The organism is Enterococcus sp. HY326, from assembly GCF_026157065.1.
Taxonomy (GTDB): domain Bacteria; phylum Bacillota; class Bacilli; order Lactobacillales; family Enterococcaceae; genus HY326.
This window is the reverse complement of the sequence record NZ_JANLGQ010000001.1, coordinates 287,599-345,269: the sequence shown is the minus strand read 5'-3', so window position 1 is coordinate 345,269 and position 57,671 is coordinate 287,599. Positions and strand designations below refer to the sequence as shown.

The 57,671-nt window shown below is 37.4% G+C and carries 61 protein-coding genes (2 of these 61 only partly in view); 49 read left to right on the top strand and 12 right to left on the bottom strand.

Features of this window, described 5'->3' with window-relative positions; translation table 11 throughout:
- The 3 genes from ORH16_RS01720 to ORH16_RS01710 all read left to right on the top strand — a co-directional run.
- A protein-coding gene (locus ORH16_RS01720) for an electron transfer flavoprotein subunit alpha/FixB family protein (protein WP_265455673.1) crosses the window boundary here: on the top strand, nucleotides 1-767 show its 3' portion. The gene continues 247 nt to the left of window position 1, outside the view; 767 of the gene's 1,014 nt are visible here — the last part of the coding sequence; its start codon lies beyond the left edge, outside the window; its stop codon occupies nucleotides 765-767.
- A 376-nt stretch (nucleotides 768-1,143) separates the two neighbouring features.
- Nucleotides 1,144-1,893 carry an ABC transporter ATP-binding protein gene (locus ORH16_RS01715; protein ID WP_322597277.1) on the top strand — a complete coding sequence of 250 codons (750 nt, stop codon included), beginning with the start codon at nucleotides 1,144-1,146 and terminating at the stop codon, nucleotides 1,891-1,893.
- Nucleotides 1,883-3,709, top strand: a complete 1,827-nt coding sequence (locus tag ORH16_RS01710; protein ID WP_265455670.1) for an ABC transporter permease — start codon at nucleotides 1,883-1,885, stop codon at nucleotides 3,707-3,709. Before ORH16_RS01715 ends, ORH16_RS01710 begins: the two co-directional genes overlap by 11 nt.
- 58 nt (nucleotides 3,710-3,767) lie before the next feature.
- Here ORH16_RS01710 and ORH16_RS01705 read toward each other — a convergent pair whose 3' ends face one another.
- On the bottom strand, nucleotides 3,768-3,941 hold the full coding sequence (locus tag ORH16_RS01705; RefSeq protein WP_265455668.1) for a hypothetical protein: 174 nt from the start codon (nucleotides 3,939-3,941) through the stop codon (nucleotides 3,768-3,770).
- 257 nt (nucleotides 3,942-4,198) lie between these two features.
- On the opposite strand from ORH16_RS01705, the gene rlmN reads away from it, so the two are divergent.
- Both rlmN and ORH16_RS01695 read left to right on the top strand, forming a co-directional pair.
- Nucleotides 4,199-5,266 (top strand): 23S rRNA (adenine(2503)-C(2))-methyltransferase RlmN, encoded by a 1,068-nt coding sequence (gene rlmN, locus ORH16_RS01700; protein WP_265455665.1) that lies wholly within the window; start codon nucleotides 4,199-4,201, stop codon nucleotides 5,264-5,266.
- Nucleotides 5,267-5,352: 86 nt separating this feature from the next.
- Nucleotides 5,353-6,285: an LCP family protein gene (locus ORH16_RS01695; protein WP_265455662.1), complete on the top strand. Its 933-nt coding sequence runs from the start codon at nucleotides 5,353-5,355 to the stop codon at nucleotides 6,283-6,285.
- Nucleotides 6,286-6,570: 285 nt separating this feature from the next.
- Here the strand turns inward: ORH16_RS01695 and ORH16_RS01690 are convergent, their stop codons facing one another.
- Complete coding sequence (locus tag ORH16_RS01690) at nucleotides 6,571-7,344, bottom strand: hypothetical protein (protein ID WP_265455660.1); 774 nt, start codon at nucleotides 7,342-7,344, stop codon at nucleotides 6,571-6,573.
- A gap of 427 nt (nucleotides 7,345-7,771) precedes the next feature.
- Between ORH16_RS01690 and ORH16_RS01685 the strand changes: the two genes are divergently transcribed.
- The 6 genes from ORH16_RS01685 (at nucleotide 7,772) to ORH16_RS01660 (ending at nucleotide 10,195) form a co-directional block, all read left to right on the top strand.
- Complete coding sequence (locus ORH16_RS01685) at nucleotides 7,772-8,251, top strand: hypothetical protein (protein ID WP_265455658.1); 480 nt, start codon at nucleotides 7,772-7,774, stop codon at nucleotides 8,249-8,251.
- Between the two features lie 84 nt (nucleotides 8,252-8,335).
- Nucleotides 8,336-8,545: a hypothetical protein gene (locus ORH16_RS01680; protein ID WP_265455656.1), complete on the top strand. Its 210-nt coding sequence runs from the start codon at nucleotides 8,336-8,338 to the stop codon at nucleotides 8,543-8,545.
- Between the two features lie 22 nt (nucleotides 8,546-8,567).
- On the top strand, nucleotides 8,568-8,780 hold the full coding sequence (locus tag ORH16_RS01675; protein WP_265455654.1) for a DUF2922 domain-containing protein: 213 nt from the start codon (nucleotides 8,568-8,570) through the stop codon (nucleotides 8,778-8,780).
- Nucleotides 8,781-8,993: 213 nt separating this feature from the next.
- Nucleotides 8,994-9,374 (top strand): VOC family protein, encoded by a 381-nt coding sequence (locus ORH16_RS01670; RefSeq protein ID WP_265455652.1) that lies wholly within the window; start codon nucleotides 8,994-8,996, stop codon nucleotides 9,372-9,374.
- Between the two features lie 32 nt (nucleotides 9,375-9,406).
- Entirely contained in the window at nucleotides 9,407-9,583 is a 177-nt protein-coding gene (locus tag ORH16_RS01665) for a hypothetical protein (RefSeq protein WP_265455651.1), read from the top strand.
- 48 nt (nucleotides 9,584-9,631) lie between these two features.
- Nucleotides 9,632-10,195, top strand: coding sequence for a GNAT family N-acetyltransferase (locus ORH16_RS01660; protein ID WP_265455649.1), 564 nt, complete (start codon nucleotides 9,632-9,634; stop codon nucleotides 10,193-10,195).
- Between the two features lie 77 nt (nucleotides 10,196-10,272).
- Here the strand turns inward: ORH16_RS01660 and ORH16_RS01655 are convergent, their stop codons facing one another.
- Nucleotides 10,273-10,791: an LURP-one-related/scramblase family protein gene (locus tag ORH16_RS01655; RefSeq protein ID WP_265455647.1), complete on the bottom strand. Its 519-nt coding sequence runs from the start codon at nucleotides 10,789-10,791 to the stop codon at nucleotides 10,273-10,275.
- Nucleotides 10,792-10,822: 31 nt separating this feature from the next.
- Nucleotides 10,823-11,692, bottom strand: coding sequence for a Cof-type HAD-IIB family hydrolase (locus ORH16_RS01650; protein WP_265455646.1), 870 nt, complete (start codon nucleotides 11,690-11,692; stop codon nucleotides 10,823-10,825).
- A gap of 178 nt (nucleotides 11,693-11,870) precedes the next feature.
- Between ORH16_RS01650 and ORH16_RS01645 the strand changes: the two genes are divergently transcribed.
- The 4 genes from ORH16_RS01645 to tsaE all read left to right on the top strand — a co-directional run bounded on the left by ORH16_RS01645 (nucleotide 11,871) and on the right by tsaE (nucleotide 15,005).
- A complete protein-coding gene (locus ORH16_RS01645) occupies nucleotides 11,871-12,506 on the top strand; it encodes a DUF1361 domain-containing protein (protein WP_265455644.1) in 636 nt (211 codons plus the stop codon).
- Entirely contained in the window at nucleotides 12,503-13,183 is a 681-nt protein-coding gene (locus ORH16_RS01640) for a uracil-DNA glycosylase (RefSeq protein WP_265455642.1), read from the top strand. The genes ORH16_RS01645 and ORH16_RS01640 overlap by 4 nt, the downstream gene beginning before the upstream one ends.
- A 148-nt stretch (nucleotides 13,184-13,331) precedes the next feature.
- On the top strand, nucleotides 13,332-14,312 hold the full coding sequence (pta, locus tag ORH16_RS01635) for a phosphate acetyltransferase (RefSeq protein WP_265455640.1): 981 nt from the start codon (nucleotides 13,332-13,334) through the stop codon (nucleotides 14,310-14,312).
- A 210-nt stretch (nucleotides 14,313-14,522) separates the two neighbouring features.
- The gene (tsaE, locus tag ORH16_RS01630; protein WP_416207828.1) at nucleotides 14,523-15,005 is read left to right on the top strand and encodes a tRNA (adenosine(37)-N6)-threonylcarbamoyltransferase complex ATPase subunit type 1 TsaE; all 483 of its coding nucleotides are present in this window, start codon (nucleotides 14,523-14,525) and stop codon (nucleotides 15,003-15,005) included.
- Between the two features lie 64 nt (nucleotides 15,006-15,069).
- Here tsaE and ORH16_RS01625 read toward each other — a convergent pair whose 3' ends face one another.
- Nucleotides 15,070-15,750 carry a TVP38/TMEM64 family protein gene (locus ORH16_RS01625; protein WP_265455638.1) on the bottom strand — a complete coding sequence of 227 codons (681 nt, stop codon included), beginning with the start codon at nucleotides 15,748-15,750 and terminating at the stop codon, nucleotides 15,070-15,072.
- Nucleotides 15,751-15,938: 188 nt separating this feature from the next.
- Between ORH16_RS01625 and ORH16_RS01620 the strand changes: the two genes are divergently transcribed.
- The 23 genes from ORH16_RS01620 (at nucleotide 15,939) to ORH16_RS01510 (ending at nucleotide 41,401) form a co-directional block, all read left to right on the top strand.
- Nucleotides 15,939-16,463: a GNAT family N-acetyltransferase gene (locus ORH16_RS01620; protein ID WP_265455637.1), complete on the top strand. Its 525-nt coding sequence runs from the start codon at nucleotides 15,939-15,941 to the stop codon at nucleotides 16,461-16,463.
- 117 nt (nucleotides 16,464-16,580) lie between these two features.
- Nucleotides 16,581-17,342 (top strand): tyrosine-protein phosphatase, encoded by a 762-nt coding sequence (locus ORH16_RS01615; protein ID WP_265455635.1) that lies wholly within the window; start codon nucleotides 16,581-16,583, stop codon nucleotides 17,340-17,342.
- 318 nt (nucleotides 17,343-17,660) lie between these two features.
- Nucleotides 17,661-18,521 (top strand): hypothetical protein, encoded by an 861-nt coding sequence (locus ORH16_RS01610; RefSeq protein WP_265455634.1) that lies wholly within the window; start codon nucleotides 17,661-17,663, stop codon nucleotides 18,519-18,521.
- Nucleotides 18,522-18,556: 35 nt separating this feature from the next.
- On the top strand, nucleotides 18,557-19,405 hold the full coding sequence (locus tag ORH16_RS01605) for a YveK family protein (RefSeq protein WP_265455632.1): 849 nt from the start codon (nucleotides 18,557-18,559) through the stop codon (nucleotides 19,403-19,405).
- Between the two features lie 9 nt (nucleotides 19,406-19,414).
- Nucleotides 19,415-20,116 carry a CpsD/CapB family tyrosine-protein kinase gene (locus ORH16_RS01600; RefSeq protein WP_265455630.1) on the top strand — a complete coding sequence of 234 codons (702 nt, stop codon included), beginning with the start codon at nucleotides 19,415-19,417 and terminating at the stop codon, nucleotides 20,114-20,116.
- A 31-nt stretch (nucleotides 20,117-20,147) separates the two neighbouring features.
- Entirely contained in the window at nucleotides 20,148-21,965 is a 1,818-nt protein-coding gene (locus tag ORH16_RS01595; protein ID WP_265455628.1) for a polysaccharide biosynthesis protein, read from the top strand.
- Between the two features lie 12 nt (nucleotides 21,966-21,977).
- Complete coding sequence (locus tag ORH16_RS01590; protein ID WP_322597276.1) at nucleotides 21,978-22,589, top strand: sugar transferase; 612 nt, start codon at nucleotides 21,978-21,980, stop codon at nucleotides 22,587-22,589.
- Nucleotides 22,589-23,485 carry an NAD-dependent epimerase/dehydratase family protein gene (locus ORH16_RS01585; RefSeq protein ID WP_265455625.1) on the top strand — a complete coding sequence of 299 codons (897 nt, stop codon included), beginning with the start codon at nucleotides 22,589-22,591 and terminating at the stop codon, nucleotides 23,483-23,485. Before ORH16_RS01590 ends, ORH16_RS01585 begins: the two co-directional genes overlap by 1 nt.
- On the top strand, nucleotides 23,478-24,686 hold the full coding sequence (locus ORH16_RS01580) for a glycosyltransferase family 4 protein (RefSeq protein ID WP_265455623.1): 1,209 nt from the start codon (nucleotides 23,478-23,480) through the stop codon (nucleotides 24,684-24,686). The genes ORH16_RS01585 and ORH16_RS01580 overlap by 8 nt, the downstream gene beginning before the upstream one ends.
- A gap of 2 nt (nucleotides 24,687-24,688) precedes the next feature.
- Nucleotides 24,689-25,711 (top strand): polysaccharide biosynthesis protein, encoded by a 1,023-nt coding sequence (locus ORH16_RS01575; RefSeq protein WP_265455622.1) that lies wholly within the window; start codon nucleotides 24,689-24,691, stop codon nucleotides 25,709-25,711.
- Nucleotides 25,708-26,817, top strand: coding sequence for a capsular polysaccharide biosynthesis protein CapF (locus ORH16_RS01570; RefSeq protein WP_265455620.1), 1,110 nt, complete (start codon nucleotides 25,708-25,710; stop codon nucleotides 26,815-26,817). The genes ORH16_RS01575 and ORH16_RS01570 overlap by 4 nt, the downstream gene beginning before the upstream one ends.
- A gap of 2 nt (nucleotides 26,818-26,819) precedes the next feature.
- Nucleotides 26,820-27,944 (top strand): non-hydrolyzing UDP-N-acetylglucosamine 2-epimerase, encoded by a 1,125-nt coding sequence (gene wecB / locus ORH16_RS01565; RefSeq protein WP_265455619.1) that lies wholly within the window; start codon nucleotides 26,820-26,822, stop codon nucleotides 27,942-27,944.
- Nucleotides 27,941-28,759 carry a hypothetical protein gene (locus ORH16_RS01560; protein WP_265455618.1) on the top strand — a complete coding sequence of 273 codons (819 nt, stop codon included), beginning with the start codon at nucleotides 27,941-27,943 and terminating at the stop codon, nucleotides 28,757-28,759. Before wecB ends, ORH16_RS01560 begins: the two co-directional genes overlap by 4 nt.
- On the top strand, nucleotides 28,752-29,891 hold the full coding sequence (locus tag ORH16_RS01555; protein WP_265455617.1) for a glycosyltransferase: 1,140 nt from the start codon (nucleotides 28,752-28,754) through the stop codon (nucleotides 29,889-29,891). The genes ORH16_RS01560 and ORH16_RS01555 overlap by 8 nt, the downstream gene beginning before the upstream one ends.
- Nucleotides 29,892-31,145 (top strand): O-antigen ligase family protein, encoded by a 1,254-nt coding sequence (locus ORH16_RS01550; protein ID WP_265455616.1) that lies wholly within the window; start codon nucleotides 29,892-29,894, stop codon nucleotides 31,143-31,145. It abuts the gene before it with no gap.
- A complete protein-coding gene (locus ORH16_RS01545) occupies nucleotides 31,123-32,262 on the top strand; it encodes a glycosyltransferase (protein WP_265455614.1) in 1,140 nt (379 codons plus the stop codon). The genes ORH16_RS01550 and ORH16_RS01545 overlap by 23 nt, the downstream gene beginning before the upstream one ends.
- On the top strand, nucleotides 32,259-33,533 hold the full coding sequence (locus ORH16_RS01540; RefSeq protein ID WP_265455613.1) for a hypothetical protein: 1,275 nt from the start codon (nucleotides 32,259-32,261) through the stop codon (nucleotides 33,531-33,533). The genes ORH16_RS01545 and ORH16_RS01540 overlap by 4 nt, the downstream gene beginning before the upstream one ends.
- On the top strand, nucleotides 33,530-35,044 hold the full coding sequence (locus ORH16_RS01535) for a hypothetical protein (RefSeq protein ID WP_265455612.1): 1,515 nt from the start codon (nucleotides 33,530-33,532) through the stop codon (nucleotides 35,042-35,044). The genes ORH16_RS01540 and ORH16_RS01535 overlap by 4 nt, the downstream gene beginning before the upstream one ends.
- Nucleotides 35,045-35,065: 21 nt before the next feature.
- Nucleotides 35,066-36,232 carry a nucleotide sugar dehydrogenase gene (locus ORH16_RS01530; RefSeq protein ID WP_265455611.1) on the top strand — a complete coding sequence of 389 codons (1,167 nt, stop codon included), beginning with the start codon at nucleotides 35,066-35,068 and terminating at the stop codon, nucleotides 36,230-36,232.
- Nucleotides 36,233-37,038: 806 nt separating this feature from the next.
- Nucleotides 37,039-38,235 carry an endolytic transglycosylase MltG gene (mltG, locus tag ORH16_RS01525; RefSeq protein WP_416207833.1) on the top strand — a complete coding sequence of 399 codons (1,197 nt, stop codon included), beginning with the start codon at nucleotides 37,039-37,041 and terminating at the stop codon, nucleotides 38,233-38,235.
- Nucleotides 38,236-38,388: 153 nt separating this feature from the next.
- Nucleotides 38,389-38,868, top strand: a complete 480-nt coding sequence (gene greA / locus ORH16_RS01520) for a transcription elongation factor GreA (protein WP_322597275.1) — start codon at nucleotides 38,389-38,391, stop codon at nucleotides 38,866-38,868.
- Nucleotides 38,869-39,142: 274 nt separating this feature from the next.
- Nucleotides 39,143-40,456 (top strand): PTS sugar transporter subunit IIC, encoded by a 1,314-nt coding sequence (locus ORH16_RS01515; protein ID WP_265455605.1) that lies wholly within the window; start codon nucleotides 39,143-39,145, stop codon nucleotides 40,454-40,456.
- A 21-nt stretch (nucleotides 40,457-40,477) separates the two neighbouring features.
- On the top strand, nucleotides 40,478-41,401 hold the full coding sequence (locus ORH16_RS01510) for a haloacid dehalogenase-like hydrolase (protein ID WP_265455603.1): 924 nt from the start codon (nucleotides 40,478-40,480) through the stop codon (nucleotides 41,399-41,401).
- A gap of 124 nt (nucleotides 41,402-41,525) precedes the next feature.
- On the opposite strand, the gene ORH16_RS01505 is transcribed toward ORH16_RS01510, so the two are convergent.
- Complete coding sequence (locus tag ORH16_RS01505) at nucleotides 41,526-42,149, bottom strand: CPBP family intramembrane glutamic endopeptidase (protein ID WP_265455601.1); 624 nt, start codon at nucleotides 42,147-42,149, stop codon at nucleotides 41,526-41,528.
- 359 nt (nucleotides 42,150-42,508) lie between these two features.
- Here ORH16_RS01505 and liaF point away from each other — a divergent pair, with 359 nt between their 5' ends.
- Genes liaF through ORH16_RS01490 form a run of 3 tightly spaced genes read left to right on the top strand, consistent with a single transcriptional unit; the run spans nucleotide 42,509 to nucleotide 44,942 of the window.
- A complete protein-coding gene (gene liaF / locus ORH16_RS01500) occupies nucleotides 42,509-43,243 on the top strand; it encodes a cell wall-active antibiotics response protein LiaF (RefSeq protein ID WP_265455599.1) in 735 nt (244 codons plus the stop codon).
- On the top strand, nucleotides 43,240-44,310 hold the full coding sequence (locus ORH16_RS01495) for a sensor histidine kinase (RefSeq protein WP_265455598.1): 1,071 nt from the start codon (nucleotides 43,240-43,242) through the stop codon (nucleotides 44,308-44,310). The genes liaF and ORH16_RS01495 overlap by 4 nt, the downstream gene beginning before the upstream one ends.
- Complete coding sequence (locus ORH16_RS01490) at nucleotides 44,307-44,942, top strand: response regulator (protein ID WP_265455596.1); 636 nt, start codon at nucleotides 44,307-44,309, stop codon at nucleotides 44,940-44,942. The genes ORH16_RS01495 and ORH16_RS01490 overlap by 4 nt, the downstream gene beginning before the upstream one ends.
- Nucleotides 44,943-45,016: 74 nt before the next feature.
- Here the strand turns inward: ORH16_RS01490 and ORH16_RS01485 are convergent, their stop codons facing one another.
- Both ORH16_RS01485 and ORH16_RS01480 read right to left on the bottom strand, forming a co-directional pair.
- Nucleotides 45,017-46,081: an AbrB family transcriptional regulator gene (locus ORH16_RS01485; protein WP_265455595.1), complete on the bottom strand. Its 1,065-nt coding sequence runs from the start codon at nucleotides 46,079-46,081 to the stop codon at nucleotides 45,017-45,019.
- Nucleotides 46,082-46,334: 253 nt separating this feature from the next.
- A complete protein-coding gene (locus ORH16_RS01480; RefSeq protein WP_265455593.1) occupies nucleotides 46,335-46,994 on the bottom strand; it encodes a GOLPH3/VPS74 family protein in 660 nt (219 codons plus the stop codon).
- Nucleotides 46,995-47,213: 219 nt separating this feature from the next.
- Here ORH16_RS01480 and ORH16_RS01475 point away from each other — a divergent pair, with 219 nt between their 5' ends.
- The 3 genes from ORH16_RS01475 (at nucleotide 47,214) to ORH16_RS01465 (ending at nucleotide 49,257) form a co-directional block, all read left to right on the top strand.
- A complete protein-coding gene (locus tag ORH16_RS01475) occupies nucleotides 47,214-47,885 on the top strand; it encodes a potassium channel family protein (RefSeq protein WP_265455591.1) in 672 nt (223 codons plus the stop codon).
- A 14-nt stretch (nucleotides 47,886-47,899) separates the two neighbouring features.
- Complete coding sequence (locus ORH16_RS01470) at nucleotides 47,900-48,190, top strand: HesB/YadR/YfhF family protein (protein ID WP_265455589.1); 291 nt, start codon at nucleotides 47,900-47,902, stop codon at nucleotides 48,188-48,190.
- Nucleotides 48,191-48,312: 122 nt separating this feature from the next.
- Nucleotides 48,313-49,257: a glycosyltransferase family 2 protein gene (locus ORH16_RS01465; RefSeq protein ID WP_265455587.1), complete on the top strand. Its 945-nt coding sequence runs from the start codon at nucleotides 48,313-48,315 to the stop codon at nucleotides 49,255-49,257.
- A 324-nt stretch (nucleotides 49,258-49,581) separates the two neighbouring features.
- On the opposite strand, the gene ORH16_RS01460 is transcribed toward ORH16_RS01465, so the two are convergent.
- The 4 genes from ORH16_RS01460 to ORH16_RS01445 form a co-directional block, all read right to left on the bottom strand.
- On the bottom strand, nucleotides 49,582-51,219 hold the full coding sequence (locus ORH16_RS01460) for a hypothetical protein (protein WP_265455585.1): 1,638 nt from the start codon (nucleotides 51,217-51,219) through the stop codon (nucleotides 49,582-49,584).
- A 253-nt stretch (nucleotides 51,220-51,472) separates the two neighbouring features.
- Nucleotides 51,473-53,038: a glucosyltransferase domain-containing protein gene (locus ORH16_RS01455; protein ID WP_265455584.1), complete on the bottom strand. Its 1,566-nt coding sequence runs from the start codon at nucleotides 53,036-53,038 to the stop codon at nucleotides 51,473-51,475.
- A 199-nt stretch (nucleotides 53,039-53,237) separates the two neighbouring features.
- On the bottom strand, nucleotides 53,238-54,188 hold the full coding sequence (locus tag ORH16_RS01450) for an NAD(P)-dependent oxidoreductase (RefSeq protein WP_265455582.1): 951 nt from the start codon (nucleotides 54,186-54,188) through the stop codon (nucleotides 53,238-53,240).
- Between the two features lie 232 nt (nucleotides 54,189-54,420).
- Nucleotides 54,421-55,230 carry a DUF1189 domain-containing protein gene (locus ORH16_RS01445; protein WP_265455580.1) on the bottom strand — a complete coding sequence of 270 codons (810 nt, stop codon included), beginning with the start codon at nucleotides 55,228-55,230 and terminating at the stop codon, nucleotides 54,421-54,423.
- Between the two features lie 269 nt (nucleotides 55,231-55,499).
- Between ORH16_RS01445 and ORH16_RS01440 the strand changes: the two genes are divergently transcribed.
- The 5 genes from ORH16_RS01440 to ORH16_RS01420 form a co-directional block, all read left to right on the top strand.
- On the top strand, nucleotides 55,500-55,934 hold the full coding sequence (locus ORH16_RS01440; protein ID WP_265455578.1) for a GtrA family protein: 435 nt from the start codon (nucleotides 55,500-55,502) through the stop codon (nucleotides 55,932-55,934).
- Nucleotides 55,935-56,021: 87 nt separating this feature from the next.
- Entirely contained in the window at nucleotides 56,022-56,633 is a 612-nt protein-coding gene (locus ORH16_RS01435; protein WP_265455576.1) for a superoxide dismutase, read from the top strand.
- 158 nt (nucleotides 56,634-56,791) lie between these two features.
- Nucleotides 56,792-57,088 (top strand): hypothetical protein, encoded by a 297-nt coding sequence (locus ORH16_RS01430; protein WP_265455574.1) that lies wholly within the window; start codon nucleotides 56,792-56,794, stop codon nucleotides 57,086-57,088.
- 218 nt (nucleotides 57,089-57,306) lie between these two features.
- Complete coding sequence (locus ORH16_RS01425; RefSeq protein WP_265455572.1) at nucleotides 57,307-57,516, top strand: helix-turn-helix transcriptional regulator; 210 nt, start codon at nucleotides 57,307-57,309, stop codon at nucleotides 57,514-57,516.
- A protein-coding gene (locus ORH16_RS01420; protein WP_265455570.1) for a hypothetical protein crosses the window boundary here: on the top strand, nucleotides 57,509-57,671 show its 5' portion. 197 nt of this gene lie beyond the right edge of the window; only the first 163 of its 360 coding nucleotides appear in the window; its start codon is at nucleotides 57,509-57,511; its stop codon lies beyond the right edge, outside the window. Before ORH16_RS01425 ends, ORH16_RS01420 begins: the two co-directional genes overlap by 8 nt.

Below are 57,671 nucleotides of genomic sequence, written 5' to 3'. Positions count from 1 at the left end.
CCCATTCGATGACAGAAGTCGTCAATGAATACAAACCTGATGTTGTCTTATACGGCGCAACAGCAATTGGCCGTGACCTAGCTCCTCGGGTGGCAGCCCGTTGCAGCACTGGTCTAACAGCTGACTGTACGCGTTTAGAGGTGCAGGAAAAAACCAATAATTTATTAATGACTCGGCCAGCATTTGGCGGCAACGTGATGGCGACGATTCTCTGTCCAAATCATCGCCCACAGATGGCGACGGTTCGTCCCGGTGTGATGAAGCAGGCTGAAAAAATGGCGAATCCTGATTGCCAAGTGGTGAAATACGGCGTGCCAAATCTAGCTAATTACCAAAATGTTGAAATTTTGGAAGTGATTAAAAAAGAAACCGAACGGGTGGACATCATGGATGTTGACGTATTGGTTTCCGGCGGTCGTGGCATGGGCAGCGTTGACAACTTCAAGCTGCTGGAAGAATTAGCGGATGTTTTAGGCGGCACAGTTTCAGCTTCACGGGCTGCTGTCGATGCCGGCTGGGAGGAAAAAGACCGGCAAGTTGGCCAAACCGGTAAGACTGTTCGGCCAAATCTTTATATTGCCAGCGGTATTTCAGGTGCGATTCAGCACGTTGCCGGTATGGAGGAAAGTGATATCATCATTGCCATTAATAAAGATGAGTCTGCACCAATTTTTGATGTTGCTGACTTTGGAGTTGTTGGCGATGCCACAAAGATTATTCCATTATTAACTAAAGAAATTAGAGCGAAACGGGATAATGAAGGATAAAGTTTAAGAAAATGAAAAAGCACAATTATAAATGACCTTGTGTCGAAAAGAGCCTAGTGGGGACTAGGCTCTTTTTTTGCGTTCTGGAGGCTATAAATAACTAAACGAATCATCTACAACTAAAGTCTGATTGTGCTGTCAAACTTTATTCCCATGAAATTAGGGTCATCCGGCCTTATAGTTTTCAAAGAAGGGTTGTTAGAAAGACAATTTAAAGTTCTTGCAAAATTGTAAGAGAAAAGTAATAAAATTACATGGTCTATTTTTTTTTAAACGAGTATAGTAGGCGATGGATTAAACACTGACTTTGTTTTAAAAAGATGTGGCTAATAGTTTCTAACAAACAATGAAAATGATACATAAGGGAGTAATGACGATGTTACAAGTTGAGAATCTTAGAAAAGTATATGGCAATGAATTGCAATATGAGGCATTAAAGGGGATTAATCTGACGGTTGAAGATGGTGAATTTATTGGCATCATGGGACCTTCAGGAAGTGGGAAAACAACCTTCTTAAACCTCTTGGCGACCATTGATCAGCCGACTAGCGGCAGCATTTTGTTAAATGGGAAGAACCCGAATACTTTAAATCAAGAAGAAATTGCCAAGTTTCGCCGCAAAGAATTAGGCTTTGTTTTCCAAAGCTTTAATTTGATGCCGACATTAACAGTGGAAGAAAATATCGTCTTGCCGCTGACTTTAGACGGTGAAAAAGTCAGCCGCATGAAAAAACAAGTGCGGGATTTAGCTCCCCGCTTAGGCATTGAAACATTATTGCCAAAAAGAATCGGAGAAATTTCCGGGGGCCAAGCGCAAAGGGTAGCCGTTGCCAGAGCAATGATTCATCATCCAGAACTATTGTTGGCCGATGAACCAACGGGTAACTTGGACACAAAATCTTCGCGGGATGTTATGGGCCTATTGCGTCAATTAAACCAAGAAGAACAAGCGACCATTTTAATGGTCACGCATGATCCTTTGGCCGCTAGCTTTTGTCAGCGGATCGTCTTCATCAAAGATGGAGAACTTGTTGATGAAATGCATAATGATGGCAATCAAGGGCGCTTTTATGACCGGATTATCACCGAGCTAGCCAGAATTGAGGGTGTCGACAATGAGTTTTAATCAATTAGTCATCCGCAATACCATTCGAAATCGCCATCTTTACATGGCTTACTTTTTAAGCACAATGTTTTCTGTGATGGTCTTTTTCACTTTTAATGTTTTTGCGCAACATCCTTCTTTGTCTGATGGGCTGAATTCCAGCGTACAAACGGGCATGACCGCTGCTGCAGTGATTATTTACGGCTTTGCTTTTTTATTCGTGCTTTATTCAATGGATGTCTTCTTGCAGTCCCGTAAAAAAGAATTTGGCGTGCTAATGATTCAAGGGATGAGTCCCAAGCAGCTACGCAAAATGGTGTTTATTGAAAATTTAGTAATTGGTTTTTTTGCGACAATTTTCGGTAGTATCGTGGGAATTGGCTTTTCGCAACTTATTTTATGGATTTCTAAATTTTTAGTCCACGTTGATTTTGGTTTTTATTTTCCAACACAAGCCATTTTAATTACCATTGCTTCCTTCTTTGTTTTATTTTTAGCGATTTCCTTTTTCATCCAGTTCCGCCTGCCAAAATTATCTTTACAGGAATTATTAAAAGCCGGCGAGTTTGGTAAAGGCGTTATCAAGCCATCATTTTTAAAGGCTATTTTATCAGTCATTTTAATCGGCGGTGGCTATGCTGTTGCCATTTTAGTCCCCGGGCAAATGGTGCCAATTGTAATGTTACCGGTGATTTTTGTCGTCATAGTTGGGACGAGTTTATTCTTTAACCAATTTAGTGTTGGCTTAATCGAATCCTTGAAAAAGCGGCAAAAGCTATTTTGGAAAAAAACGAATATGATTGTCTTTTCAGATCTTTCATTTAGAATGAAGGACAATGCCCGTTCCTTCTTCTTAGTTTCCATTATTACGACGGTGGCTTTTGCGGCGATTGGGACCTTGTACGGTTTGCAAGAATTACTAGTTGGTCAAATGGATTTGAATCCTTATGAAGTGACAGTGTACAATACTCCTTCGGCAGAATTGGACCAAGAAGTAGCGCAGGTAAACCAATTGTTTGCCGAAGATAATATTTCGGTTAACTCAACAACTGTTCATTACTTTTTGGATACGAACAGCGGCAATCAATACATGACAGTTTCTGAGTACAATCAGCTGGCAAACTTAGCTGATTTACCAGAACTAAGCTTGGCTGATGGCGAAGTTTTAGCTTTATCTAGCACGAATTTTACAAGCGGCGAGACTCCAAGCTCTGTCAGCATTAATGGCACGGAGTACACAGTGAAAGGGACAGAGCAAACACAAGTTGTCGCCGCCTTTAATAATTATTATTTAGTGCCTGACTCTGTAAATACGAGCGGATTGACTGAATATCAATCGACAAATTGGGTAGCGCCTGGAGCAGATTATGATGCCTTGGTTGCGACAGGCAAAAAAATCTTTGCTGAGTTTGTTGATACGCAACCAAAAACTTTCTTGCGGCAAACGACGTTAGACGGCTATGCACCAGTTTTATTCGTCGGTATCTTTATCGGGATTGTCTTCTTTGTTTCAGCCGGCAGCTTCCTTTATTTCCGCCTCTATAGCGATATGGATGTGGATGTGGAAAAATTCCGGATGATTTACAAGCTAGGCTTATCGAAAAAAGAATTGAAAAAAATGATCTATCAACAGGTCGGCATCCTCTTTTTCACGCCGATTATTGTCTCGGTGATTCACGGAGCGGTGGCCCTCACAGCAATGTATCATGTCTTTAATATGGATATGCAGCTGGCGGGTTGGGAAGTTTTAGGTGTGTTTGTGCTTATTCAAGTGATTTATTACTTAATTGCCCGCATCTTCTACTTTAATAAAGTTTATCGTCAAGTGACCGCCTAAAAAACTGCGGGAAGCAACAGCCAAGCTTGTTAGCTTGGCCTGTGACTTCCAGCAGTTTTTAATCTTTTTCTTGATTTTTTTTCACTAGCTGAGAGCTGTTAATCCCTTCTCGAACAGCAAATTTTATAACAAAAAAGAGTAGAACTAAAAAAATTCCCATCAGGACAATTGTACTGGAGTCTTTACCAAATAAATCAAACTTTGCCATTGCAACCACCAAATCATTTTTCATTTTGCCACCTCCTGTATTAAGTATACCAACAAAAGCTGGCTTTCAGAGCATTTAGAAAAAGTTGGTAATAAAAAGGTTGAAATATCTACTTTTTTGTTTGCGGGAATCTTTAAAAAGCTGATTAAGAGCTACTTATTAAGCCTTTTTCAGAAATAAACAGAAGTTTAAATTTTTTGCAGCAGGTTGCTTTTCTAGTTTTATTTTTATATAGTAGCAGAGGAGATTGAACAGAGGAATTCTGAGAAAGAGGCAAGATTTTGGAAAAAGCATCGATTTATGGATTAGATAAAGAAGCATTAATCACCTGGTTTGAAGAGCAAGGGGAAAAGAAATTTCGGGCCACCCAAGTTTGGGAATGGCTTTATTTAAAACGGGTAGACCAATTTAGCGAGATGACCAATTTGTCCCATGCCTTGATTGAAAAATTGGAGGCGGCCTTTGTCATCAATCCGTTAAAACAATTGATTGTCCAAGAATCAAATGACGGCACGGTGAAATATTTATTTGAATTGCCGGATAAATTGATGATTGAGACCGTTCTAATGCGACAAGAATACGGATTATCCGTCTGTGTCACCACACAGGTCGGCTGCAATATCGGCTGTACGTTTTGTGCCAGTGGTCTTTTGAAAAAGCAACGAGACTTGAACGCCGGCGAAATCGTCGCCCAAATCATGCAGGTTCAACACTATTTTGACGAGCGGGGCCAAGACGAACGGGTGTCTCACGTGGTCGTCATGGGTATTGGGGAACCTTTCGATAATTACAATAACTTAATTGATTTTCTGCATATCATCAATGATGCCAAAGGCTTGGCAATTGGCGCTCGCCATATTACGGTTTCCACTAGTGGCTTAGCCCATAAAATTAAAGAGTTTGCTGAAAATGGTCTGCAGGTAAACTTGGCGATTTCTTTGCATGCGCCTAACAACGAGCTACGGACTTCTATTATGCGCATCAATCGCAGCTTCCCAATTGAAAAATTGATGGCAGCCGTCGATGAATACATTGAAAAAACCAACCGCCGCATCACCTTCGAATATATTATGTTAAATAATGTTAACGACCAGCCGGAGCACGCTCAGCAGTTGGCGGACTTATTGAAGGATAAGAAAAAGCTTGCCTATGTTAATTTGATTCCTTACAATCCAGTCAGCGAACATGATCAATATTCCCGTAGCGAGATGGCGGATGTTTTAAAATTTTATGATGTTCTTAAGAAAAATGGCGTCAACTGTGTAATTCGTAAAGAGCACGGCACCGACATTGATGCAGCCTGCGGTCAATTACGTAGCAAACAGCTGAAAAAGGTTGCGGCAAAGTAGTCTTTTCAAAAAAAGAAATGATTTTGTTGAGAAACTACAGTATACTTATTAATTATAATTAGTAACAGGGAAAGTGAGTCGAAGGAATGTCTACGAAGAAGAAAGTAATCTTAGGGGTTTTTGGCGTATTACTGGTAGCCTTTATTGGTGTTGTCGGTGTGGCCGCTAAAATATATTTTGATGTAAAAAGTTCAGCAAATGACACCTATGCAAGTGCAGAGCGGAGCACTACTTTGCGGGAAGAAACCGGCACGACTGCTGAAATTTCAGAGCAAGAGCCTTTCTCAGTGCTTTTATTAGGAATTGATACCGGCGCATTAGGTCGCGATGAACAGGGCCGGTCTGACACTATGATTTTGGCAACTGTTAATCCACAGTTAGGTCAAACGACAATGATTTCTTTAGAACGAGATACCTACACAGAAATCGTTGGTCATGGTACCACTGAAAAATTAAATTCTGCCTATGCCTATGGTGGAGTGGCAATGGCGATGGACACCGTTGAGAATCTGTTGAGTGTGCCAGTCGATCATTACATTACGATTAACATGGCTGGTTTAGAAGAATTGGTGGATGCGGTTGGCGGCATTACAGTCAATAATTCCTTCACCTTTGATTATGAAGGCACCAATTTTAGTATTGGTACCATCAATTTGAATGGCGAGGATGCCTTGAAATATTCCAGAATGCGTTACGATGATCCCAATGGCAACTACGGTCGTCAAGAAAGGCAAAGAAAAGTTATCGCAGCGATTGCCCAAAAAGTCTTAAGCTTTTCTGGTGTGACGGAATATCAAAGTATTCTAAATGCGATTTCTAGCAATATGACGACTGACTTTACCTTTGATGAGATGACGTCAATTGCGTTGAATTATCGCAATAGTTTCACTAATATTGTTGGTGATCAATTACAGGGAACGGGCTTTATGCAGGACGGAGTTTCTTACCAAAGCGTTTCTGCCGAAGAAATTGCTCGGGTCAAAGCAATTGCCGACGAACAATTGGGAATCACTGAATAATTATCTCTGCGGCAATAGAGATGAGAGCGGTAATCTTTATTATGAATATTAAAAGTAAGCAATGACATAAACGTACAACAAGTTGTTAAACAGCCTTTATAGGGCTAGAGCCGATTTCAGTTCGGCTCATAACGATTTTGTTGTATATAGCATTATGTCATTGCTTTTTTTGTGTCATTTTTTTTGAGATGACTTCTAGTGATAGAAAAATCTGTGAGGTCTTAGCAGATTGCACAAGTAAGGGCATTAACTGTACATATGTAGTAAATAGCAGCTAAATGATTTTCAACGTTGCTCCCGCTCCTTACGTAAACAAGCTTTAATCAAATTATCTTGATAGCACTGAGAAAGTTCCCAGCTTCCGGGCCAGTCTTTTGTCAATTCAAGTTCATGGAGTATTTTTTTATTAAAATCATTTACTGGGACATTGAGTAGCTCAGCAATACTTGCTGGTAAATGAATCAATGGGGTTAAACCGCTGAAATTCAATTTGAGGATGACCGCACATTGGTAGGCTAGTTTCAATTGCTTGCTTATGGAACGCCGACAAGTGAAAATTGGCAAAACAGATCCGTCTAACAAAGTGATTGTGCCGCCTTTATCGTGGTATTTGATATCTTTAATCATACTGATATTGAGCCAAGCACCATTCTCAACAGATTCAATCGAAAATAAAGTGAAATTTGGAGTGGTACAAGGTAGTTTATAGCGACAATTTCCAATGAACTTTTTGAAGCTAGCTAAGAATGCCTGTGGGTCTCTCACTCCTAGTTGAAATAACAGTAATGTATCAAGACAGTTTTTTGGAGATTCTAAAATTAGTTTGACTCGTCCGTCTAAAACTACCAATGAATGTTTTTGTTTACTTGAGTAAGAGAGCGGCAAAATTGCAAGTACACGATTGTCAGCTGGACCAATGGCACCGGGAATGAGACCTTCAGCGGCTGCTAAAGTGGCTTCAGCAGTTGCATACCCTCTTTTTAAAAGATCCTTTAGCTGACTATAGCTCTGACTACCAGTTTTTTCATTTGAATCCAGTGTATCAGCTTCCATTTCCATTTTTTTCCTCCATTCTAGTTGCTATAACAAAAAGACATTTTCAAATCGATGAGGGACTAGAATTTTCTTCAGATAACCTTCAAACAGCTATTTCCAGCAAAAAAGTTGATTCCTTTTGCTACGTACTCTCGATTGCCCTAGGCATAGTTACTTTTACTTTAAATGATTAGTCATCTGGTTAAGTTAAGTGTTAGGAATTCGTAACGCTACAATTATCTTAATAGATTGAAAATCGATTTGCGAGAAACTGATTTCCAGAATCTTATTTTTTTTAAAGTGTTTTTGGAATTAATATGGAAATTTACAGGATTTTTAAAAGAAGTTCAACATTCAATAGCTTTGCACCAATTTCAAGAATATGGGGAACTGCCTTTCCGCTATACTGACGTCAACAACCGGTTGATAAAAAAATAGAGGAGCAATAGAAATGGATTACAATCAAATATTGTTGAAGGCAGAAAAAATGTTAAAAGGCGTCTTAAGTCGCTTATTGATTTTTGAAACTCATCCGGAGTATGACGATTATCTGCAGATTTTGCGTTTAAATTTATACGAGTGGCTGATAGCCAATCCAGAAAAAAACTTTGAACAGTGGCAGGGCTTTTTATTTCAGCGTTTTACTTGGGATATTCAAAATCTGCGACGCACTCATTGGCGGCGCAAGCTAAGAGAAAAAAGCTTGACTGAATATGAGGAAACAAATGGCTGGTCCTTTGAAGAAATTTGTGAGCTGAAGGACGTGTTGACCTTGAACACGGCCTTTACGGAAAGGGAACGGATTTATATTGAACTGCGGTTGGCTGGGTATTCCCAAAGAGAAATTGCCGCATTTTGGCAGGTGAGTACTTCCGTGGTCAGTCGCTTGAAAATAAAAATCTGTCACAAATTGAAAAAAATTTTAGCTTAGGTGTTGATTTTTTCTGTTCTGAAGTTGTGTATATAGTGTAAGTCATCGCACGAGCTTACCAAAAAAATTTAGGAGGCCACTATTATGGCAACATTGGAAAGTACCAAATTATCGATTGAGCTGACACCATTTGGCAGTGATAAAATTACTAAGCAGCATTTTAACGACGTCGTTTTAAATCCCGACCCAGAAGCGATTCAAAAGCTTGGTGAGATTATGCATCAGATTTCTCCGGAGGACACAACGTATTTAGGCACTTTGAAAACTGAAGTCACTCGCTATGAGCCTATTTAATTAAAAGAAAAGGAGCAAGACCATGAAAAAATTACATTTAACCTTCTTAAATGAAACCGGTAAAAAGCATACTTTGAGACCCGCGCTAGCGTCTGAAAGCCTGACAGAAGAGGCTGTTCGCCAGGCGATGAGTAGCATTTGCGAACTTGGGATTTTTGAGAAAAATCGGGAACAGCTTTTTGTTGAACCTGATAGCGCCAAATATGTCGAAACAATCGAAACAGTCATTTTCTAAAAAGTGACTGACTAGACTGCAACAAGCGGTCAGCTGGAAATAGTTAAGCCAGCTGGCCGATCTGTTGCAGTTTTTTTGTGCTCTTTTGAAATAGAAAAGCGCATCTAAGCAGTATTATTTCTGAAATTTTTTTAATTTCCTGAGAATTTCTGGCTTTCTAACAAGCAAAAATTTTCATTTTACGGTAAACTAGCTAAGAAAGGTTGGTGTCTGATGAAGTTTGAAACGATTCATCATGTGGCAATAATTGTCGGTGATTACCAGCGGGCCCGTCACTTTTATGTAGATTTGTTGGGCTTTGAGGTGCTGAGGGAAAATTATCGGGCAGAGCGGGATGATTACAAATTAGATTTAAAGCTGGGAAGCAGTGAGCTAGAAATTTTTGGAATCAAAGATGCGCCACCTCGACCAAATTATCCAGAGGCAAGAGGATTGCGGCATTTGGCTTTTAAAGTCAGTGATATTGAGGCAGTGATTGCTGAGCTAGCTGAAAAAGGTATTGCCTGCGAACCGTTGCGGATAGATGATTTCACCGGTGAAAAGATGACTTTTTTCTTCGGTCCAGACGGGCTGCCTTTAGAACTGCATGAATAATTTCCACAAGTAAATCAGAGGAAGTGAAGAAAATGGATAAGATGACTTGCCCCCACTGTGGTCACACTTTTAATTTTTATGAAGTGACCCATGTGGTAGAACATAAAGTGGAAAATGAGATTATTGAATGCCCTTATTGTCATGAGATAGCTGATCGCAAACCTAGCAATGGCTATTTTGTTACCCAAAAAATCGAAGGCGAAAACTAGCAAAGGCTAGCGCTTGAAGATAACTTAGTGAGAAGGAGTAGATAAACTATGATTCGTTTTGCTAAAAGAGAAGACGGACCAGCAATTGTTGACCTGCTGATGATTATTTTTAAAGATATGGAGCTTGCCTTTGTCAAAGAGCAGGGAGCTGATTTGACAAAGGAAATTATGCTGGAGGCGATGGAGGATGCGACTTATCGTTATGCATACGGTAACGGCTTAGTCGATGAAATCGATGGCCAAGTCGCCGGAGTTTCATTTGGCTATGGCGACGATCAGGAAGATCAGATAGACCAAGCTTTTCAAAAGCTGTTGCCGGCTTATAAAGTTCCTAGCGACCAGCAACTTTTTATTGAAAAAGAAACCTTCCCAAATGAATGGTATCTGGATTCGATTGCCGTCAATCCCCAGTTTCAAGGCCATGGCATCGGCTCGTCTTTATTGAGCGCTTTGCCGCAGTTAGCCCATAAAGCCGATAAAAAAATTATCGGACTCAGTGTGGATACCGGCAATCCCCTCGCCAAAAAATTATATACCCGCCAAGGCTTTAAAGTGGTGGGGGAGAAAATTTTAAGCGGTCATCTCTATGAACACATGCAAAAAGAACTGTAATTTTAAATAAAAAAACGATTTCTCAGCCCGCCAGTAATTTTTAAATGTGGAGGGTGAAAAATCGTTTTTTTTTTTGTTTAATCCAAGGCCCAGACAAAACTGTTGTTGCTGGGACTTAAAGTTTTTTTGCGATTGTATAACCAATAATCCAGCACCGCTGCGACACAAATGCAAACGGGGGCGTCTCTAGCATCTGGGATATCCAACACGTAATAATCTCCCGTCAGCATTGAAGCCTTATCCATCGTCATAATTTTTTTATTGAAATGGTGGATTTTATACTGGTGATTGTAAATATTTCCCTGAGCCGTCCAATGGAGCTGGCGGATATAATAAAAATCCCCCGGCCAGTTAAAAATCTTCTGCATCGTACCAACTTTTTTAAAATGGGAATAGAGTTCAAAACGGGTGCCAAAGGTTAAGCCGATTTGTTTGATGCTGGCGACTAATTCACCATTCATTGCATATAAGGAGAGGGCATCGCCGCGAGTGCCCCAGCGTCCGACCAAAAGAAAAAGCGATTTTCCAGCTTCGTCCTTGACGATGGTGCGGGTGACGCTACTCAACTGCCGCTCTTGAATAAAATATTCTGCCACTGTGACACCTCCTCAACAACCCAAATCCAGTTTACAATTTTTCGGCAATCGCCCGTTTAATTGCTTTGCCGACACCATTTTCTAAATTGGTGTCTGTTTCATATTTTGCAAAATTCTTGACCCCTGGCTCAGCATTGCCCATTGCAAAGCTGACACCAGCAATCTGCAACATGCTGACATCATTGAAATTATCACCGATGGCCATCACATCGTCTAAGTCAATGCCCCGGTCTTTAGCGACATGTCGCAAAGCAATCCCTTTTTGAGCATCCTTGTGATTGATTTCGATATTATTAAAGCCTGAAGAAGTCACGACAACGCTGCCTAACGCAGAAACTTTTTCCCCGACAGGTTCTAAAATCTTGCCGCCTTCAATAGAAAAACAGATAACCTTTAAGACTTCGATATCCGGATTTTTCAATTCTTCTCGGATACTGTCTACGTAATGAATCGACAGCAGCTTTAAATTAGCTGAGGCCATCGCCACGGCCATTTTATAGGTGATATGTTCTAAATGGCTTGTAATCATTGCGACAAAGCTTTCGATTCGTTTGGTCTGATTTTCTGAATAGACGCCGTTATTGGTGGCAACTTCGTAATAAACCCCGGCTTGATCTAAAACATCCAGTACTTTTAAAGTTTCTTCCTTTGAAATCGTCGCATTAAAGAGAATATTGCCCTCTTTATCGAAGACCTGAGCGCCGTTCAAACAAATCATGGCGCATTGAATCCCAGCATCATCAAGTGCTGATAGGGCTTCTTGGCGATTGCGGCCAGTCGCCACCATAAACTCGATGCCCTGTGCTTGAGCATCTTTTACAGCCTGTGTATTTTCTTCTGAAATTAACATTTGCGTATTTAGTATTGTACCATCCATATCTGAGGCGATTAATTTTATCATTTTACACCAACCTTCCACCAGTCCAGTTTATCATATTTTTCGTGAATTTTCTTGTGATTTACTGAGAATCTCATCAACTTCCAAGTAGAAATTTCCCAGCAGAACTGTCATAATAAAACTTGAGAAAAATTGAGGAGGAAAACTTATTTATCGTTGGCTAATTCGGGGGCTGGTGGTCTTGCTAATCGCAATCACCTATGACACCCCCTTTGATTTTTTAGTATTAAATGGCTTTTTGGCCTACATTCCCATAGAAATAGCGTTTCAATTGCCTAAGCTGAAAAATAAGTGGCTGCTTTTGGGGGCCTCGGCATTTTGGTTGCTGTTTTTTCCCAATATCCCTTATTTAGGCACAGACATCATCCACACGGATTTATATCAGCTTTATGACAATGCCACTCGGGTTAGCCAGGAAAACTTACTTGGCTGGGGGCAAATTTTATTGTTGGCCATTGTGGTAGTGGCCTTTTTAAGTTGGGGTTTCACACAAATGCTACTGCTGGCAAAATTTTACCAAGAGCGCTTTTCACTGGGGAAATATTTTCGACCAATTTTTGTAGTGACCATTTGTATTTTATCCGCACTGGCCATGTATGCCGGCCGTTTTGCACCACGGCTGCATTCGATTTATTTTCTAACAGATCCACTACGGGTATTGGATATCATCTTTTTAACCTGGAGTCTGAAAAAAATTGAATTTATCGGATTGTTCACTCTGTATCAGCTAGTGCTAGTCAGCTGTCTTTTATTGAATCGCAAAATATTACAGGATCAAGGCTACCTAGCAAATAAGTCAAATAAGGAGGAAAGATGAAAACAATAATTGATAATAGCTGGCAGGAAATTTTAGCCGAGGAATTTCAAAAACCATATTACCAGCAGCTGCGGCAATTTTTGAAACAGGAATATCAGAGTCAGACGATTTATCCGGACATGTATCATATCTACGAAGCCTTGGAGCTAACACCCTATGAAAAGGTCAAAGTCGTGATGTTAGGGCAAGATCCTTATCATGGACCCAATCAGGCTCATGGCTTAGCCTTTTCTGTGCAGCCGGGAGTTAAAATCCCGCCTTCGTTAGTTAATATTTACAAAGAGCTGCAGAATGATTTAGGCATTGAGCCAGCTAAGCATGGTAATTTAGTTGCTTGGGCCAAACAAGGCGTGCTTTTATTGAACACGGTTTTGACAGTGAGAAACGGTCAAGCCAATTCTCATCGAAATCATGGCTGGGAAGAGCTGACCAATGCTATTATTGAAAAATTAAATGAACGGGAGAAACCGCTTGTTTTTATTTTGTGGGGCAAACCGGCTCAGGAGAAGGCCAAGATGATTGACGGCAACCGCCATATTATCCTAATGGCGCCGCATCCGAGTCCGCTGTCGGCTTATCGTGGTTTTTTCGGCTCTAAACCTTTTTCAAAAACGAATCAGGCTTTGATTGCATTAGGAGAAACACCGATTGATTGGCAGCTGCCGACTTCTGTTTAAAATTATTCTTGTCTGTTACAATAAAAACAAATTTTTTTTCGAGAAATCTTGAAAAATTTCAGTTAATATAGCTAACACAGTTCTGGAAACTGTATTCAATTTGTGTTAGTATATGTGGGTAATTATAAATTGTGTGGAGGGAAATCCCGTGGAACTTTTTGAAAGTATGAAACAAAAAATCGCAGACCGTAACATTAAAATCGTTTTTCCAGAAGCAACTGATCCTCGTATCTTAGGCGCTGTAGCTCGTCTATACGCTGAGGAATTATTGGAACCGGTTTTAATCGGTAACAAAGAAGAAATCGTTGCAGCCGCTCATGACCGTGGCTTGAAAACGGAAAGATTTACCATCATTGACCCAGACAAATTTGATCGTTGGGACGAAATGGTTGAGTCCTTCGTAGAACGCCGTAAAGGGAAAGCGACAAAGGAAGATGCTGAAAAGATTTTAAAAGACGTCAATTACTTTGGTACGATGTTGACTTACATGGGCATTACCGATGGTATGGTCAGCGGAATCATTCATTCAACGGGTGAAACTGTGCGTCCTGCCTTACAAATTATTAAAACAAAACCAGGTATCAGCCGCACAAGTGGCGCAATGCTAATGGTTCGTGGCCGTGACCAAGAAAAATATATTTTCTCTGACTGCGGTATCAATATTAATCCAAATGCACAAGAGTTAGCTGAAATTGCAGTGGATTCTGCCAAGACTGCTACCTTGTTTGACATCGACCCTAAAGTAGCTTTACTCAGTTTCTCAACAAAAGGTTCAGCGAAATCACCAGAAGTCGATAAAGTGATTGAAGCAACTAAATTAGTCCATGAAATGGCTCCTGATTTAAAAGCTGACGGCGAATTACAATTTGACGCCTCTTATGTTCCTTCAGTAGCAGCTTTAAAAGCGCCAAATTCTGAAGTGGCCGGCCAAGCAACTGTCTTTGTTTTCCCAGATTTACAATCAGGAAACATTGGCTACAAAATCGCCCAGCGTTTCGGTGGCTTTGAAGCAATCGGACCAATCCTGCAAGGCTTAAATAAACCAGTTTCCGATTTATCTCGGGGAGCGAACGAAGAAGACGTTTATAAACTGGCAATTATCACCGCAACTCAAACACTTTTGGACTAAAAAAGATCAAAACGGTTAGCTGTGAGCTAATTTGCACCAATTTAAGGGAAATCGGTAATTTTGTAGGCAAACCTGTCACGAAAAAACCGCTCTTTTCACTAATTGGCTGTTGAAATTAGCCCGCAGCTTTTTTTGCGGAATGAAAGTAGTTTATCTTTTCGGTCAATCCGTGCTATGCTAGGAAAAATTGGATGCGCTAAGGAGAAAATTATGCTGCTTAAAAATTTAGAAGATACTGAAAAATTAGCGGAAATTATCGGCCAAGTTGCTGCAGCCGGTGACAATTTGGTGTTGACCGGTGATTTAGGCGCTGGTAAGACAACCCTGACCAAAGGGATTGCCAGCGGCTTAGGCATCCCTCAGATGATAAAAAGTCCGACCTACACCATCATTCGAGAATATGAAAACGGCCGCCTGCCACTTTATCACATGGATGTCTATCGCTTAATGGGACAGACGGATGATCTCGGCTTAGACGAATATTTTGAAGGCGAGGGCTTATCAGTCATTGAGTGGGGCACTCTTTTAGAAGATAATCTGCCGGAGGATTATCTTGAATTAATTATCGAAAAAAATCAGCAGGACGAAAATCAACGACAAATTGATTTTCAAAGTAACGGCGCAAAAAGCCTCGACTTTGAAAAAAGAATTTTTGCCAAAATTGAGAAATCAGAATTGCTGTCAGCGGATTAAATAAAAAAAAGCGCCCCTCAAAGGTTAGGCTTAAAACTAACCTTTGAGGGGCACTTCATATGTCTTAGCCTTTTTTAGTTTTCGGAGCTTGGCGATGGCGCCGGCGAATAAAACCATACAGTAAAACCAATAAAAGCACAGCCGCAATCGCTGCAATGGCTTTTTCATGGGAGCCATTAAAAATCGCATCGCCACCAAAGGCATAGAGATAAGAACTAGGCAAACAGCCTAAGACAATAGCTGCCAGTAATGCGGGAAATTTAAATTTTAAATGAGCCGCAGTATAATTCACTAAAAAAGAGGGGATAAAGGGCACCATGTAGCCAATGGTCACCCCAACTAAAGGATATTTAAAATTAGAAATATCATCCATAATATGGGCAATTTTCTGAGTATCTTTAGAGACTCCAAATTTTTTAGTCACCAGCGTGCTAAGTAAATTGCCGCCGACATTGCCGACTAAATTAATTGCTAAGCCCCACAGAGGTCCATAACAGACCCCCGCAAAAATACAGACCACGGAATTCGGCACTCCTGGCACAGCGCACATCACCATAATTAAGGCAATCAGCACAAAACCATCACCAAACCGATGAGCTCGAAAATCCGCCAGCAATTCCTTTGAAGAAATTTGTGGATGAAGCAAATGAACAAGTGCCTGATGATTGTCCCGCACAATCAAAAAGCCTAATCCCAAAATAAGTAAAAGGCCGAGCACTATCAGCCAGCGTTTTTTATGTTTCACAGTGTACCCCCTTTTCTAAGTAAGCCTTCACAAACTCAAATATAAATTTACTCTGCATGACTAAGCATGTTATATAAATAAGAAGTTGAAAAAAATGTGTCTTCTATTTAAATAAAAGTCCTTTTCCTCAGTTTACCAAATTATTCCCTTGAGCTAAAATAAATTATCAAGGCAATTGGAGGTAAAACATGGCAGAAGAAATTGAAATCACCATCAGAGAGGCTGTGCCGGAAGATGCAGCAGAAATTTTAACCCTCAGTAAAAAAATCGGTGGCGAAACCGATTTTCTCGTGATGGATGAAACCGGCTTGAATTTAACTGAAGAACAAGAAGCTTTACAGTTAGCGGCAATTTATGAAAGCGAGAATAATGTCTTGTTTGTCGCACTAGCCAACGAAGCAATCGTCGGCTTGGCTTCCATCCACAGTGATAGCTCGCCGAAGATTGCCCACATCGGCGAAATCGGTATCAGCATTCTAAAAGAATTTTGGGGAATTGGTTTGGGAACAGCCTTATTAGAGGAGTTAATTTTCTGGGCTCAAGAAACTGAAATAATTCGCCGACTAGAATTAACCGTTCAGGCCCGTAATCAACGGGCCATTAATCTCTATCAAAATTTTGGCTTCCAGCAAGAAGCCGTGATGGAAAGGGGAGCGGTTACGGCAGAAGGCAAATTTTTAGATGTTTGGTTGATGAGTAAAATGATTGATTGAAATTGTGTTATGTTTTTAAAATTCCACTGCAAGCACCAGTATTTTGGTGTATAATGTAGAGCAGATTGAAAAAAACATACCTATTAAATACAAGAAAAGCTTGAGGAGAGATGCAGCATGATTGATTTACATTGTCATATCTTGCCGGATGTTGACGATGGCGCCCAAACGATTCAAGACAGTCTCGACATGGGTCGCAAGGCAGTCAGCCAGGGAATCACCCACATTCTATGCACCCCCCATCACCACAATGGTGTTTATCTGAACTACGCTTCTGATATTATTCGCAAAGTTGGCGAGTTACAAGAAGTTTTTGATGACAACCAGATTGATATTATTTTGATGGAAGGTCAGGAAGTGCGGTTGTTTGGCGATTTACTGCCAGCCATCAATAAAGGTGAAATTTTATTCACCGATTTGGACAATACATATATTTTGATTGAATTTCCTTCAACAGAAATCCCCAATTACGCCGAAGAAGTTTTCTATGAACTCTTGAGCCGTGGAAAAGTCCCAGTGATTGTGCATCCAGAACGGAACGCTGGATTCAGAGAAGATATCACCCGGTTAGAACCTTTTATTGAAATGGGAGTGCTGACTCAGCTGACTGCCCCAAGTATTGTCGGGAAATTTGGAAAATCCATTAAGAAAACTGCAATTGATATGATGGACCGCAACCTTTTGCACATGGTTGCTTCAGATGCTCATGGGATTAACCGCCGCAATTTTTATTTGCAGGAGGCCTATGAGGAAATTGCTAAGCGATATGGTCAAGAAAAGGTCGACGAGATGATGGAAATCACTAGGAACTTAGTTAATGGTGATCCAGTCGATATTCCGGAAATCAAGAAAGTTAAGAAAAGTCTTAGCTGGTTTTAAAAAGTAATAACAGAACTTAAAAAAAAATTAAGATTCTACATATCAGCAAAATCCACCGATTAATTCCTCGAAAACTAAGGAGTTAGTCATAATTACTATTTTTTACTTCAAAAAACCTGTTTTATATAAAGAACAATTGTTTTTCTGAAGTTTTTTAAATCTGATTTACATTGACAAAGGTTTTTCACCAAAGTAGAATTGTTATGGTATGCCTGTAGATATGAGTAGATAACACGAAATTAACTTATGACAAATGAAAATGGATGAAATAATAGTTTCATTTTCGAAAAATAAATAATTTTTGTAGGAGTGAAGTGAATGAAGTCGTCCTTCCTGAGAACGGTCTTAGTAGGGGTCATTATTATAGCTTCGGTAGGTACTTGTTTTATTGGGTATCGAAGCTATGCTAGCCGAATTAATCAAGCAAGGGTAGAACATGCTGAAAGTAGTGCAGATGAAAGTGCCGCAACCATCGCTGCCTTAACTGCCACAGTCAACGGCTACTTTACCGATGAAAATCAACAGTTTATAACAGCGGGTGTTACAGTTGATACTATTAATCAAGGTATTACCCAACTAAATCAAATTTTAACCTCAAGTTCTGACTTTGATATTTCTGACAGTGACTCGCCAAGCTCACTACAAGATATTGCCAATCAAAAAACAGCTTTATTGGCTTTATCACAACAAGCCTTAGACAAGGTACGGATGCAAGATTCCATCAACGCTCTTTTCTCAGTCGCTCCAAGTGATTGGGTAAATTATGCTGAGGGCACAGTAATGCGGGATGATTTAACCGCCGATGAAGTTGCTGGTGTCCAAGCAGAAGTTGCCAGCTTTGAAGATGGTGCTTGGAAAGAATTAGCCAATGCATATCTTAATCACGTATCTGAACAAGTCACAACAGTGGATACCATTCGTGCAGAGTTCAATAATTTAATGGCTGATGGTGCTTTAATCAACGATGCCGATTATGATAATTACTATTCGTTACAAAGCAGTATCGGCAATGTTGCCAACACTAATATTCGTGGCGAATTGGAAGATCAGTTAGCTACTTTATTAAGTCTATTGGGAGGAAGCGCAAGTTCGAGCAGCAGTTCTTCAAGTAGCTTGTCTGACAGCAGCTACGGTACTAGCTCCAGTTCAACAGATTACGGAACTACTTACAATTATTAATTTAGTATGCAATTCATACAAGAGAGAGAGATAAGATGGAAGAGACAATTAGTTTAAGGGAAATATTTAACATTTTGAAAAAACGTCTGGCATTGATTATCACCTTGACCTTTGTCGGGTTAGGGCTTGCCAGTGTAGTAACCTTCTTTGTAATTACACCTGAATACAGCTCACGGTCGCAGATTATTGTGACTTTACCGCAAAATGCTTCAGGCACCACCACTGTCAATGATGTCAATACGAATTTACAAATGATTAATACTTATACTGAGTTAATCACTAGTGATCGAGTGATTGACGCTGTGCAACAATCTTTATCTGAAGAATATGGTTATGATTTATCTACATCAGATTTAAGAGAAGCCATCTCAGTTGTCCAAAATACTGATAATTCTTTGATGTTTTATATTCAAGCTTTAACTGATGACCCAGTAATGTCGCAAAATATTGCAAATGTCACTTCTAATATTTTTCAAACCACAGCAGCAGAAGTTTTGAACAATACAATTGATCAGATTTCGATTATTTCTTCGGCTCAAGCTGAAATGTCTCCTGTATCTCCAAACAACACAAGAAACCTTCTGATTGGCATTGTTCTTGGTTTTATCCTAGGAGTTGGTTTGGCTTTCTTATTTGAATTACTTGATCGAACTGTTAAAGATGATCGCTTTGTAACAGAGAATCTTGGCTTTACAGTTCTAGGAGTGGTACCTAATATGGCTGCCAAAGAATTAAATTCTTCTATTAAAAAAGCGACAACAATTAATCAATCAACTGAAACAGGTACAGGACCGTCAATACAACCTGGTACTCCACAAACTCAGAGCTCAAGCTCCGAAAATATCAATGAAGAAATCTCAAGAAGAACACGACGACGGGTGTAGGAGGATATCATGGCAAAAAAGCATAATAAAGAACAAGAAACTTCTGCAGTAAGCTTGATTAGTATGGTGGATCAAAGCTCGCCGATTACCGAACAATATCGGACAATTAGAACGAATATTCAATTCTCATCTTCTGCAGATAAACGAATTAAAACTATTGTTATCACCTCATCGGGACCGGGAGAAGGAAAGTCAACAACTTCGGCTAATTTAGCGGTCGTATTCGCAAATTCTGGACAAAGAACATTATTAGTTGATGCAGATATGCGGAAGCCAACCGTTCACAAATCATTTGGATTAACTAACAATCGCGGTTTAAGCACTATTTTGAGTACAGAAACGCAAGTTGGTGATGTGGTCAATGCTACTCATGTTCCTAACTTATTTGTAGTAACTAGTGGAATTAAACCACCAAATCCTTCAGAATTATTAGGCTCTGTAAGATTTGATGTGGTGATGGATGAATTAAGTCGTTTGTATGACATTATCATTTTCGATATGCCGCCTGTTGTTACCGTAACGGATGCTCAAATCGTATCGTCTAAGGCAGATGGAACTATCTTAGTAGTACGTGAAGATGTAACTAGAAAAGATGCTGTGATGAAAGCTAAAGAATTACTTGAATTAACAAAAGCACATGTTCTTGGAGTTGTTTATAACGGCTCTAAGGACGCTAGTGATAAGGGATACTACTATTATTACGGAAATTAGAATTGTGTAAGATTGTGTGGAGGCGGACAAGTTGTTCGAGTTAACAAGAAAAAGAAAAATATTTATTTTAGTTGCATTGGATTCAATTCTGATTGCTATCGCAAACTTGGCATCGTATTTATTTATGATGCCTTTTGTTCGTCTACCATTGAACACCGTTTGGATATCAATACTTTCGTCTGTTATATTTTACTTGTTTTATGGTAGCATTTTTAAAGTTTTTACAAGAATAAATCGTTATACAAATGTACGTGAGATGGTAGCAATATTTGTTGCAAGCTCTTTAAGTGCTGCATCGACTTTTATTGTTTTACTATTTATAAACGATGGGTACAGTAAACGAACAATCCTTTTCACTTTCTTATTAGAAACTTTTTTGATAATCGCAAGTCGAATTTTATGGCGCCTCTTTGTTGAGTCTAGGAACATGAGAAGCAACGGTTCGATTAAAGCTCATAATACATTAATTGTGGGGGCTGGTGAAGGTGGACGAATTCTATATAATAGTTTAGTCGGATCTAAAACAGCTGGAGATATTAACGTTGTAGGTTTCGTCGATGATGATCCCAATAAAAAGTCCACATATTTATCTGGAGTAAAAGTTTTGGGTAGTATAGTGGATTTACCCCTATTTATTAAAGACAATGATGTTGATATGGTCACAATTGCTATTCCGTCTATTCCAAGAACTCGTATAAGAGAAATTTTTGAGCAAGTAGAAGATCTTAAGGTTAAGGTTAATACGATGCCATCGATGGAAGAGTTGGCTGTCGGAAAAATCAATGTTTCTCGCTTGAAAGAAATTGATGTAGTGGACTTGTTAGGGAGAGAAGAAGTTCAATTAGATATTGTTGCTATTAAAGATCAGCTAACAGACAAAGTGATACTTGTAACTGGTGCCGGAGGCTCAATAGGCTCAGAAATTTGTCGTCAGGTTATCAAATTCAATCCTAAAAAACTAATTCTACTTGGACATGGTGAGAATTCAATTTATTTGATTGATAGAGAATTAAATAATAGATATCGAGATAAGGTTACAGCTATTGTGCCAGTGATTGCTGACATTCAAGATAGAGATAAGATATTCGAAGTGATGAATCATTACAAACCTGATATTGTGTATCATGCCGCTGCACATAAACATGTCCCTTTAATGGAGTATAACGCGCAGGAAGCAGTTAAAAATAATATATACGGTACAAAAAATGTTGCAGAAGCTGCAAAATCATGCTATGTAAAAAACTTTGTAATGGTCTCTACTGATAAAGCTAACAACCCGCCAAATGTTATGGGTGCTACAAAAAGAATTGCTGAGATGATTGTTACGGGTCTAAATCAAGAAGGACACACTAAATTTTCAGCGGTTCGATTTGGAAATGTATTGGGATCTAGAGGTAGTGTGATTCCGGTTTTTAGAGAACAAATTGCAAATGGCGGACCGGTTACTGTAACAGACTTTAGAATGACACGTTACTTTATGACTATACCAGAAGCTAGTAAGTTGGTTATCCAAGCTGGTGCTTTGGCAAAAGGTGGAGAAATTTTTGTTCTAGATATGAGTGAGCCAGTCAAAATAGTTGATTTAGCTAAAAATATGATTCGTTTGAGTGGATACTCTGAAGATGAAATTCAAATTATTGAAACTGGAATTCGACCAGGCGAAAAACTTTATGAAGAGTTATTATTAGATAAAGAACGAAACGATGAGGAAGTTTACGAAAAAATCTTTGTTGGGAATATTAAAGGATTCTCTTTAACTGAAGTTTTTAATTTTGTTGAGAATTTATCAGGAGACAATCAAGAGTTAGGAAAAAAAATTGTTGCTTTTGCAAATGCATCGAATAAGTAAGGAGAGATGAGAGTGTATAAAAATGGGATTAAGAGAGCAATTGATTTTGCACTTTCATTAGTTGGGATTATAGTTCTTTCACCTATTTTGGTAATTCTTTGTCTGGCAATAAAATTAGACTCAAAAGGCCCGATTATTTTTACACAAAAAAGGGTTGGCAAAAATAAAAAATGTTTCAACATTTACAAATTTCGAACCATGAAAATCGATACTCCTAAAGAGATGCCAACACATTTGTTAGAAAATCCTGATTATTTTATTACTAAAGTTGGAAAATTTCTTCGTAAAACTAGTTTGGATGAATTGCCACAATTATTTAATATAATTAAAGGAGACATGGCAGTAATCGGGCCTCGACCATCCCTTTGGAACCAATATGATTTGATTAAAGAGCGAGATAAATACCGAGCGAATGATATACGCCCTGGATTAACGGGACTTGCACAAATTAGTGGAAGAGATGAACTTGAAATAGCTCATAAGGCAAGAATTGATGGGGATTATACTGATAATTTGTCACTACTTTTAGATGCCAAGTGTTTTTTTGGAACTTTTAAAGCTGTTTTGAAGAAAGACGGTCATTTAGAGGGAGGAACAGGTACATTGACGAAGGATGAAGATTAATGAAAAAGATATTAATTACAGGCGAGAAAAGTTATATTGGAGACTCTTTTATCAAATGGGCAGAAAGTAATAAGAACAATTTTCAAATCGATGTTATAAGCGTGAGAGGGAATGATTGGAGAGATAAAGATTTTTCTTGCTATGACAGTATTTTTCATGTAGCCGGTATAGCTCATGCAGATGTTTCAAATGTCAATAATGCCACTAAAGAACTATACTATAAGATAAATTGTGATTTAGCGGTTGAAGTTGCAAATAAGTATAAAAAAGATTTATCTGATAAAAGCGGGCAATTCATCTATATGAGTTCTATTATAGTTTATGGTGAAGAAAATAGACTGAAAAAGGATCAAGTGATTACAGATAGAACTATTCCAAGACCAAGTAATTTTTATGGGGACAGCAAGTTACAAGCTGAGAAAAATTTACTTCCACTTAATGAAGAAAGTTTTAAAATGGTAATCTTACGCCCTCCAATGATATACGGACCGAAAAGCAAAGGCAATTTCCCTCAGCTAGTAAAGTTAGCAGAAAAAATTCCTATTTTTCCACAAATTAATAATAGAAGATCAATGCTTTTTATAGATAATCTATTTTTATTTCTAGAAGATATTATTGAAAATTTTAAAGATGGGGTTTTTTTTCCACAAAATGATGAATATGTGAATACCAGTTATCTTGTTAAGCTAATCTCTACAGAAAAAGGGAAGAAAATTTTTATTACTAGACTGCTAAATGGTTTTGTAATTTTGTTATGTATGTTCCCTGGGAAAATTGGTAAATTAAGCAACAAGGTGTTCGGGAATTTATGTTATGAGAAAAAGGCTAATCATCTGCAATTGATAGATTTTAGAACCAGTATAAAAAGAAGTTTGGAAATAAGTGATAATGAATAAAAAAATTTTAGTTGTATCTCAATATTTTTATCCAGAACAATTTAGAATTAATGATATATGTAAGACCTGGGTCAGCAGAGGCTATGATGTGACTGTACTAACAGGAATTCCAAATTACCCAAGTGGTGATTTTTTTAAAGGTTTCTCATTAAAAGAAAGAAGAAAGGAAGAATACGAGGGAGTTAATGTAATAAGAATACCAATTATACCTAGGAAGAAATCGAGTATTATGATGGCTTTAAATTACATTTCTTTTGTAATATCTGGATTCTTTTGGATGACAAAGAATAAAAAAAAGTTTGATTTAGTTTTTACCTATGAAGTTTCCCCAATGACACAAGCATTGTCTGGTGTGAGAATTGCAAAAAAAATGAATATCCCTCACTACATATATGTCTTGGACTTATGGCCAGAAAATTTTGAAATAATAACGGGCATAAAAAACAAATTAGTAATTGGAATCCTTGATAAGATGGTAAATTATATATATCGTAATTCCAAATTGATTTTCACCGCATCAAAAAGTTTTAAAAAAAATATACAAAACAGAGGTTTTGTACAAGAAAAAATAATCTTTTGGCCTCAATATGCAGAAGAGTTTTATAAGCCAGTTATAAATAAACTAGATGAAAATCCACAATTAGGTATTAAAAATATTGTTTTCGCGGGTAATGTTGGTTTTGCACAAGGCCTAAATATTTTATCAGAGGTTTTAAAAAAAATCGCTGACGAAAAACTAAAAGTAAAATTTCATATTGTGGGCGATGGTCGATTCAAAAATCAGTTGATGAGCGAGATTAAGGAGAAAGGGTTAGAAAATTATATTGTTTTTTATGATTCAATTCCAGCTGAAGATATTCCTGATTTATTTGCTTCATTTGATTTCTCTTTTATCAGTCTCAACAAAAACAATATTTTTTCAATGACAATCCCGGCTAAATTGCAGTCGAGTATGGCCTGTGGAATTCCAATATTGTTGTCTGCAGATGGAGAAGTAAGTGAAATAATTAGAAGCTCTAAAAGTGGTTTTTGTAGTGGGGCCGGCGATGTTGAGGGTCTTTTTCAAAATATTCGTCTAATAAGTCAATTATCCACTAAGGAAATAACTGAGTATGGTAAAAATTCTCGAGAATATTACGAGAAAAATTTCGAAAAAAAAATGTTGATGGATATGATGGATAATTATTTTATGGAGGGTTAATAATGTTTACAAACAAAACACTGCTAATAACCGGCGGTACCGGTTCATTTGGTAACGCAGTAATGAAAAGATTTTTAGATTCTGATATTAAAGAAATCCGTATTTTTTCTCGCGATGAGAAAAAGCAAGACGATATGAGAAAAAAATATAACAGTGATAAATTAAAGTTTTACATAGGGGATGTCCGTGATATAAATAGTGTGAAAAATGCTATGTACGGGGTAGACTATGTTTTTCATGCGGCCGCTTTAAAACAAGTACCTTCATGTGAATTTTTCCCAATGGAAGCAGTAAAGACCAATATAATGGGTACCGATAACGTTGTAACTGCCGCTGTAGAGATGGGAATAAAAAAAGTTATTTGCCTTTCTACTGATAAAGCAGCATATCCCATCAATGCAATGGGGATATCAAAGGCAATGATGGAGAAAGTTTTTGTTGCTAAGGCTAAAACAGTTAGCGAAAATCAAACAACAATTTGTGGAACTCGATATGGGAATGTTATGGCATCTCGGGGTTCTGTGATTCCTCTCTTTATAGATCAAATTAAGTCCGAAAAGCCACTAACAATTACTGATCCAGAAATGACCAGATTTTTAATGAGCCTGGAGGAAGCAGTTGATTTAGTTGTTTTTGCTTTTGAGAATGCTCAGGCCGGCGATATCATGGTTCAAAAGTCACCAGCTTCAACAGTCGGTGATTTAGCGCTGGCAGTTAAAGAATTATTTAATGTCGATAATGATATTCACATTATTGGAACTCGACATGGTGAAAAGAAATATGAGACTTTATTAACCAAAGAAGAATTCTTAGTTTCAAAAGATATGGGTGATTTCTATCGAGTTCCTGCTGATACGAGAGATTTAAATTATGATAAATATTTTGTTGATGGTAGTCAAAAGTTGACTGAAGAAGGGGAGTATAATTCAGACAATACTAGAAGACTAACCGTTGACGAAATCAAAGAAAAACTTTTGGCTTTAGACTATGTAAAAGAAGAACTGAAAGCGTGGCAAGATAGATGAATATTCTAGTAACAGGATCAAACGGATTTGTTGGAAAAAACTTGCTAGCAGAATTGAAAAATCAAGGGTTTGAAAATATTTTTTGTTTTGATAAGAACACACCAGAGTATATGTTAGATGAGTTTTGTAATAAAGCTAATTTTGTATTTCATTTAGCAGGGGTTAATAGACCAGAGACAGAAGAGGAATTTATGGATGGGAATTTTGGATTTACTTCTATATTACTTAATAAGTTAAAGGAATACAACAATACTTGTCCTGTTATGATATCCTCATCAATTCAAGCAGCTTTAAAAAATCCTTACGGGGAGAGTAAAAAAGCTGGAGAAGACCTGCTCAGAAATTATCAAAGTGATACAGGTGCTCAAGTTTATATTTATCGATTTTCTAATTTATATGGTAAATGGTCACAGCCAAATTATAATACAGTAGTTGCAACTTTTTGCTACAAAATTGCACGAAGTGAAGAAATTGTAGTAAATGATCCTAACGCTGTTATTGAGCTTTCATATATTGATGATGTAGTAAAAGAACTAATCCGTTGTTTAAATGGTAATCCTACAACAGCAGACGGGTTCTGCTATGTTCCAGAAATTGATAAGATATCTGTCGGTGAATTAAAGGGATTAATTTTATCTTTTAAAGAAAGCAGAAAGAATCTTTCCCTCCCCAATTTTTCTGATAGAATTGAGAAAAACTTATACAGTACATATTTAAGTTTTTTACCTGAAGATGATTTCTCATACGATTTAAAGATGAATGTTGATCAAAGGGGTTCGTTTACTGAGTTTTTACGCACGAAAGATCGTGGACAAGTTTCAATCAATATTTCGAAACCTAATATTACCAAAGGAAATCATTGGCATCATACGAAAAACGAGAAATTTTTGGTTGTTAGTGGGACTGGAGTAATTCGTTTTCGAAAGATTGATTCGAGCGAAATTATCGAGTATTTTGTTTCTGGTGAGAAATTGCAAGTAGTAGATATTCCAGTTGGTTATACTCATAATATTGAAAATTTAGGGACTAGTGATATGGTTACGGTCATGTGGGTAAACGAATCTTTCAATCCAGATGAACCTGACACCTATTTTGTGGAGGTTTAACCGTGAAAAAATTAAAAATCATGACAGTAGTTGGAACAAGGCCAGAGATTATTCGTCTTTCAGCCGTAATAAATAAACTCGAAAATTCTGAAGCTGTTGAGCATATATTAGTCCATACTGGACAAAATTATGATTATGAATTAAATGAAGTTTTTTTTGAAGATTTCAATTTAAAAAAACCAGATTATTTTTTAAATGCAGCAGTAGGTACAGCTATTGAAACAGTTGGGAATATTTTAATCAAGATTGACCCAATTCTTGAAGAAGTAAAGCCAGATGCCTTCTTAGTATTGGGCGATACAAATAGTTGCTTATGTGCGATAGCAGCGAAACGACGTCATATTCCAATTTTCCATATGGAAGCCGGCAATCGCTGTTTTGATCAGCGGGTTCCTGAAGAAACCAATCGGAAAATCGTAGATCATACTGCGGACATTAATTTAACCTATAGCGATATTGCTAGAGAATACTTACTTAGAGAAGGGTTGCCAGCGGATAGAATCATAAAAACTGGTAGTCCTATGTATGAGGTATTAGCTAGTAGAAGAGCTGATATAGATAACTCTTCAATCTTAAGTGAACTAGGACTTGAGGAGGGAAAATATTTCTTAGTTTCTGCTCATCGAGAAGAGAACATTAATTCAGAAAAAAACTTTTTAAGTTTAGTGGATACGTTAAATACAATTGCTGACAAATACAAATTTCCAATCATCATCAGTACTCACCCAAGAACCATGAAGATGATCAAAGAAAAGAAAATTGTCTTTCATAATTTAATTCAAACAATGAAACCTATGGGATTCAACGATTATAACCAGCTTCAAATTAATGCAAAAACTGTCCTAAGTGATAGTGGTACAATAAGTGAAGAGTCTTCAATCATGCACTTCAAAGCTCTAAATATTCGTCAAGCTCATGAAAGACCTGAAGCAATGGAAGAAGCAGTTGTTATGATGGTTGGTTTGGATAAAGAACGTATTTTGCAGGGTTTAGAAGTATTAGAAACTCAAGGAGAAAATACTTTGAGAGAAGTTGCTGATTATTCAATGCCTAATGTATCAGAAAAAGTATTGAGAATAATTTTATCTTATACAGATTATGTGAATCGTGTGGTGTGGGAGAAATGAAAGCTTTAAAAAATATAATCATTTTTTATGATAACTATTCCGATGTTACTGATTACCTATCAGAGATGAAAAAACAAGATAGAAAATCAATAAATTTATTAATGACAATAATAATGAATAAGTATTCTGAAGTAGATGCTTCAAATTTAAATGAATATGTTAGGGGACTAGATTACCATTGTGAAATAATTTATCCAAAGAGTAATCTTGGTTATCTAAATGGTCTTCTAAATGGATACAGGAGTAGTCAATACAAAAAGATAATTAGTGATTGGGTTATTTTTAGTAATACTGATATTGTTATACCCGATAAGTTTTTCTTGCAAAAATTTTTTAATAATGAATATTCAGAAGATATATTCTGCGTTGCGCCGTCAGTTTATGTTCCAGAAAATAATGTGTATAGTAATCCACAATATTTGAAAAGATATACAAAAAAATATTTGGAAAAACGTGTAAAAATTTTTTCACACCCTACTTTGGCTTATTTCTATTTTAGAATGTCTAAGTTAAAAATTTTTTTTAAAGCAAGCAAAAAAAAAGAAAGTACTTTTGTATATTCTGCACACGGCTCTTACTTCATCCTGAGATCTAAATTTTTAGATAATTTAAAAAAAGATTATATGTCTTTACTTTATAGCGAAGAGGCATTTATCGCCGAAGAAATCAGATTGAAATCAGGTAAGATATTTTATGATTCCTCAATTGAGGTAGAACATCATGAAAGTCAAGTTACTAGTAAGCTTGATTTAAACAAGAAGTCGTATTACATTTCAGAATCGTTAAAAAAGATTATCGGTGAATATTTTGACTAAAAAAAATAAAGTTATATATGTTGCAAATATAGAGTATGATAAATTTAGTGGAATATATAAAAAAATTGAATCTCATGCTTTGGTATTAAGCAGAATATTTGGTGAATGCGTGATTTTATGTAAAAAAAAAGAACAAATAGTCTTTATTGTATTCAAAAATGGGCTGTTTGATAAACTCAATGAGCTAAAAATTGAGTTTTCAATTGGAAAATTGAATAAACTTGCTAATCAGCTTGTAGATGATGGGGAATCTAGATTACTATATTATAGACATACTCTGAGACCTTCGTATAGACAGCTTTTGCTTTTCAGAAGTGCAAAGAAAAAAGACATGAAAATTATTTATGAAATCCCAACCTATCCTTTTTTTAAGGAACAACTATCTGTTGCCAAAAGACCCTACTTAACTTTTTTTAAATTAGTATTAGAAATTATGTTTTTCCCTTATTTATTTAAAAAAAGCACAATAATACCTATTCTATTAAGTAATTCAAAAAAGAAAATATTGAAGAAAATGTATCCTATTACAAATGGGGTAAATCCTGAAAACTACCACGAAAGAATTGTATCTTTTAAGGAGAAAAAAGAAATTAATTTCATCGGAGTGGGAACTCTGTATGGTTATCATGGATTTGATCGTCTTATTAGAGCAATATCTAATGAGAATATGTTGGGAAATGGAAAGCGATATTTTTTTCATATTGTTGGAGATGGTCCAGAAATAGAGAAATTAAAAAAATTGGTAAAATCGTTAAATATGCAGTCACTAGTTCTTTTTCATGGAAGATTAAGTGGGGAAAACTTGGATCAAGTTTTTGATAAATCAGATATAGGTGTTAGTGCTTTAGCCCTGTATGAAAGATCAGCTGATATAGATACCACATTAAAACTTATTGATTATTTATGCCGAGGCTTTCCTTCAATTTCAAGCGATGAAGAAGGGTTGTCGAAAACTATTGATTCTATTTTCACTGTTTCCAATGATGACATAGGAATCAATCTAAATAATATTGAAGCCTGGTATTCAGAATTGAGTAAACGAAAATTACAAAAAAATCAAAAAAAGTTTTTAGTTGAATTCTCATGGGAAAATATATTGGAAAGAATATTAAACAAAATAGGAGAAATCTAATTGAGAAAGACAATTTATGGAATGCTTTATTTTGCAATTTTATTATCTTTTGTTGATAATATTATCCCTATTTATGCATATTATACTTGGCAGTTTCTTATTGTTTTGGTTTTTTTCGCAATAATTTTACTGAATCGAAATAGAAATAAAGCCCAGTCTAACTTGGCTGTAAAATTCATGTGGATTTGGGTATTTTATTCGTGTTTGAGCTTGTTTTGGACAGGAGAAAAGCTGGATTATTTTTTACCAAACTTTAGGTTGCTTTTATTGGGTGCTATGATAACATTCACTTTTTTTAAAGTAGTTAATACCAAACAAATATTAAAGAATATTTTGATATGTGTTTTTATCGCTGTTATTTTTCATAACATATTAGGCTGGTATGAGTATTTTACTGGAAACTACCTATTTATTTCTGATAGTTATAAAGTATTATATCAATCTTTAAGACTACCCACATCGACGTTTTATAACACGAATGATTTTTCTACATTTTTGACTTTATCAATTTTTTTTATATTGTTGTTGAAGGAAATATTTGAGAAAAGGTATATGAAGTTAATAAGTGATTTCGTCATACTATCGAGTGTACTTTTGGTATATTTGGCTGGTTCACGAGCTAATCTTATCGGTTCTTTACTGGGAGTCGGCCTCGTATTTATCTATAAAGTGCTCGTTAGAAGAATTACAGTAAAAGAGCTATTGATTGTGATTTTTGGCTTATTTATTATAGTGATTTCATTTGGAGTTTGGATAAATGTTAACCAAGCTAATTTTCAAAATCTGGATTTTTCTAACCCGACTTCGGATTTGACTAGAATTAACTTAATAAAGAATGGACTGTATTTTCTCACAAAATCCTTTGGACTTGGAATTGGTGTAGGGAATATCGAATATATGATGCAATTCTATGCTATATATCCAACTTTTGGTTTATTACCAATTCATAATTGGTGGATAGAGATTCTTGTAACATCTGGTTTTTTAATTTTTATTTTTTATTTATATTTATACATTAAGATGTATATAAGATCGTTTCAAATGTTATATAAAAAAAGTAATAATGAAGTAAAAAGTTTCAAACTAAACTTGATTTTTTTAGGGTTGTTAAGTGCTTTTATTTTTTGTTCTATGAGTACTAGCTCGCTTTTTACAAGAGGATGGTTCTGGATGTTACACTCTTTAATTTACCTTATTTCGTACAATATTACAGTTGAAAAAGGAGGAGAAGATGAGAATTTGTTTCGTAAATGATGACTTTTTAACAGGTGGCGTTCAAAAATCGGTATCTGAAGTCGGACAGGAACTCTCAAAGAGTTATATAGTGTATTATTACCAGTTTTCACAAGATGAAAATAAAGTGAATTTGCCAAAACAATTTTTGTTCTCGGAAAGAGCTACTACCATAGATAAGAATCTTTTTTATAGAAAAATAAAAAAATATTCTGAATATCTTTTTACAAGACAATATAATTATACTAGCTTTAACAAGTATAGAATTCGTGAATTGTCCAATTTTTTAAAAAAAAAAGAAATAGATTTGGTAATATTAAATCAAGGTAACTCCGCTGCTTTAATACCTGAGTTAAAAAAAAGTTATTCGAAACCTAAGTATATTACTTGGATGCATAGTAACTTTGATGTCTATGTTAACAATTACTACAGAAGATTTAGTAAAAGTTTTATTCAGGGGTTAAAATATTCTGATGCGGTCGTTTGTTTAACTAACCATGATGTATTGGAAATTCAAAAAATTAATACTAAAGTTTTTCAAATCGATAATCCCAATCCGTTAAAAGAAGTTTCCATTTCTTCTCTTTCACAAAAGAAAATATCTTTTGTCAGCAGAATAAATTTTTTTATCAAAGGCTTTGATTTTTTATTTGAAATTGCTCGAAACATTCCTGAATCCTGGGTAATATCAATTGCTGGAGCAGGAAGTCAAGATGAAAAAGAAGATTTAATAGACCAGATTAGTGAAAAAGGTTTAATGAATAAAATAGATTTTGTTGGAGAATTGAACAGCTCACAATTAGTAAATTTTTATGTAGAGTCATCAATTTTTTTATCAACTAGTAGATGGGAAGGTTTTGGTGTTTCTATTGTCGAGGCAATGTCTTGTGGACTGCCTATTGTGTGCTTTGAAAATGAAGGCCCAAAGGAAATATTGAAAAATGGTAAATATGGCGTATTGATTGAAAAATATGATTTAAAGAGCATGCTTATTGAGTTAGACAAATTGATGAAGTCGATTGACTTGAGGAGAGAATATCAAAACTTATCATTAGTCCGTTCAAGGGACTTTCAACTCGGAGTAGTTAAAGAAAAGTGGTTAAGTGTAATCAATAGTATTGTAGGTGAAAAAAATTGAAAAAAGTTTTAGTAATCGTCGGTAATTATTCACCAAACCCCTCTTCAGTGGGTGCCACAATACGTCCATTACTACAATCGTTGGTTGATAAAGACTACAAGGTTAAAGTTATAACTAACAGAAAGAACAGCAATATTGCTAGTTTTGAAGTGGAGTCTGGTATAGAAATACATAGGGTTGATGATACACGACAATTAGTTAGAGATAAAATTGTAAACTCTAAAATTATGAAAAAAAAAATTCTTAACCCGGCTAAATACATCGCTTTGAAAAGTTTGGGATTATTTTTTTACGGCTTCTTAGGCTTATTTGAACCACAATATGAGTATGCTGGTTGGTTAGACAGTAAAATAATGAAGCTAGCTGAAGAATTAATAACAGATGGATTCACAACAGTATTAACTATATCTCACCCTTTTAAAAGTCATAAAATTGGTTTGAAATTAAAAAGAAAATACATGGACCGAATAAAGTGGTTCATGTATGAGTTTGATCCTCTTTCAATGAATGACTCGAACAAAAATAATTTAAAAAGAAATTGGAATTATAGACTCGAGCAAAAATGCATGGCTTTTTCGGATACAATTCTACTAACGCCGGAGCTGTATGCTAGTTATATCGCTACTCCATTTAAAAGATATGAATCTAAAATGTTTGAAGTACCATATCCCTCCCTCAATCCGAATGAATATGTTGATATACCTAAAGCTGATTTTTTTAGTGAAAATACTATAAATTGTCTTTTTTCAGGTAGGCTATATGAAAAAATTAGATCGCCACAAAAAGCGATTGAAATTTTCTTATCTCTTGATAGTTGCATTAGATTATACTTTATGACTGATATTGTGGGCAAGCGATTGGTTAAAAAGTATGATTGGTGTAATAAAATTGATATTATTGATTTTCTTCCTTTGGAAGAAAGTATTACTGTTCAAAAAGACGCAAATATATTTGTTAATATTGGAAATGAAACAGAGCATCAAGTTCCGGGAAAAATTTTTGAGCTAATGTCTTTAGGGAAGCCAATTATTCACTTTTGTTCAAGTGGACATGATACAAGCATAAAATATTTGAAAGATTATCCTTTGATATTGTTTGTTCCTTGGAACTTTGATATAGAAGAACAAAAAAGAAGAATCCAAAATTTTTGTTTTGAAAATAGATATAAAACTGTTTCCAAAAAAGAAATAGAAAAGCAGTTACCTAACTACATCTCTTCTTACAGTAAATCAAAGTTTCTATCAATTTTGATAGAAAGAGGTTCAAGATGAATAAAAATAAAAAAAGTATTTATACAGCATTAACCGCAAGCCTTTTAATTTTGATTAATGGACTTGCTGGGTTGATAATTACACGTTTGCTTATTAAGAATTATGGTTCAGATTTTAATGGTCTAAATTCTACTGTTTCTCAGTTTATTAACATGCTGATGGTTTTAGAAGGTGGTTTTACTTTAGCGACAAATGTCGCTTTATTTACTCCTATCTCAGAACGGAATATTGATTTAATAAACAAAATTATATCTTCTACAAACGTAATTTTTAAAAAAATTGGCGTATATTTCTTGCTTCTCGGGTTATTGTCTTCAACAATTTATATTTTTTTTATACAAACTAGTATATCAATGTTTATATCTCTAATGATTTTTTATATGGCTGTAATATCTTCAGCTTTTTCGTTATTTTATGCAACCAAATATCGAATAATGATACAGTCTGAACAGAAGGAGTACATTCTAAACAGCATTCAAATAGTGACAGTAGTACTAACCCAAATAGCAATTTTAGTCGTAATTTTAAGTCATGGAAATATCTTATTAGTTCGTGGTGCAACAATGTTTGGCTCCATTTTAAATAGTTTATTAATCGGTTATGTTTTTAAAAAGAATTATTCCCATCTATCTATAAATGTAAAACCCGACTTTAGTTTGGTGAAAGGAACTAAGGATGTCTTTATTCAAAAAATGACAGGGATGATTTATACTACAGCTCCTATACTATTTATATCTGCGAGTTCAGGTACAATTAGTGCAAGTATATATATGGTCTACAACAGTATTTTAAGCTTACTGAAGAATGCTGTATATGCATTTATAAATGCACCTCAAATAGGTTTTGGACAATTGTTTGTTCAAAAGGAAAAAAAATATATAAGCAAGATATTCTTACAATACGAATTAATTGTGATAATTATAGTTTCAATTCTTTTAACAACAACGTCAGTTTTAATTATTCCTTTCGTAAGAATTTATTCTTTTGGATTAACGGATGCAAACTATATTGATCCTAAAATTGCTCTACTAATGATATTGATTTCATATTTTGAGATACTTCATATTCCTAGTGGAAATATGATAAACATGTCCGGAAATTTTGGAATAGGGAAAAAAATTCAATTGCTTGCTTCTATTACACTTGTTTTTAGTTTACCGAGTTTTTATTTCATTTTTGGTTTCTATGGGATATTGATATCTGTTCTATTGGTTGCGTTTGAATTATGCATTTTAGAAATAGGCTACGTCCATATGAAACTTTTTGATAAAATAGTGCCTCGCTTCATAAGATTTTGGGTAATAAATATGATTTGTTCGCTTTTTCTTATTTTTTTTGAATTATGGCTTGACTTGAAAATAGACTCATATGTAAGCTTTTTTCTTTTTGGTATAGTATTAGTTGTTTTTAATTCGATAGTGTTGCTAATCGTTAATTTGATAGTGAACCCGGTGACTACAAAAGAAATTATTCAGCGACTACCGTTAAGTAGTTTAAAAAATAAAATTTGATAATGGTATAAGGAGAATTTTATGAAAATCTCAACATTCGGCCTAGGCTATGTCGGCCTGGCCAACTCATTACTCTTAGCACAAAAAGAAGAAGTAATGGCATATGATATTATTCCAGAAAAAATCTTGATGCTGCAAAAAGGAGTTTCACCTCTTGAAGATCAGGAAGTTCATGAGTTTTTAGAACGAGATGATTTGCAGGTTGAGTTCACCAATGACTTTGAGAAAGCCGTTTTATTTGGCGACTATCTGATTATTGCAACACCGACAGATTACGATGAAAAGAAAAATTATTTTGATACCTCTACAGTGGAAAATGTGATTGAACAAGCATTGGCAATTCGACCAGATGCTGTTTTTATCATTAAGTCGACTGTCCCAGTGGGCTATGTTGAAAGCATCAAAGAAAAATATCAGACAGAAAATATCATCTTCTCTCCTGAATTTTTGCGGGAAGGCAAAGCTTTATATGACAATCTATATCCGTCACGAATTATCGTTGGCGAATGTTCTGAACGTGGACAGGAAATTGCGGACATGTTTAAAGAGAACGCCTGTAAAGAAGATGTGGAAGTGTTGTTAACTCATTCAACCGAAGCAGAAGCCATTAAGTTATTTTCCAATACTTATCTAGCACTGAGAGTAGCCTATTTTAATGAGCTGGACACTTATGCGGAATCTCGGGGTCTGAATAGTAAACAGATTATTGAAGGTGTTGGGCTTGATCCGCGGATTGGCACTCATTATAATAATCCATCTTTTGGTTATGGTGGTTACTGCTTGCCAAAAGATACCAAGCAGTTGCGGGCTAATTATGATGAAGTACCCAACAATTTGATTGGTGCAATTGTTGAAGCTAATACCACAAGAAAGGATTTTATTGCGGAGCAGATTCTAGCAAGGAATCCCAAGCGAGTGGGAATTTATCGGCTGACGATGAAGGCACATTCGGATAATTTCCGCTATTCTTCGATTCAGGGGATTATGAAGCGGATTAAAGCAAAGGGCATTGAGGTCGTCGTGTATGAACCGACTTTGGATGCCGATGATTTTTATAATTCGAAGGTAATTAAAGATTTAGCAGAATTTAAAGAAATGTCGGATGTGATTGTCTCTAATCGCTTTGAGCCTGAATTGGCAGATGTGAAGGAGAAAGTTTATACTCGAGATATTTTCAACGAAAATTAAGTTAGTGAATAAAGGTGAATAGTAAATGGAAAATTTCTTTCATTTATTATTCATCTTTTTTGATGCACCATTCGGACTATCATCAGCCACCTTTCAGCAAAATTTCTAATCAAAAAATTTAAACAAACGATTTAAGAGCTGGTCTAAAGAAAGTTTAGACGGCTCTTTTATTTCACCAATTTTGCAATCATTACAGGGGCTTGACTTGTGGGGGAATCCTTGATTTCAGGTTTTCTTTTGAGGGGCTTTCGTGTATAATTATAGGAGTTATGATAGTGAGGCAGTGTGTTGTTTTATAGAAAACACTGAAGCGAGGAGATGCTAGCCATCTTTTTTATTTTGTGAAATGGCTGAAAGCATGACTAAATGAATGAAATGAAGGAGGAAAAACTTTGGCTGACGATAATAATAAAAAACCAGAGGAATCCTTTAAAGACAAAATTATGCAGTCTCTAAATGGTGGGACTGACAGTAATAATAGTGCTGATAATGGCGGGGCAAAAACGGATGAAGAGCGGGGGCGGGAGACACGATTTTCCCGGCGGATTTTTGATGATGCCACGCCGCTGGAGATGGATGAGCCGATTGCGCCGAGGAATGAAACCAATGAGCCGACACAATCAACAAATACTGAGTCCAATGATACAAATTCAGTTGACAGTAATCTAGAAAATACGCCAACGCCGCCAGAAGCGGTTACACCTAGTTGGCGAGAGTCTAATGATTTTTCTGATACAACAGAAGAGCCGTTGCCGCCAGTTAACGAGCAGCCAACGCCAAGTCTTGAGGATATTGATTATTCCAGCGTGGGCTCACGGTCACAGGAGAATCACGAGACTAAAAAAGAAGAGCCCGACCCGACTCTGGAGGAGATTGCAGAAATGCCACCTCGCCAGAGAAAATATGAAACCCGCAAGAAGGAACGAAAAGTAGTGCGGCGGATTGTTTTGATTGTGGTGGCAACATTGGCTGTCTTAGGAACAATTTTAGGCGTGACCTTCTATAACTTCGTTCAAGGGGCTTTGCAGCCTCGGGATGCGGAAGATTCACAGCTGGTGCAGGTCAATATTCCAAGTGGATCGTCGAATAAAGAGATTGGTGACATTTTAGAAAATGACAATGTGATTGTCAGCGGATTAGTCTTTAATTACTGGACAAAATTTAATAATGTCGACGGCTTCCAATCAGGCTACTACCAAATGTCGCCTGACATGACGCTGGATGAAATTTCAACGTTGCTGCAGGCTGGTGGAACGGCTGAGCCGCAGGCGATTGCCGATGCCAAGATTGTTATTCCGGAGGGCAATGATATCGCCAGCATTGCCGATATTATCGAAACCTCAACGGAGGGGGCAATTACCGCTGATGACTTCTTAGCGGTGATGAACGACGATGCCTATTTCCAAAAAGTTTTAGCGTTGTATCCGCAAATGCTGACGAGTGCGAGCGAGGCGGAGGGTGTGAGATATCGCTTGGAGGGTTATTTATTCCCAGCGACGTATGATTACTACGCAGACACGACAACTGCTGAAGGTTTAGCCGATCAAATGGTGGCGGCGATGTACGAGACCTTGAGTCCTTATTTTGAAAGTATTCAAAATCAAGGCTATACTGTGCAACAATTCTTGACACTGGCTTCATTGGTTGAGCGGGAAGGTGTGACGGCTGAAGATCGGGCGAATATTGCGCAAGTCTTTATTAACCGGATTAATGCTGGCATGGCGCTGCAATCAGATATTTCGATTTTATATGCGTTAGGTGTGCACAAGGAAGTTGTCACATATGACGATTTAGAGGTGGATTCACCTTATAATCTCTATACCAATACTGGGTATGGACCGGGGCCGTTTGATTCGCCAGGTTTGGCGTCAATCGAGGCGACCTTGAATCCAACAGCGAATGATTATTACTACTTTGTCGCTGATGTTGATACCGGTGATGTCTATTTTGCTGAAACATATGAAGAGCATCAACAACTAGTTGAGGAATATGTGAATAACTAGTTTACAATTATTCTTAGTCATGGTAACCTTTTGTGGAGTGATTTTTTCTCTGCAAGGGGTTGCTTTCGATTTAACCAGAGAAATAGACCAATCGATAACATTTAAATTAAATCAAGACTATAATAGATGGAAGAAAAAAAGGGGAAGATTAGTATGGCGGATAAAGTTTATCCAATGACACTTGACGGAAAAGCCAAGTTAGAAGAAGAATTAGAAAATTTAAAAACCGTAAAACGTGGAGAAATCATCGAACGTATCAAAGTGGCTCGCAGTTTCGGTGACCTTTCTGAAAACTCAGAGTACGAATCAGCTAAAGATGAGCAGGCCTTTGTTGAAGGCCGCATCACCACAATTGAAACGATGCTGCGTTTTGCTGAAATTATTGACAATAACAATGTCAACAATGATGAAGTATCTATCGGTAAAACGGTGACCTTCATCGAAATGCCTGACGGCGAGGAAGAAGAATACACTATCGTCGGCAGTGCCGAAGCCGACCCGTTTGCCGGTCGCATCTCTAACGATTCACCAATTGCCCAAGCCTTACTTGGCAAAAAAGTGGATGATGTCGTAGCCATCGCAACACCCGGCGGCGACATGCAAGTGAAAATTACTAAGGTTGAAATGATTTAATTTAAAAGATGAAAGCCACGCTGCTGCAATTCCTTGAAAAGGAAATTACGGTAGCGTGTTTTTTTTTGATCTTAATCCCATGAAATATTCTCTATACTATCATAGCGATTTGTTAATTGTGATAATTCTTTGCGAAGTATGATTCATTTAAAAGAAGCGTTGTTTGTTGAAAAAATAGATTGAATTTTCTGAAATGTTTTTTTAATTGTAACTAAAGTTATGGTAAAATTTACTAAGGTACAAAAATAAAAAATTTTTAGGGGGAATAAAATCTATGAAGAAACTTGAAGCTTTTATGGAGAAACACTTGATGCCATATGCCGTGAAGATTGGTTCAATTAAAGGATTGATTGCCATTCGTGACGGGGTTGCGTTAGCAATGCCTTTAATTATCATCGGAAGTGTTTTTCTAATTATCGGTAGCTTTCCAATTGAAGAATGGACGAATTTTATTGGTGGTTTAATGGATGGCCGTATTTCGGCGGCATTAACCCATGCAACAAATTCTTCGTTTGGAATTATGGGATTAGTTGGTGCTTTTGGGATTGCCAGAAGTATGGCTGAGCAATACAATGTAGATGGAGCTAGTGCTGGGGTAATTTCAGTTTCAGCTTGGTTGATTTTAACTCCAAATATTGTCTCTGATTTAGGTGAAGGAGTGCCGGTGACATATTTAGGAAGCCGGGGCCTTTTTATCGCCATTCTTGTAGGTCTTTTATCCGCTTGGGTATTCCAATGGTTTGTCAATCGAAATATTGTTATTAAAATGCCCGAAGGAGTACCGCCAGCTGTAAGTAAAAGCTTTGTAGCGTTAATTCCTGGAGCAATTATTTTACTAGTAGCAATTGCTGCATCTTTGATTATTGAAACATTTTTTGACAATGCGCATGAGTTATTGGCAACCGTTTTGGCGGGACCACTTGGAATCTTGGGTGGTTCATTATTTGGGGCCATTTTGACAGTATTTTTAAATAGTGCATTTTGGTTTATGGGAATCCATGGGGGAAATATTGTCGGTTCAGTGACTGGTCCAATCTTCTTGGCTAATACCGATGCCAATCGTCTTGCTTTACAAGCTGGCGAACCGCTTCCAGAAATCTTTACATCGCAATTTTTTGATTTATTTGCTTATTTAGGTGGTGGTGGGGCTGTAATGGGTCTAGCTTTTGCCATCCTTTTCTTTGGAAAAAGTGCGCAGTCAAAAGCAATGAAAGGGGTCGGGGTTGTTCCTAACCTATTTAATATCAGTGAGCCTTTGATGTTTGGTATGCCGATTATGTTCAATATGCTTTACCTAATTCCTTTTGTGATAGCACCAGTAGTTAATGTAATTATCACTTATTTTGCTATGGTCACTGGTTTGCTTAGTCGCACAATTGGGATTGCGGTTCCATGGACGACACCACCGATTATTTCAGGTTGGTTAGCTACTGGAGACTGGACGGGTCCGTTATGGCAAATTATCTTACTTGTTGTTGATATGTTAATTTATTTACCATTCTTTTTAATGAGTGATAAACGGCAATTGGTTACAGAGCAGGTAGCTAGTGGAAATGACACAACTGAAGAATCATCAGTTGAAAAATAATTATTTAGAAGAGGTGTCCAAATGGTCCAAAGATTAATTAGTGCAAACTCTAGCGAAATTCTGAAGATGAATCGAGAAGAGCTATTGCAAAGTATCAAAGCAAGCGAAGGAAGAGTCGTTCTAAGTGAAAATGTTGTAGTTCATCCATCGGTAGCTGGTGATATTACAGCGGCGGAAATGGCTAGAGCGTATGGAGCCGACATGATTTTATTCAATGCATTTGATGTGAACCATCCAATCGTTGTAGCAGCCTATGAAGGACAATACACTGCTGAAACTAGTATTCCAAATGATGATGTCGTTAATCGTATGAAAGAGTTAGTTGGCTTACCTATCGGAGTCAATTTAGAACCAGTTGATTCTAAAAGTGACATGATGTCAACAACTCTTGAAATTTCTGCTGGGCGTCAAGCTTCGAAAGAATCCTTCGAAAGAGCGAATCAACTAGGATTTGATTTTATCCTATTAACTGGAAATCCTGGAACCGGTGTAACAAATAAATTAATTGAAGAAAATATCAAAGTTGCAAAAAAATATTTTAATGGTGTGATTATTGCTGGAAAAATGCATAGCTCTGGTGTTGATGAACCAGTAGCCAGTGCGAAAACGGCAAAACAATTTGTCGATGCGGGAGCGGATATTGTCCTAGTTCCTGCTGTCGGAACAGTTTGGGGCATTGAAGAAGAAGAGATTCGGGAAGTTGTAAAATACGCTCACTCTAAAGATAAATTAGTAATGAGCGCTATTGGAACTTCGCAAGAAAGCTCTCAACCTGAAGTGATTCAACAAATTGCTCTTGCAAACAAAAAGTTAGGTGTAGACATTCAGCATATCGGAGATGCAAATATGGGATTAGTTGGTATCGAAAATATCAAAGAGCTATCTGATGCAATCCGTGGTAAACGTCACACAGTAGCGAGACAAGCTCGCTCAATCAATCGTTAGTTTTAAGATAGCTTAACAGCCCAAAATTCTGTTAGTAGAATTTTGGGCTGTTTTTATATCTAAGAAAAGGGTGAATCAGTAAGTATACAAAATAATAGACTTGTAATAGGAACCCTGTTTTATCTTATCTCCCCAAAAGCGGAAGCAGTAAAGTTACGGCATCGTAAAGGTAATGGCAAAGCCAGCTAACCCAAATACTATCGGATTTATGCCAAAGATAATTGAGCAAAAAACGCACGGGGGCTAAGGTAAATAATAACTGTAACGGATGAAGTCCATAGACGGTAACGTGCCAAAAGGCAAATAGAATACTAACGAGGATTGAAGCAACCGTAAAGGAGAGGCCAATTTTTTTTAAGGCCAGTAAAATGTTGGTGCTGATGATTTCTTCTCCCATAATCATCAGGGGCACTTGTGTTAATAAAATCAGTGGCTGAAAGGTGCTTTCAATCGAGTTTTGGGTAATCCGACCAAAGAGAGTTGTATAGATCAGACCAAAGCCCAGACCAACTACCAGAGTTAGAGGAGCTCCCCATAAGCTGGTTTTTATGCTGAAGTGCTTGAATTGATTGGTAAAGAGCTTCTTCAGTAAAAAGTAGCCGGCCAATCCTGCTAAAACGGCATTCCAGCCGCTTCCAAGAATTGTTAGAGTAGAGGTGCTCAAACCAGTTAAGTGTAACAACAAATAGGACACAGCGACTGCAATGGTAACCAGAATCAGAGCAACAGCATTTCTATTTTTAGCCATAGTGATTATCCTTCCCATAAAACCTTTTTATGCTGTAAATTATAAACCTATAGATAACATTTTTGAAAATGATAGGTAACAAGGTGACGAAATTGTTCGTTAGTTTTGTTAGAGAGAATTTTGCGTTTTGCAGATGGAAAAAGGCGGAAGAAAACTTCGATGACGCACTATCTTAATTTTTAAGGATAAAAAGGATTTCTCGAGCTATTTTGCGCAATTATTTTTCAAAATATTCTCTAAAAGTTATTTACTGATTTTTTCAAAACTGCTATAGTTAACAATTAGGTCTTAGGTCCAATGTAAATGGAGCGAAAAAGCTTTAAGATAGATATAGAATCACGGAAGAAGGGGGCAATTGCATGGGCTCACTACGTTTTTTTATTGTAGTTGAAATCTTACTATTTTTATTTGGCGTCTATCAGGTGTTGACCAATCCGGCGCTGTTATTGTTATTAGCCTTTGGAATATTTTGTGTCTATTTAGGTTTGCGCAAACGTAAGCGGGGCCGGGGAAATTTCCAAAGTTTTGAATTGATTTTTGGTTTATTTATGATTTTCTTAGGTCTGGCGAGTTCGCCGGCTTTTTGGATAATGCTGATTTTAGCAGTGCTGTATATCGGTCTTAAAGGAATTGAAATTTCCGGGGTTGATATCACGAAAAATTCTTTTTGGCGTAAAAAACAAATGATTATCGTGAAGTCAACGGAGCCTCAGGATCATGACAATCAAAAAGAAAAAATGCAGTGGCTAGGCAGCGAGCGGATTGGCGATGATGTCTATGAATGGAATGACATCAATTTGAATCTGCTAGCAGGGGACACGATTGTTGATTTGGGCAACACGTTGTTACCAAAAGACGATAGTATTGTCATTATTCGTAAAGGCTTTGGCCGGACCCGGATTTTAGTGCCACTGGGTGTGGGAATTCAATTGCAGCATTCGGCCCTCTATGGACAAATTGAATTTGAAAATACGCAGGATGCATTGAAGAATGAGACAGTGACGTTGTATAGTAGCGATTACGACCAAAATCCTCGCCGCTTGAAAATTTTGACCAACACGTTGGTAGGTGACTTAGAGGTGATTCGCGTATGATGCAAAAACCAGGTCGCCTTTTGATTGCATTGTATGCTATGCTTGCCTACTTTGTGTTGTTCTTGTTTATTCTTTTTACTTTTTTTTATGCGAGCGGCACCACTCATTGGTGGGTGGAACTGGTCACTCAGAAAATCTTCTTTATCCCCTACCTAGTCTATCTGGTGGTGATTGCTGCCGTGTTGGGCCTACTGACTTATTTTATTGTTAACTGGCTGCAGCGCTCCGGTAGTAAAGCGATTGAAGAAAAATTGCGTTTATTAGCGAATGGCAATTATGATAATCCTAAATTAACCGAGGAAATTGATTATTCCAATAATATTTACTTAAATGAGATGAACCGAGATGTTTTACGAATTCAAGAAAAATTAGTGGAAATTTCCCGGGAGCTGCAGGCTTTAAATAGTTTGCCGCAACTAGTGGATGGTAGTACCAAAGAGGAAATCTTGGAGCAGGAGCGCCATCGTTTGGCGCGGGAGCTTCATGATTCCGTTTCTCAGCAATTATTTGCGGCGATGATGCTATTGTCGGCATTAAATGAAATCGCCAATCAAGATGAAAATTTGGCGCCTTTACGTAAGCAACTGGATACAGTGACGTCCATCATTAATGCTTCCCAATCAGAAATGCGGGCACTATTGTTGCATCTGCGGCCAGTCAGTCTTGAAGGCAAAAGCTTGAAGCAGGGGATTGAGCAGCTGCTGAAGGAATTGCAGACAAAAATTCAAATTGAGTTAAAGTGGGATGCTGAGGAAGTCAAATTGTCAGCGAACATTGAAGATCAATTATTTAGAGTGGTGCAGGAGCTATTGTCGAATACTTTACGGCATTCCAAAGCCAAGGAATTGGAAGTCTATCTGCATCGAATTGGCCCGAATGTCTTGCTACGGGTGGTGGATGACGGTGTCGGCTTCGATGTCACCGAAAGCCGGGCCGGTAGTTATGGGTTGAATAATATTCGTGAACGGGTCGCTGGTGTCGGCGGGACCGTCAAGATAATCAGTTTTAAAAAACAAGGAACCAGCGTTGAAATCAAGGTTCCAATTTTAGAGGAGGAATCTGCATGATTCGTGTAATGCTGGTGGATGATCATGAGATGGTGCGCTTAGGCGTGTCGTCATACCTGTCGATTCAAAGCGATATTGAAGTGGTAGGAGAAGCGGAAAACGGGCGACAAGGCTATGAATTGGCCTTGGAGTTGCGACCGGATGTGATTTTAATGGACTTAGTGATGGATGAAATGGACGGCATTGAGTCCACTAAATTAATTTTAAAGGAATGGCCAGAAGCGAAAATTATTATCGTCACAAGTTTTATTGATGACGAAAAAGTATATCCGGCGATTGAAGCGGGAGCAGCGGGCTATTTATTGAAAACCTCAACGGCAAGTGAAATTGCCGAAGCGATTCGGGCAACACAGCGGGGGGAACGGGTCTTAGAGCCAGAAGTTACCACCAAGATGATGGAGCGCCTCAGCCGGAAAAACGAGCCGGTCTTGCATGAGGATTTAACCAATCGAGAGGTTGAAATTTTGATGCTGATTACCCAAGGGATGAGCAATCAAGAAATCGCCGATGAGTTATTTATCACCTTGAAAACGGTGAAGACCCACGTCTCCAATATTCTTTCTAAATTGGAAGTGGAGGACCGCACGCAAGCGGCAATTTATGCCTTTAAACACGGCTTAGTTAAATCATAAAAAAACTGTCAGCACAGTGACTGTCTTCAAAAATGAAGCAGAACTGAGCTGACAGTTTTATTTTGGGTGAAATTTTAACTGACAAAGGCCATGACAATGCGAATAAATTGCGGTAGAAAAATAACTGTGTAGAGGGTACGGCTAATTTGAACTAAGGCGATTTTTGTCATATCGCCGCCAAGGTCGCCGGCAATCAAGGAAATATCAGTCGCTCCCGCAGGCGATGAGGCAAAAAGAGCCGAGCGGAAATCCAGAAGCTTGCGGCGGGAAATAGTCACACCAAAAATCACATTGATCACTAGATAACTGGAGAGCAAAATAATCGCCGGCAAAATCAAACTGCCCATATTTAAAATGCTGTCTCTAGTAATCGTACTGCCGATAATTGAACCGGCAATCAATTGGGCAAAAAAGCGAATATGCTTAGACAAAGGAGCAGTATTTTTCAAGAGCTTGATGCCGATGGAAAAGACTAACGACAAGCTTAAAGCTCCAACCGGAATCTTTAAAAAGACGCCAATCAGTCCGCCTATAGCAGCCACCACGAGAATCAACAGGTTATTCGCCAAAGCAGAATTAGTGCCGTGATTTAAAGTTTTTTCCAATTTTGGTTCGGCAACTTCAACGGGTGGGTCTTGATTTTTATTAAGCTTTTTGATTAAAAACTCTATCCAATAAGGCAGAATTAATAACATTCCTACTAAGCGAATCAGCTGCATCGTGGCGACAATTTCTGATTTGGCCCCCATGTCAATACTGATAAGGGAAACATCCATAATCCCCCCTGGCAAACAGGAAAGCAGGCTGGTAATCAAGTCAAAGTCAAATAATTTGAAGAATAAAAAGCCCATTGCAAAGGTATTAATCGTAAATAATAGCAGTAAAAAGAGAATCGGTTTGGCCATTTTGGGGAAGGTCTGCAGGTCCCGTTTGGAAATCTGCTGGCCGATATAAGCGCCGCTGACAATTTGCGCAAAGGTCTTAAAATAACTGGGCATAAATAAATCATGAACAAAAACAGAGTAAAGAGCCACACCAATCATGCTGCCGGTCATAAATGGGGCCGGCAATTTTAATCGCTGGGCAATTTTAGCACTGATCAAGGCCACGATAAAGGTGAGAAGAATAGTTTTAAACACGGAGCTACCGCCTGTCTTTTTTAACTAAATTGTAGCAAATTTTCAACATAATTGTGAAGAAAATTTCAAGGGAACTGTTGTAAAAAAACCTGCAGAATGGCTTAGTAGCAAAGAAAATCGGAATTTTTGTTGTAAAGCCCTTCATTATTTTGGATAAAAAAAACAGCGAAAGAACATTTTTTGGTTGGTTTAGAGGAAATAGGACTTTAATGACTGCTGTTCCAATCATTAAAGTCCTATTTTTTTGTTTCCGTCAGTTCATTGTAATAAAGGTAGTTGTGAAGATGGCAATCCATGAATCCATCCCATCCAACAGCTTGGTTATCAGCTGATAGGAATCTGATTTGCGAATTTCCTTTAAGCGCTGTTTGATTACGTCACGCTCGTATTTAGAAAAATACTTTCTAATTAGCGAGTTTTTTTCTAAAAGGGCTGATAGTATCACAACCTCATCGGTAATTTTGCCATCTTCCAATAGTTCTGCTCGAATCTTTTCGATAATCGCAATGATCATCTTTTCTTCCGGCAGTATATAAGTCTTGTTTTTAAATAGACCTTGATTGTGCTTTTCACTTGCATCACCCAATTGAACTAAAGACGCTCCGACTGATGTAAAGAGGGCTTTTGGCAGCTTATCATTGAAATAGAAATCTTCGCCTAAGCTTTCAATTGTTTTGGGTTTATTATCTCTAATAAAATTATAGACCGGTTGCAGATAATTTAGTTGAGGAGGGAGGTCCTTTCCGACGACAAATCTTTTTTTGTTGTCCAACTCGATGATTCCAGCAAATTGCAACTCTAATATGGCGCTGGCAAACAAAATAGCAGCTCCTTCGTCGCTGTTAACCAATTCAGCGGCGCCCTTAGGATTTAACGAGCATAAAAAATATTCCTGTGTAAAACTTTTTCCCATTGTTTTTCTCTCCATCTTTAAATAACTTGTGTCTTGTTTAAAGTCTACCAAAAGCTCTTCATTTGTCAAAGAGCCTTAAAAATGGCAGTTGATGGGATGAGGAGTTTTCCTCTAAGTTTAACTAAATAGACTGTTAAGTTTCCTTTCTGTCGGCTAGTTTTTTTAAGCCCCCTTTGATATACTTCCTTATGAAGCTATTTTAGGAAATGAGGCAGAAGGATGAGCACGAAGCAGAACTTTGCGATTATTGGATTAGGTCGTTTTGGCGGCAGTATTTGTCGGACTTTGATTGAGGCGGGCATGGAAGTGCTGGCAATTGATAGCAATGAAGATCGGGTAAATGAATATATGAATATTGCGACCCATGCGGTTGTGGCCAATGCGCAAGACGAGATGACGCTGCGTTCTTTGGGGATTCGTAATTTTGATTGTGTTGTGGTGGCGATTGGTGAAGATATTCAGGCCAGCATTTTGGCAACTTTGATGGTCAAAGAGTTGGGCGTGCCTAATGTCTTAGCCAAAGCGGTCAATGATTATCATGCTCGGGTGCTGGAAAAAATCGGTGCCGATAAAGTCGTTCATCCGGAGCGGGACATGGGGGAACGAATTGCCCATCAGCTGGTCTCTAAAAATATTTTGGATTATCTTGAGCTCTCTGATAAATTCACCTTAGCTGAAATTCATGTCGAAAATGAAAAATTCTACAATAAATCGTTGATGGAACTGAACTTCCGCCAGCATTTTGGTTTGACCGTAGTGGCCATTCGCCGCAAAAATGGCCAAGTCGTGGTCTCACCGGCTGCTGATGAAATTGTGCAGCAGGCAGACAATTTATTGGTAATTGGGGAGACAGATGATGTAGAATATTTAGATGAGAAGATGAATCAATAGAAGGTGGGCTAATTGTGAAAATTACTGTAACAGATCAAGCGTTGGCGTGGTTTAAAAAGGAGCTGACCTTTCCAGCAGGCAGCGGCGTGCATTTTTATGGAAAAGTTTACGGGGCAACGAACGTCCATGAGGGCTTTTCCGTTGGGATGTCAGTTGACCAGCCGGTAGCACCAATTTATTCGGAAACCATTGATGGTATTTTATTTTTCGTAGAAGAAACAGATGCTTGGTTTTTTGCCGATTATGATTTGCTAGTAGATTATGATGAAAAACTAGAGGAACCAAAGTATACCTTCAGCGAATAAATATTGAAGTAGTCACAAGCGCAGCTTAAAAAAGCCAGCGCTTGTTTCTTTTTAGTGCTACTTATATTACAATAACTTTAGAATGTTGCATTTAAAGGAATTTTTGGAGGATTTTATCAATTATGCTATCAATTGTAGTGCCCTGTTATAATGAAGAAGAGTCAATTCCATTATTTTATGCTGAAATGGAAAAAGTTCAGCAGCTAGTGGAGGATGAGTTTGAATATATTTTTGTCAATGACGGCTCAAAGGACAATACCCTTAATATCCTGCGGGAATTGGCACAGCAAGATCACAAGGTCCGCTATATCTCGTTTTCCCGCAATTTTGGCAAAGAAGCCGGCCTTTTAGCCGGCTTAGAGGCGACCCGTGGCCAACTAGTGACGGTGATGGATGCCGATTTGCAGGATCCACCAGAATTACTGCCGCAGATGATTGCCATGCTGGCAGCCGATCCTGATTTAGATTGTGTCGGCACTCGGCGAGCTGACCGGGAAGGCGAGCCTGCCATCCGCAGCTTCTTTGCCCGCATGTTTTATAAAATCATCAATAAAATCGGCCAAGCGGAAATGGTAGACGGCGCTCGTGACTTTCGCTTGATGACCCGTCAAATGGTGGACGCTATTTTAGAGCTGCGGGAATACAACCGCTTTTCTAAAGGCCTCTTCAGCTGGGTGGGCTTTAAAACCGAATACCTTTCCTATGAAAATCGTGAACGGGTTGCTGGCGACACCTCTTGGTCCTTTTGGTCTTTGTTGAACTATTCAATTGATGGCATTATTAATTTCTCTGATATGCCCTTGAATATTGCCTCTTTTATGGGCTTTTTCTCCTGTCTGGGCTCAGGAATCGCTATGCTGATTATTATTTTTCGGACGTTCTTTTACGGAGATCCGACTAGCGGCTGGCCGTCAATGGTCTCAATTTTCCTTTTTGTCGGCGGCTTGCAGCTGATGTCTCTAGGAATTATCGGCAAATACATCGGCAAGATTTTTTTAGAAACAAAAAATCGGCCTGTTTATATTGTCAAGGAGACAGAGGAGAAGGTACGGGTTGAGGAAGAATAGCATTTTTAGACACTAGACATTTTGAGGATAGCTGGACTCTTGTGTGTACTTTTCAAAGTAATATGTTAGTGAAATATAAAAAAACTACTCTTTGATTCAAAGAGTAGTTTTTTAATTTGGAACTTGCTTATTTTAAATCTTTTGACGGCGCTAATCTTCATGGACTTTATTGTAAATATGAAATATGCTTAAGTAATTGTTTAAAGCCAGACTCCGTGCATCTGCGAAGTAAAAAAAGATTATAATATTTGTTGAGAAAATGAATATAAATTTTTTACTAAGTACTCAAAGGATGAAGTAACTCTTTTTATCCTTGTTGTTCTGTCACCTGTATTTCCGAAATAGTTGGATCCCTATCACTATTAAGAAGCTAGTTATTGATATAATCCATGCTAATTTACTTAATAGTGGATAATGGTAAGAGACTACTATATTATTTTCTCCCTGCTGACTCTGAAATGAGACCAATGGTCCGGTATCTTCAGATTCAATTTCCTGGCCATTGTTTGTCAGAGTTAATCCAGCATACCTAAAAACTGGTAAGACAATTTCTGACTGATTTTCAGCAATAAAACCGTAGTTTTGTTGATTTGCGGAGATAGTAACTTCTGCTTCAACAGGTAATCCGTTTGCAGTGACTATTTGTTGGCTAAGCTGGTCTTCTTGCTCTTTTGAATATACTGGTGAATAATCAACACGCCCTAGACTGACATTTCTGGTCACACTATCAAAAGTAACTTGCGAATAGTCAGTAGCATTTAAACTTTCAGATGATGCACGTATAGATCCCATATTTAACATTATTAAAATCAGTGCAAATACTGCAATAGCTAATTTCTTAAATCGTGTTGTTCCAATTATTTCATTGATATAAATTGCTCCAGCAAAGCCTATAAATAACGAAGTAAGACCCAAGAAGCGCCAAGGAAATTGAATGTTGGTAAAAAGAGTTGACTGTAAAATTGACCAAGGGAAAAGCTTTGTTGACATAATGAATGCTAAAGCTCCTAGAATTAAGCCTACTTTTTGAACTTTATTTAAGTTTTTGAATTGTAATAGCGTTGTGACTAAAAGTGCTGTAATCAATAAGCCAAGTGAAATCGTACTGTATGAATTATTTAATCCTTCTACTAGAAGCGTGCCACTATTAAAACTATTCGAAGCTAGATCTGCAATAAACGGCATATTTAATTCTTGAAACTCACTATTAATCAATAATGGTACTAGAAAACCTAAACTAAGTAGTAAAATTAGAAATCCCGACTTAACGAAAGATAGTGTGATAGCAATAAATTTTTTTTGATGGGTGATACCATAGGATAGGTAGCATAATACAACAAATAAAAAAGCGAGGAATGAAGTAATTACATGACTATATACAATTAAAGAAAAGCTGAAGGCCAGCATCAAGATTCCTTGTTTATTGTTTTTAAGTATTAAGTAAACTCCACAGAAAACTAAAGGGAGAAAAGTCATTGCGATAACTTCACCTAGTGCCGCTCTAGTATAAATGTTAACCATTCGATATGTTGAAAAGACGTATAGTAAAGAGAATATGAAACCAATTCGGTGACTGTGAGTTATTTTGAGGGCAGAGTAATGCGAACTTAAAAAAGTCAGTAACGTGATAAAGAGCATATAAAGGTTATATCCAACGCCAATATTATCAACTAGTTTTACTAACAATAGAGCTGGATACAATGTCAGCCAACCGTAAAAATTATTTACTTGCAATCCTACAGAGTGAAGAACTTCTAAGTTTACCGGTGACTGGAGCACGTTTTCCAAACTTAAGATTCGGTTGAGGTGAAAATTCATATCGTTACCGTCAAAAATGATGTGATTATTAAGTGAAAAACCTGTTGCTAAAAAGCTCAGAATAAAATATCCAAAAACAATTAAAGCTATTTCGATAACTTTAAATTTCCAATTCTTTTTTGACGTGGCTCTTTCTGTATTCAAATAAATCCTCCTTGTTTCTATTCGACCACATAATTCTTTTTAAAGTTAAAGCTGGTCGATTAATTGTAATATACGAATCAGTTTAACATAAATAAAATTAGCTGAGAGGGTAAATATAAATTCATTTGAGAAAACTCTATTTTCCTTATTAACTATTAATTTGTGATTCTTTTTATTGATAGAAATTGGCTGATAATAGCTATGTCACTTTTTTTATGCCCATCATTCATTTCAAGAAATGAAGATAGACTAGCTATTGTTCCCCAAGATTCACCACTACATAATGATCAATAACCTGCAAGTAACCATCCTCTGGATAACTTGGCATGGATTGTGCTACTGCGGCTAATTCTTGATATTTGGCCGAATCTTCAGAATAGCCTATGGGAAAACCTTCAGCGAATAGAAAATCAGCGATTCTGCGGGTGTTTCCAGTCGGCTCATCGGTGTCGAATTCAAAAAATGAAGCGCCGATGATTTCACCTTTCAAAATTTGTAAACCAGAAAAATCAATTTCCCCGTAAGCAACAAGTTGATAATTTTCAGGGTCAGTAATCCCTAGATTAGCAATTTCAGTTTGAATACTTTCAGCAATTGTCCGCTCTTCTTGAAAAATCGTATTGGTAGTCTGGCCTAAACGGAAAGTTGAAAAACTTTGAAACAGGCTGATAACTAAGGAAAATAGTAGTAAGCCACGTTTGAGCTTTAGAGAGTCAAGTTCAGTAGCAATCGCAGCTGTCAAGAAGAACAAGACGAAATAAATGGTTGGATAGTAACTGCGAATAGGTCCTACCCACCCAAGTGTCAGTATTAGGAAACTGACGCATAAAAATAGCACGCCAACAGTAATGATTAAAGAAATCTTTCGTTGTAGCGTATTTTTCCGATTGAAAAGGACAGCTAGAAGGAATAACACACCAAATACAGAGGCAAAACCAAGGAAAAAAGGCCTATGAATAGAAAAAAGATTTTGGATCAGCAGCCAAGCAGTTTCAACAATATAATTCTTTATTGGGATCTGTAAAAAATAAAAATCAAAGGAAATATAACCATTTGCGGCAATATTAAAAATCTGAGAGACAAGCTTATTGATGACTAAATAGCCAATGAAAGATAGAGCAAGAATAGCGATATATGGGATAGCTTGTTTAAGATAGTCAACAATAGTTGTTTCTTCAGTGGTTTTTAAGTAGACACTAAGGATTGCTAGGACAACAAAAGAAACCTGTAAAGATTGATAGATAGCAAACGAAAAAGTTGATAAAAACAAGGAGCCTGTCAGCAATAAAGTAGATACGGTTTTGGTTTTCTTCTCAAAAGATATTTGAATCATCAAAATAGCTATTAGTTGAAAAATAACAGCTAGCTGGACTTCTATACTTTGTAAAATAAAGTTAGTCTGCTCAATTGTGCTAGGAGCAGTGATGGCAACTAGCGAAGCGATAAAGAGGGTTGGTGTGGAAATTTTTTTTGAGGATCGCCAAAACATGTAACAAAGAAGTAAAACTGTAATTGTCAGCAAAAAATAAGTCATCACATTTATAAAAACAGGATAAATAGAAGTACCCCAGGGTAAAACTCTTTTTAAAAATACTAAGCCATAGCGGTTTAGAGCCAGCCACCAGCTCAATGTTCCTTCTGGATCGGCAAACATTCTTTCTGTGTCGATACTGAAACTATAATTGAATATTTTAGGGGCATAAACAAGTGCAACAGTCACTAAACAAAAAATGGCTAGGCCCAGTTGTTGCTTTAGAAAGGCAAAAATACTTGTGGATTCCTTTGAAGTTGTGGACATTTGAATTAAATCCTCTGTCATTTATTTCACGTATTTGAGGTGCTTAAACACGTAATAAGTTGATTATACCAGTGGATTTTGAGGAAAACTAGTCTGTTTATGAGACTGATAAGGGTTACAAAATAGAAGTAGAAGATAATTTTACGAGGCATGGAACTCTCTTTGTCTTTAGACTTTTTCAAAAATAAAAACCTGCCGAACAATCGACAGGTTCAAAACTTTAATACCCCTTATCCAAACTCACTTCATTTTCCACCAATTTTCCATCGGCGACATAGGATTTCAAGTTGGCTAAGAAAATTTTCATAAATTTCTTTTGGAAACCGACCAATTCACCAGACATGTGGGGGGTAATTAGCAGATTTTTTGTCTGCCATAAGATACTATCCGCTGGTAATGGTTCTGTCTTGAAGACATCCAGAGCGGCGAAGGCCATTTCGCCTGATTCCAAGGCTTTCGCCAAATCATCTTCGACAACTGAAGGACCTCGGCCAACATTCATAAAAATACTGGCAGGATGCAGCCCGCTAAAGAAGGTACTATCATAAATGGCAGTTGTTTCGGCTGTCAAAGGCAGAATATTGATAATAATATCCATGCCCTGAGCCACTTTGTTTAAATTTTTGAAGGTGTAGGTTTCAAAAAAGCCATCCACTTGATGTCCAGTGGTGTTCACTCCGTAGACTTGGACACCAAGTGCGCTGGCTGCTCGGGCTGTTTTCTGACCGATATGGCCGGTACCGACAATTAGCATTTTCTTTTCTGCTAATTGGCCGACTGTCAGCTCGTTGCGATGCTGCCACAGCGTATTTTCCTGATGTTGGGCAATCGTCAGTAAATCTCGATAATAGGCTAATAAAACGCCGATAATATGCTCAGTAATCGCTGTGGCATGGATGCCGCTGGAATTAGAAAGCAGAATACTATTTTTTTGATACTCTTTGAGGGGCAGATAATCAACTCCTGCTGAAATGGATTGGACCCATTTCAAACGATGGTTGACTAATAAATCTGGAGCGAGCTTTTTATCCCAGCCGATAGTGATTTCGACATTTGAAATATCCTCTGGCGCTAGCTCAGTTTGGAAACGATAGTCTGGGGCAATCGTTTTGATTTGTTCTAAAAACTCGTCTTTAAAATTTCGGGTGGCATAAATTATTGGTTGTGTCATAAAGCAAACCTCTCTCTTTGTAAATTTTGCTAGTTACATTGTAGCAAAGGCAACCTTTTTCAGCAAAATATCTCGCCGTTTAGCGGGAAGAAAGGCTGGTTGGTTGACTGTGGAGAAAAAAAGTGTACAGGTTTAATAAACTCAAAATATTTCCAATTTAAAAATAATCAGCAAAAAAATCCGTCAGTCTCAGCTATCCTGGTGAAGAGCTTTAAACTAACGGAGGTTGTCTTTATTTGATAACAGGTGGTTTAGGAGCTAATGATTTGGTGGCCCTTGAAAAGATGAAGAGGGTCAAAAGCATTGTAAACAGTGAAACATCAAAGTCTGGTAAAAAGAAAGAAATCAGCGCAGATAAAATAATCGGCACCGTTGCGCTATAGACGGAGATTTTCAAGGTTTCAAAAAAGGTTAAACGAATTCGTCTTAGTGTACTAAATAAAAAGCAGGTGATAGCCCCAAAAAGCAAGGTAAACATCAGGCTCAGCCAAACAGGATAGAGTAAAAATAAAAAGACTAAAGCTTCCATCCATAAAGGTAGTTGCGTTTCTGTCAGCATCTGGCGGACATCGGCACCAGTCAGTTGCGCTAAAGTATCATTATCATAGGGAATTTCAAAAATATTGGAGCCAAAGACGGCCGCAATAGCATCCGAGTTGGCAAAGGCGATAATCAGCTCATTTTTGGAAAAGCCAACACTAAATAAGTTGCCTACTAAATCACTTGAAATTTCCTGCGGTGTCCGCTGGCCTTCTGGGTCAAAGGTAAAGACTATGGTGTCCGTTTGATAAATAAAGCCCTCGGTGTCATCCGTGACGATTTCACCGTTTTCAAAATGAAAATCAGGAATCTCAGCGGCAATCTGTGTGCCGTCGGTCTGAATATCACCAAAAAAAGAAAAGACCCCTTGAGCAATCGGCAGTGCTAAAATCACCCCTAGAAACAAGGCGTAGAGAATTGTTTTCCAAAAAGGAATTTTGCGGGCAGCCTGCAGGTGGTCGAATTGATAAAAAGAAGCTAAAAATAATTTCCAGTTTGTCATGATGGTTCCTTTCTTAATCTATCTAGTTTGTATTCTATCGAAGAGCGGCACTAAACACAAGGCAAGTCCCGCTTTTTCTTGAAGATTGTTTTTTATTGAAGGGCACTTGTTTCAATTAGCCCAAAACCTGATGAAGAATTTGGCGAAGGCGTTTTTTATTATCATCTTTTTCAGTGAATTGACTGTGAACAGATTTGTGACGGGGATGACTAGTATTCTAGACATTTTTATTTTAAGATAGATAGGAGAACTTTTTGAAGGAGCAGGTTATGGAATTTTTTAAAAAATGGAAAAAAATCTTAGAGGATAAAGGCTACTGGGAAATTCTATCCTATTTATTTTTCGGCGGCGCAACGACTGTCGTCAATATGGGCGTCTTTTTTATCGCCAACGCTTTTTTGCATCATTATATTGTGGCGAATACAATCGCCTGGTTCATTTCAGTCCTTTTTGCTTTTGTCACTAATAAAATTTTTGTTTTCCAAACAAAGAGCGAAACTGCCGGTCAGCTGGTGTGGGAATGGCTGAAATTTATGTTTTACCGGATTTTATCACTGGGAATAGATAACGGTTCCTTGTATGTGATTGTTGACGTTTTCAAATGGAATGTCATTGTTGGCAAGCTGGTATCCCAAGTGCTGGTTGTGGTTGCCAATTATGCCTTCAGTAAATTGTTCATTTTTAAAAAAACAACGGAAGAATAGCGGGAAAATAAGGAAGCATATCTTTTGAAGATTTCACAAGTGAATGGTACTCTTATCTTGTACTTAAAATTCGAGGAGGACTTTAAAATGGCTTACACTTTACCAGAATTACCTTACGCTTATGATGCTTTGGAACCTTATATCGATGTTGAAACTATGCATTTGCATCATGACAAACACCACAACACTTATGTGACTAATTTGAATGCAGCAATTGAAAAATATCCAGAACTTGGCGAACAAACTGTTGAAGAATTAGTAACGAACTTAAATGAAGTCCCTGAAGATATTCGTGGAGCTGTACGCAACAATGGCGGCGGCCACGCTAACCATAGCTTCTTCTGGAAAATTATGGGACCAAACGCTGGCGGCAAGCCAACTGGCCCAATTGCTGATGCTATCAATGATGCATTTGGCGATTTTGAAAAATTCAAAGAAGCATTCAAAACTGCGGCAACTGGCCGTTTCGGTTCAGGCTGGGCTTGGCTAGTAGTCAACAATGGAAAATTAGAAATCACTTCAACTGGCAACCAAGATTCTCCATTAACTGATGGTAAAACACCAGTGATTGGCTTGGATGTTTGGGAACATGCTTACTACTTGAAATACAAAAACGTGCGCCCTGACTACATCGCAGCTTTCTGGGAAGTTATTAACTGGGATCAAGTAAATAAAAACTTTGAAGAAGCAACTATCTAAGCTTTAATCAATACTATTTTCCCGCCGTCTGTAAAAGGATTGGCGGGCTTTTTTTGTAAAAAATTTTAAAGAACCATTGTTTTTCCTCTAGTTTTGTCCTGCAGAAGCACAAATCAAGTATACTATTTTGAAAGGGCTTAATTTATAGGAGGAATCAAATGAAGGCAAAGAAAGTAAATCTTATTTTAGGCTGGGCACTGGGCATAGTGATTGGCGCTTTTTTTCTGCTGCACATCTCAACAGAAGCAGCCCTGCACACCCATCTATTCTTTTCCGGCCATCCGCTAATCGCGATAACCAGCGATGTCTCGCCGGTGGAATTTTTTGAAAACGGGGAAATCATCTATGAAGTTGAAAATCCACCAGTTGATTCTGCCACGCAAACAACATTGGACCGTTTTACGCTGGAACCGGCGATGGACTTTTTGTATTTTGCTAAATATACAGGAGTGTAGTTGCTGAGAATTTCATAAAGCTTATGGCTCATCTTTGGAAAGCTGTCTGAATAGTTAAATTAAATGCCAGTTCTTAAATCTCCAAAATTAAATCGGAATTTTTAGTATTCAACCAAGACTAAATGTGAGGTTGAATACTTTTTTGTCTCTTCTTGTTGACTAAATGTAACTAAGTGATTACAATATGTTTAGTAGCTGTTACTAAAGGAGACGGAGTTATGATAAAAAACCGTTTGAAAGTTTTACGGGCTGAACGAGATTGGACGCAATCTGATTTGGCCGAGCGAGCTGGTATATCGCGACAGGCGGTCATTTCAATTGAGAAATACAAATACACGCCTTCGCTGGACCTGGCCTTTACGTTAGCCAAAGTCTTTGCTGTACCGATTACAGAGGTGTTTAGTCAGGAGATGGAAGAGGATGAATGATGTGCTTGAGTTACTCAATATTTTTGGTCTGCTAATTTTAGGACTTGCGGCTTTCGGCACTGTGCTATTTGAATTAAGAAAGCGCCGTGTTTATCAAAACGATGAGCGCTGGCAGTTGATTGTCAGTAAAGGCAATCAAATTACGTATGGTGCGG

Coding starts and splice junctions, on each gene's coding strand:
- ORH16_RS01715 (WP_322597277.1), top strand. CDS start 1,144: ATGTTACAAGTTGAGAATCTTAGAAAAGTATATGGCAATGAATTGCAA.
- ORH16_RS01710 (WP_265455670.1), top strand. CDS start 1,883: ATGAGTTTTAATCAATTAGTCATCCGCAATACCATTCGAAATCGCCAT.
- ORH16_RS01705 (WP_265455668.1), bottom strand. CDS start 3,941: ATGAAAAATGATTTGGTGGTTGCAATGGCAAAGTTTGATTTATTTGGT.
- ORH16_RS01695 (WP_265455662.1), top strand. CDS start 5,353: ATGTCTACGAAGAAGAAAGTAATCTTAGGGGTTTTTGGCGTATTACTG.
- ORH16_RS01690 (WP_265455660.1), bottom strand. CDS start 7,344: ATGGAAATGGAAGCTGATACACTGGATTCAAATGAAAAAACTGGTAGT.
- ORH16_RS01685 (WP_265455658.1), top strand. CDS start 7,772: ATGGATTACAATCAAATATTGTTGAAGGCAGAAAAAATGTTAAAAGGC.
- ORH16_RS01680 (WP_265455656.1), top strand. CDS start 8,336: ATGGCAACATTGGAAAGTACCAAATTATCGATTGAGCTGACACCATTT.
- ORH16_RS01675 (WP_265455654.1), top strand. CDS start 8,568: ATGAAAAAATTACATTTAACCTTCTTAAATGAAACCGGTAAAAAGCAT.
- ORH16_RS01670 (WP_265455652.1), top strand. CDS start 8,994: ATGAAGTTTGAAACGATTCATCATGTGGCAATAATTGTCGGTGATTAC.
- ORH16_RS01665 (WP_265455651.1), top strand. CDS start 9,407: ATGGATAAGATGACTTGCCCCCACTGTGGTCACACTTTTAATTTTTAT.
- ORH16_RS01660 (WP_265455649.1), top strand. CDS start 9,632: ATGATTCGTTTTGCTAAAAGAGAAGACGGACCAGCAATTGTTGACCTG.
- ORH16_RS01650 (WP_265455646.1), bottom strand. CDS start 11,692: ATGATAAAATTAATCGCCTCAGATATGGATGGTACAATACTAAATACG.
- ORH16_RS01640 (WP_265455642.1), top strand. CDS start 12,503: ATGAAAACAATAATTGATAATAGCTGGCAGGAAATTTTAGCCGAGGAA.
- tsaE (WP_416207828.1), top strand. CDS start 14,523: ATGCTGCTTAAAAATTTAGAAGATACTGAAAAATTAGCGGAAATTATC.
- ORH16_RS01620 (WP_265455637.1), top strand. CDS start 15,939: ATGGCAGAAGAAATTGAAATCACCATCAGAGAGGCTGTGCCGGAAGAT.
- ORH16_RS01615 (WP_265455635.1), top strand. CDS start 16,581: ATGATTGATTTACATTGTCATATCTTGCCGGATGTTGACGATGGCGCC.
- ORH16_RS01610 (WP_265455634.1), top strand. CDS start 17,661: ATGAAGTCGTCCTTCCTGAGAACGGTCTTAGTAGGGGTCATTATTATA.
- ORH16_RS01605 (WP_265455632.1), top strand. CDS start 18,557: ATGGAAGAGACAATTAGTTTAAGGGAAATATTTAACATTTTGAAAAAA.
- ORH16_RS01600 (WP_265455630.1), top strand. CDS start 19,415: ATGGCAAAAAAGCATAATAAAGAACAAGAAACTTCTGCAGTAAGCTTG.
- ORH16_RS01585 (WP_265455625.1), top strand. CDS start 22,589: ATGAAAAAGATATTAATTACAGGCGAGAAAAGTTATATTGGAGACTCT.
- ORH16_RS01580 (WP_265455623.1), top strand. CDS start 23,478: ATGAATAAAAAAATTTTAGTTGTATCTCAATATTTTTATCCAGAACAA.
- ORH16_RS01575 (WP_265455622.1), top strand. CDS start 24,689: ATGTTTACAAACAAAACACTGCTAATAACCGGCGGTACCGGTTCATTT.
- ORH16_RS01570 (WP_265455620.1), top strand. CDS start 25,708: ATGAATATTCTAGTAACAGGATCAAACGGATTTGTTGGAAAAAACTTG.
- ORH16_RS01560 (WP_265455618.1), top strand. CDS start 27,941: ATGAAAGCTTTAAAAAATATAATCATTTTTTATGATAACTATTCCGAT.
- ORH16_RS01545 (WP_265455614.1), top strand. CDS start 31,123: ATGAGAATTTGTTTCGTAAATGATGACTTTTTAACAGGTGGCGTTCAA.
- ORH16_RS01535 (WP_265455612.1), top strand. CDS start 33,530: ATGAATAAAAATAAAAAAAGTATTTATACAGCATTAACCGCAAGCCTT.
- ORH16_RS01530 (WP_265455611.1), top strand. CDS start 35,066: ATGAAAATCTCAACATTCGGCCTAGGCTATGTCGGCCTGGCCAACTCA.
- greA (WP_322597275.1), top strand. CDS start 38,389: ATGGCGGATAAAGTTTATCCAATGACACTTGACGGAAAAGCCAAGTTA.
- ORH16_RS01515 (WP_265455605.1), top strand. CDS start 39,143: ATGAAGAAACTTGAAGCTTTTATGGAGAAACACTTGATGCCATATGCC.
- ORH16_RS01510 (WP_265455603.1), top strand. CDS start 40,478: ATGGTCCAAAGATTAATTAGTGCAAACTCTAGCGAAATTCTGAAGATG.
- ORH16_RS01505 (WP_265455601.1), bottom strand. CDS start 42,149: ATGGCTAAAAATAGAAATGCTGTTGCTCTGATTCTGGTTACCATTGCA.
- liaF (WP_265455599.1), top strand. CDS start 42,509: ATGGGCTCACTACGTTTTTTTATTGTAGTTGAAATCTTACTATTTTTA.
- ORH16_RS01495 (WP_265455598.1), top strand. CDS start 43,240: ATGATGCAAAAACCAGGTCGCCTTTTGATTGCATTGTATGCTATGCTT.
- ORH16_RS01490 (WP_265455596.1), top strand. CDS start 44,307: ATGATTCGTGTAATGCTGGTGGATGATCATGAGATGGTGCGCTTAGGC.
- ORH16_RS01480 (WP_265455593.1), bottom strand. CDS start 46,994: ATGGGAAAAAGTTTTACACAGGAATATTTTTTATGCTCGTTAAATCCT.
- ORH16_RS01475 (WP_265455591.1), top strand. CDS start 47,214: ATGAGCACGAAGCAGAACTTTGCGATTATTGGATTAGGTCGTTTTGGC.
- ORH16_RS01465 (WP_265455587.1), top strand. CDS start 48,313: ATGCTATCAATTGTAGTGCCCTGTTATAATGAAGAAGAGTCAATTCCA.
- ORH16_RS01455 (WP_265455584.1), bottom strand. CDS start 53,038: ATGACAGAGGATTTAATTCAAATGTCCACAACTTCAAAGGAATCCACA.
- ORH16_RS01450 (WP_265455582.1), bottom strand. CDS start 54,188: ATGACACAACCAATAATTTATGCCACCCGAAATTTTAAAGACGAGTTT.
- ORH16_RS01445 (WP_265455580.1), bottom strand. CDS start 55,230: ATGACAAACTGGAAATTATTTTTAGCTTCTTTTTATCAATTCGACCAC.
- ORH16_RS01440 (WP_265455578.1), top strand. CDS start 55,500: ATGGAATTTTTTAAAAAATGGAAAAAAATCTTAGAGGATAAAGGCTAC.
- ORH16_RS01435 (WP_265455576.1), top strand. CDS start 56,022: ATGGCTTACACTTTACCAGAATTACCTTACGCTTATGATGCTTTGGAA.
- ORH16_RS01430 (WP_265455574.1), top strand. CDS start 56,792: ATGAAGGCAAAGAAAGTAAATCTTATTTTAGGCTGGGCACTGGGCATA.
- ORH16_RS01425 (WP_265455572.1), top strand. CDS start 57,307: ATGATAAAAAACCGTTTGAAAGTTTTACGGGCTGAACGAGATTGGACG.